This window comes from Mesorhizobium sp. WSM4846 (assembly GCF_055811415.1).
In genome coordinates, this window is the sequence record NZ_JBVVPZ010000013.1 from 17,520 (window position 1) to 72,096 (window position 54,577).

Here is a 54,577-nt window from a genome sequence, read left to right on the forward strand (position 1 = left end):
CCTCTCCAACAAACATACAACATAAAACCATTGGCGGGGGGGGGGGGCCCCCCCGCCGCCCCCCCCCCCTCCGCCCCCCCCCCCCCCCCCCCCCCCGACAGGGAGGATTCGACGATGAAGTTGATGCTGACCGAAAGAGCGCTGCATCCGCAGGCCGAGCCCGTCGCCGACGGTTTTAAAAAAGGCAGCATGAACCGGCGCGAATATCTCGCCACCATGGCAGCACTTGGCGTCAGCGTCGCCGGCGCGCTGGCGCTTGGCGGCCTCGCGCCTTCGCCGGCCAGGGCGCAGGAGCCGAACCGTGGCGGCGTCCTGCGCGTCGCCATGAACGTCAAGGGCTGGAAGGACCCGCGCACCTTCGACGGCGTTGAAATGTCCAATGTCGCCCGCCACTGCAACGAATATCTGGTGCGCTGGAACCGCGATTTCACCTTCGAGCCGTGGCTGCTCGAGAGCTGGGAGACCAGCGACGACGCCCGCGTGCTGACGCTGCATGTCCGCAAGGGCATCACCTGGTCGAACGGCGACACCTTCAACGCCGACGATGTCGTCCACAATTTGACGCGCTGGTGCGATGCGAGCGTTGCCGGCAATTCGGTCGCCGAGCGGATGGGGGCGCTGGTCGACGCCGCCACCAAGAAGCCGATCGACGGCGGCATCGAGCGTGTCGACGACTTTACCGTCCGGCTCAATCTGCCGAAGCCCGACATTTCGCTGATTGCCGGCATGACCGACTATCCGGCGCTGATCATGCACCGCAGCTACGACGGCGACGGCGATCCGCTGAAGGCCCTGGCGATCACCACTGGACCTTGCGAACTGGTGGCATGGGACGCCGAGGTCGGCGCCGAGGTCCGCCGCAAGGACAAGCCGTGGTGGAAGGGCGATTTCTGGCTCGACGGCATCCAATGGGTCGACTACGGCTCCGATCCCAATGCGATGTTTTCGGCCTTCGAATCGGGCGAGATCGACACCAACCACGAAACCGCCGCCGATACCGTCTCGCAGACCGACGCCATGGGTCTGAGCAATTCCGAGCTTGCCACCGGCTCGACCATCGTCGCGCGCTTCAACGTCGGCAATCCGCCCTATGACGACATCAGGGTGCGGCGCGCCGCCCAGCTCGCCGTCGACAATGCCGCAATCCTGAAGATCGGCATGGACGACCGCGGCAAGCCGGCCGAGAACCATCATGTCGGCCCGATGCATGCCGAATACGCCGATATCGGCCCGGCCGTCCGGAATGTCGACGAAGCCAAGGCGCTGCTTGCCGAGGCCGGCAAGTCCGATCACGAATACGAGCTCATCTCCGTCGATGTCGACTGGCAGAAGAACACCGGCGACGCCATCGCCGCGCAGATGCGCGACGCCGGGCTGAAGGTCAAACGGACCGTGCTGCCGGCGGCGACGTTCTGGAACGACTGGAGCAAATATCCTTTCTCCTGCACCGAGTGGCTCGGCCGGCCGCTGGGCGTCCAGGTGCTGGCGCTGGCCTACAGATCGGGCGCTGCCTGGAACGAGACCGCCTACGCCAATCCGGAGTTCGACGCCTTGCTCGACAAGGCGCTGGCCACACCCGACGCCAGTGCGCGCAAGGAGATCATGGCCAAGATCGAGCAGAATCTGCGCGACTCCGGCATCATCATCCAGCCCTACTGGCGCTCGGTCTACCGGACGTTCCGCAAGGGCGTGCATGGCTGCGAGCAGCACCAGTCGCTGGAGCAGCATTTCGAGAAGGTCTGGCTCGAGGCGTGATCGCGGGTCTTACCTTCTCCCCTTGTGGGAGAAGGTGGATTGGCGCGCAGCGCCAAGACGGAAGAGGGGTGCTGGACGGAGTGCGGCGGAGCCAAGCTGGAACGCCCCTCATCCGGCCGCTTCGCGGCCACCTTCCCCCACAAAGGGAGAAGGCAGAGCGGTGCCACGCCTTGAAACTTCCAGTCCAAGACGAACCGTCTCCCGCACCAACAAATCCAGGTCGTCGCGCCGGGTGCGGTGGTTGTTGATCGCTGCCCTGAGGCAATGCTGGCCGTGCACCGTCGTATCCGAAAGGGCGGCGATGCCGTCTTCCTGCAGCCTCAGCATGATCTCGCTGTTGAGCGCTTTCTGCCGCTCTCCCGTCAGCCCGTCGCCGCGATAGCGAAAACAGACGATGTTGATGCTCGGCGGCGCGACCAGTTCCAGCAGCGGTTCGGCCTCGATCAGCGCGCCGAGACAATGGCCCTGTGCGATGTTCTGGTCGATCAGGCGGCCGAATTTCTCGATACCGTGCTGCTTCAGCGCCATCCACACTTTCAGCGCCCTGAAACCGCGTGACGTCTGCAGGCCAAAATCATGCAGCCACTGCCCCGAGGCGAGGCCGCGCGGCGTCGATTCGAGATATTCCGGCGTCACCGCGAACGTGCTGCGATGGGCAGAGGCATCCCTGATCAGCACGCAGCCGACCTCGAACGGAGCGTGCAGCCATTTGTGCGGATCGAGCGCGATCGAGTGGGCGTGCTCGATGCCGGCAACGCGATGGGAATTTTCCGGCGCGATGGCGATCAGCGCGCCGATGCAGCCGTCGACATGGAACCAGAGATCTTCCTGCGCCGCCAGCCTTGCCAGCGCCTGCAGATCGTCGATCGCGCCGGTGTTGACGGTGCCTGCCGTGCCGATCACGCAGGCCGGCCGAAAACCTGCCTGGCGGTCCTCAGTGATCGCCGCCCGCAACGCGTCGATGTCGATCCGCAATCCGGCGTCGGTCGGGATGCGGCGCAGCGCCTGGTTGCCGAGGCCGAGCGCCTCCATCGCCTTGCGGTGGCAGGAGTGAAGCTGGTCCGAGCCATAGAAACGCAGCGGCTTGTCGATGGCGGCAACGCCATGCTCGCGCACGTCGATGCCTGCCCTGGCGTTGCGGGCCACGGTCAGGCCGATGATGTTGGCCATCGAGCCGCCGCTGACCAGCGTGCCGCTGGCCGATTGCGGAAAGCCCATCATCTGCTTGCACCAGTCGACGACCTGGCTGTCCATCAGCGCGGCGGCATGGTTGCCGCCGCCGAGGTTGGAGCCCTGCACCGCCGCCAGGAAATCACCGAGCGCCCCGGTGAAATTGCTCGACCCCATGTACCAGGACCAGAAGCGCGGATGGATGTTGCCCATGGGGTAGGCCATCACGTTGCGGGCGACCTCGCCATAGACCTGGGCCAGCGGTTGAGGCGATTGCGGCAGCGGCTCTGCGAAAAATTCTCTCACCTCCGCCGGCATGTCCTGCCACACCGGGCGTTCCCTGACATCGCGCAGATAGTCGACCGCGTCGTCGACGATCCGGTGTGACAGCGCCTGCACATCGGCCCAGTCGATCGGGTCGAGCGTTTCTTCGGCAACCATACCGGCCGTACTGGCGGCTTTCAGCACTGCGTCCATCTGCGTCGCTCCCGTATGCCGTTACTCGGCCGGGAACTGGCAGCCCGGCGTCGAGCGCGAGAGGGCAATCTCCTCCGCGTCCATCTCGGCTTCGATGCCGTCGAACAGCGGCGTCGTCATGTAGCGTTCGCCGGTGTCGGGAAGCATGCACAGGATCACCGAGCCGGGTGCGGCTTTTTCGGCGATCTGGCGCGCCACGGCAAAACTGGCTCCGCCGGAAATGCCGGTGAAAATCCCTTCCTTCTGGGCCAGCGCCTTGGCCCATTTGATGCCCTCGGGCCCGGCAATCGGCACCACCTCGTCATAGAGGCTGGCGTCGACCGCCTCCTGCAGGACGTTGGGAATGAAATCCGGCGTCCAACCCTGGATCGGGTGCGGCTCGAAGGCCGGATGGCTGGCGGCGGGTGCGCCGTCGGCGCCGCGCTGCTGCGCCTTGCCGCTGCCGATGAGCTGGGCGTTGGCAGGTTCGGCCAGCACGATCCGGGTTTCGGGACGCTCGCGGCGCAGCACGCGCCCGACACCGACGACGGTGCCGCCGGTTCCGTAGCCGGTGACGAAGCAGTCGAGCCGCGATCCGGCGAAGTCGTTGATGATCTCGCGCGCCGTCGTCGCCTCGTGAATGGCGGCATTGGCGATGGTCTCGAACTGGCGGGCCAGGAACCAGCCATTCGCCTCGGCGAGCTCGACCGCCTTGTTGTACATGCCAAAACCCATCTGGGCGCGCGGCGTCAGCACCACCTTGGCGCCCAGCATGCGCATCAGCTTGCGGCGCTCGATGGAGAAACTGTCGGCCATCGTCACCACCAGCGGGTAGCCCTTCTGCGCGCAGACCATGGCCAAGCCGATGCCGGTGTTGCCGCTGGTTGCCTCGACGACGGTCTGGCCCGGTTTCAGGGCGCCGCTGCGCTCGCCCTCTTCGATGATGTTGAGCGCCAGCCGGTCCTTCACCGACGCCGCCGGATTGAAGAACTCGGCCTTTACATAGATCGTCACATGATCGGGGCCGAGATTGTTGATCCTGATCGCCGGCGTGTCGCCGACCGTGTCGATAATGCTGTCGAACAGGCGGCCGCGCCCGGCCGTGGTCCTGATTTTCCGTTGCTGCAACATGTCTGCTCTCGCCTTATTGTTGTCGTCACGAGGTATCGTCGTCACGAGCCGGTTACAAACCGGCGGCTTGGGCGGCGAGGTTTCGAGACCTTGCCGCGGTACGGTTCCGGTGCCGCCAACGCGGCCCGGAACGGTGGCAATGCCGGCAACCGGCGCGGAAAATTCGTTGCCGGATGCACTCGATCGCTTTCGATGGTAAAGCAAAGGACAACTGGCCAGCGTGGGAGCAAGCGTGGAAACGCACGTGGAATCCGCTCGATCGAGCCTGGACGGCGCAGCGGCCGGGCTGTCCGTGCGGCTGCTCGGGCCGCTGACGGTCATCCGCGACGGCGCCACCGTGCAACTGCCGGCATCGCGCAAGCTGCGCGCGCTCTTCACCTATCTGGCGCTCGCGCCGCATGCCGTCGGCCGCAGCCGTCTGTGCGAGCTTTTGTGGGATGTGCCGAACGATCCGCGCGGCGAGCTTCGCTGGTGCCTCAGCAAGCTCAGGGGCATTTTTGACGAACCGGATCGCCACAGGATCGAAACATCAGGCGACACGGTCGCGCTCGATCTGAAGGGCATTTCCGTCGACGCCGTCGATGTCGCCTCGGCCGCCGCCAGCGGCATCGAGACGCTCGATCTTGAGCGGCTGCAGGCCCTGTCCAGACTATTCGTCGGCAACTTCCTCGACGGGCTGGAGATCGACCGCAGCCCGCATTTCAACAGCTGGCTTATCGCGCAACGCCGCCGCTTCAGCTCGTGGCACGCCGCCATTCTGGAACAGCTGGTCAGCAAGCTGCCGGCGGATGCCGACGAAATGTCCGCGCATCTGGAGACATGGCTGGAACTCAATCCGTTCGACGAGCGCGCGCACGTGGCTCTTCTGACAAGCCTGGCGCGACGCGGCCAGATCGCCGCCTGCGAGGACCATCTTGCCTCGGCGGCGCAGCTGTTTGCTTCGGAGGATCTGGATTTCGGACCCGTTCGTCAGGCATGGCGGACGATCCGCAGCGAACGACCTGCCGCGACGCTCCGGGCGCAGCCGGCGCTGTTGCCGGCAGCCGCGCAAGCGTCAATTGTGCTTCCCCATGCCGATACTGCTACGTCGAAGGCGTCGCTCGCGGTGATGCCGTTTGTCGAGGAAGCCGGGATCGGCGGCCCTCGCGGCGGCCCCTTTCGCGGTGGATTGGCCGACGGCCTGACCCACGACATCATCACCCGTTTAGCCAAGCTCAGGGATTTCTTCGTCATCGCCCGCGGCTCAGTCTTTGCGCTGGCCGAAAAGAACATCGCGCCGGAAGATGCCGGCCGGCGACTCAACGTCGACTACGTCGCCACCGGGACGGTGCGCAGCCAGGCTGGCCGTGTCGCGGTCAGCGTCGAACTTGTCGAGGTGCGCACGGCCAGGATCGTCTGGGCCGAGACCTTCGAACGCAGGCCCGACGACATCTTTGCCGTCCTCAACGACATCGGCGACAGCATCGTCTCGTCGATCTCGGCCGAGATCGAGATGGTCGAGCGCAACCGCGCCATGCTGAAAGCCCCCAGCTCGCTGAATGCCTGGGAGGCTTACCATCGCGGCCTCTGGCACATGTATCGCTTCACCCGCACGGAAAACGAGCAGGCCCGGCATTTCTTCGACATGGCCCTGAAGCTCGATCCGACCTTCGCCCGCGCCTATGCCGGCCTGTCCTTCACCCATTGGCAGAACGCCTTTCAGCGCTGGGGAGACCGCGACCAGGAAAGCGCGCTCGCCTTCGAAACCGCCGGCCAAAGTCTTCTGGTCGACGATCACAATCCGGCCGCGCACTGGGCCATGGGCCGGGCGCTGTGGTTGCGCGGCGAGCAGGACGGCTCGCTCATCGAGCTGGAACGGGCCGTCGATCTCAGCCCCAACTTTGCGCTCGGCCACTACGCGCTTTCGTTTGTCCACTCGCAGTCGGGTGATCCGAACGCGGCGATCGGTTCATCCGATCACTCGCGCCATCTGAGTCCGTTCGATCCGCTGCTGTTCGGCATGCTCGGCGCCAGGGCGATGGCGCATGTCCGCCTCGGGCAGTTCGACGAGGCCGCCGAATGGGCGCTGAAGGCCGCCGCCCGTCCCAACGCGCATGCCATCATCCTGGCGATCGCGGCGCACTGCCTTGCGCTGGCGGGGCGGCTTGACGAGGCCCGCACTTTCGCGGCCGCCATCCGCAAGACGCTGCCGAACTACTGTGCCGACGATTTCATCGGCACCTTCCGCTTCGAGCCGGACGCTGAGGCGATGTTCCGGCAGGGCGCCAGGCGGATTGGGCTGGGGTGATCACGCGGGCTGGGCGGTGGAGAGCTTCCCTTCTCCCCCTGTGGGAGAAGGTGGATCGGCGCGCAGCGCCGAGACGGTTGAGGGGTGCTGGACGGAGCGCTGTTGGTGCCAAGCTGGAACACCCCTCATCCGACCGAGCTTCGCTCGGCCACCTTCTCCCACAGGGGGAGAAGGTGGAGCATCTATATGCCGAGCATCGACTTGGCTTGGTTGAGCGCAGCCTCCGACCCTGCATGATCGCCGGCGGCGTGCAATTTCTCGCCTTGGGCGCGCAGTTCCTTGACTTTGTTCATGTCGGCCTCGGCCAGCGTCGCGGTCGGCAACGCCGCGTCGATCGCGGCCATGATGGTCGGGCATGAATTTGCAAAGCCTGCCGCAGGAACGACCGCCAGGAAAACCGCGAGCGAAATTGATCGTAACATGGACGTTTCTCCCTTGCCGGAACGCGCAATTTCGCCGACCGGCGCAGGAATGGTACAGCGAATGCCCGAACCTGCCAATCGCGATGATGCCGCTGGGTTGAGACACGCTGCCGTCGGCCGGGCTTTTTCTCCTAGTGTCTGAACCTTGCCGCGGCTGGTCGCCACCAATCGTCACGTCCGAAGCCGACGCCACGTTCGCGGCAATCGTCAGATCGCCGCAAAATCCTTCGACCAGAGCGGATCAGGTGGGCTGAACGGATTTGACATTGCCTTCGGTATCGACAAGGCAGCTTGTCTTCTTGCCGCCGGCATCGAGTTCGACCCGATAGGTTGTGGAATCGATCTTGCTCGACGAAACCGGAAGTATTTTGCTGCTGTCGGCACCGCTCGCCTTGGCGGCTGCGTCGGCGCAAAGCAGCTGAAGGTCGGCCGGGGCCGTCTCGACCTGGGTCCTGGACATCTGGTCCTGAGGCGGCGGCGGCGGCGGCGTGCTGACGCAAGCGCTCAAGGCCCCCGCCAGGAATCCAATTGCTGTTGCCCGGATCGAAGTTCTCACTGCAGGTTTTGCCGACATTGCTTGTCCCTCTCCGAATGCCGCTTCACACACCCCGGCTTCACACACCCCGGCTTCAAACACCCCGGCTTCAAACACCCTTGTAAAGTGCCGCCCCCTGCATGAGAACGATGACCTTGGCCCCAACCTTGACGCGTGATGCCAGGTCGGTGATGTCGTCGTTCCGCATCCGGATGCAGCCTGATGACACGTCGAGCCCGATCGTCCACGGCTCCGGCGTGCCGTGTATCCGGTAGATCGTGTCCTGGTCGCGCTCATACAGATAGAGCGCCCTGGCGCCGAGCGGGTTGTCAGGCCCTCCCGGCATGCCTCCCGCATGTTTGACAGCATTCGGATCGCGAGCGACCATTTCGGCCGGCGGCGTCCAGGTCGGCCATTCCGCCATGCGGCCGACGCGCACGATTCCGGCCCATCCAAAGCCTTCCCGGCCGACGCCAATACCGTAGCGCATGGCGCGCTGACCCGGCTGCACAAGGTAGAGAAAATGCTGGTTGCCGTCGATGATGATGGTACCGGGCGCTTCCGCGGTGCGGAACTTAACCATCTGCGGGCGAAACGCCTCTGGCACTTGATTATGCGCGGCATAGTATTTGCGCGCCTTGGCGCGGTCATAGTCCACCCATTTGCGGGTTTTCGGATCGAAAACCTGGGTTCCGGCAGCCAGCGCCGCCACCGCGACAAGACCGAGCGCTACCGCGACAATTGCCGTCAGGGAGTGCCGCTGGAGAGCGCTGCGTCCCGCGATCGTCAGCTTTCCGGTCATGGATTTGCCCACCCTTGCACCCGAGCGCCCTGCGCGGCGACCCATTGTTTGGCGTACTCGTAAGGATCCTGGCGCTCCACCTGGAGCGCATAACTCATCTTAGTGGCGTCCTCGGGCTTGAGGGCGACCCGTTCCAGGAACGCGACCACCTCAGGATATTTCTTGCGCAGCGAGGTGGCGTAAGCGATGTGGAAATGTGCCGTATCCCATGATACCGGCGCGCTGGACTTCGAGACCCAGAGCGGGTCCTCGGAAGGCAGCACGATCTTCCACTTTGCCGGGTCAAAAGGCGGCTCGGCAAGCCGGACAATTTCGTGCAGTTCAAACACGTGATGCGGCGCGTAGCAGGCAAACACCATCGGATGAGCCGTGGCAACCGCGGCATCGACAGCCGCCATTCCGACATCCTCCGGCGTCTCCAGCAATGTCATTGTCTCGGCGTAGCCATAGCTATTGGCGCGGACACGCTCGATAGCCGTCGAGGACCAGCCCTCGGCGCCAATCCAGAGTTCTCCGCGTCCGTCCCGGTCCGTGTCCAACGCGGCGGTTTTGCGCGGGTCGGTGAGATCCGAAATGTCGCGAATGCCAAATTTGTCGGCAGTTTCGCGGGTGGCGCATATGCCCTGCCATGCCGGCACACCGATGGGACTGATGGCTACCGTGCCGGCGCCGTCGACATACTTCCTCACCAGATTGTCCAGGTTGGGCAGCCAGATTTCGGGATGAATATCCACCTCGCCCGAATCGAGGCCGGCAAAGGCAATGAGCGTCCCCATCTCGCGCACATCGGCATCGAGCCCGAAATGTTGCTTCAGGCTGACCTTGAGAATGTTTGCGGTCGCCTGGCCCGACGGCCAGTTCGGCATTGCAATGACGAGATCAGCCGCGTGGACGGGAACCGCCAGCATCGTCAATGCCGCCAGCGACATTCTCCGCAGGCACCGCCGCAATCGGTTGTGCATTTCTTTCCCCTCGTTTCGGTGCCGAAAAGAACCGGGACGGGAACAATCTGTCACGGCAAGCACGGGGTTGTGACAGCAGCCCAATGGTCTGACGGCAACTGCTGAAGGTGCAGCAGTGCATTCGCCAAGGAGAGCGCCGTCACATGCCGCCCCTGCACGCTACTCGATGACATTCCGTATGGGAAGATGCTCAGACACGGCCGCCGCGCGACAACCTTAGAGATGTCCGCAGGCATGCGCCTTAAGAACCAGGGGGCGTATCAGGACGCCTGGTTGGGTGAGGTCATTCGCAAGGCGACTGCTTTGTGTAGCAGCTGATGACCCGGAAACCTAAGGTTTCCAGGAAATCAAGAGCTTACAAAGGGATTGGTGCCCAGAAGAGGACTCGAACCTCCACTCCTTGCGGAACACGGACCTGAACCGTGCGCGTCTACCAATTCCGCCATCTGGGCTGGTGCGGGCTCTTTAGGCGGGCAAACGGTGAGTGTCAACGCGCTTTTTTGAAAGCTGCCCCGCCGGCTCAGCCGGCCAGCACTTCCTTGGATGCCACCGTCGAATCGGCGTTGAGCCTGTAGATGACCGGCACGCCGGTGCCGAGCTCCAGTCTGACGATCTCCTCGCCCGACTTGCCGTCCAGCGCCATGATCAGCGCGCGCAGGGAATTGCCGTGCGCCGCGACCAGGACTGTGCCGCCGCGCAGCACATGCGGCTGCAGGTCGTGCAGATAATAGGGCCAGACGCGCGCGCCGGTGTCCTTGAGGCTTTCGCCGCCGGGCGGCGACACGTCGTAGGAGCGGCGCCAGACATGCACCTGCTCCTCGCCCCATTTCTGGCGCGCGTCGTCCTTGTTGAGGCCGGAGAGATCGCCATAGTCGCGCTCGTTCAGCGCCTGGTCGCGGATGGTCTCAAGATCGCTCTGGCCGACCGCGTCGAGAATGTGCTGGCAGGTCTTCTGCGCCCGGATCAGCGACGAGGTGAAGGCGATGTCGAATTTCATGCCGCGCGCCTTCAGCTTGGCGCCCGCCTCCCTGGCCTCGGCGTGGCCCAATTCGGTCAGGTCGACGTCGCGCCAGCCGGTGAAAAGGTTCTTCAGGTTCCATTCGCTCTGGCCATGGCGCACGAGCACGAGAGTTCCCGACATTTTTGCTCCTTCAGTTTGGTGGATGAGATCGTCTCAGGCGAGTCCGAGCACGTCGCGCATCGAATACAGACCCGGCTTCCTGCCGCGCGCCCACAGTGCGGCTTTGACCGCGCCGCGGGCGAAGATCGCCCGGTCCTCGGCGTGATGGGCAAGCGTGATGCGCTCGCCGGTGCCGGCCAGCACGACGCTGTGGTCGCCGACCACCGAGCCGCCGCGCAGCGTGGCGAAGCCGATCGAGCTGGTCTTGCGCACGCCGGTATGGCCGTCGCGCGACCGCACGCTGTTGCCGTCAAGGTCGATGCCGCGTCCAGCGGCGGCGGCTTCACCGAGCAGCAGCGCCGTGCCCGACGGCGCGTCGACCTTGTGCCGATGGTGCATTTCCAGGATCTCGATGTCGAAATCGTCGGCATCGAGCGCGCGCGCCGCCTGCTCCACCAGCACCGCCAGCAGATTGACGCCGAGGCTCATATTGCCTGACTTGACGATCGTCGCGTGGCGCGCCGCCGCCGCTATCTTTGCATTGTCGTCCGCCGAGCAGCCGGTGGTGCCGATGACATGGGCGATGCGCGCCTGCGCCGCATAGCCGGCGAATTCGACGGTCGCCGCCGGGCTGGTGAAATCGAGGACGCCGTCGGCCCTGGCGAAGGCCGGCAGCGGATCGTCGCCGATCACCACGCCGATAGTGCCGATGCCGGCCAGCTCGCCGGCATCCTTGCCGAGATGCGGCGAGCCGGTCCGCTCGATCGCGCCGGCGACGCGGGCGCCCGGAATGGTGTGGATGGCGCGGATCAGCGCCTGGCCCATGCGACCGGCTGCGCCGACCACCACCAGGCCCATTTCACTGACGGGGGGGTCGTTTGTGGGCGTACCGCTCATAAATTTCTCCCAATCGCCTTTTTTGCGCGCCGCAGCGGAGTTTGGATTGGCTTGCCGTCGTCGACAAGCCCCAGCCCCTTGTTGCCCTGCACCCGGTGGAACCGGGCATAGACGCTGTGCGGGTCGGCCATCAGCGAGGCATGCGTTCCTTGCTCGACCAGCCGGCCCTGTTCCAGCACGATGATATGGTCGGCATTGACCACGGTCGACAGCCGGTGCGCAATGACGATGGTCGTGCGGCCCGCCATGATCTGGGTCAGCGCCTGCTGGACGCGCGCTTCGGCCTCGTTGTCGAGTGCCGAGGTCGCCTCGTCGAGCAGCAGGATCGGCGCCTGCCGCACGATGGCGCGAGCGATCGACAGGCGCTGGCGCTGGCCACCCGACAGCGTCAGGCCACCTTCGCCGACAGGGGTGTCATAGCCCTGCGGCTGCTGGCGGATGAAGCCATCGGCCTCGGCCTGTTGCGCGGCCAGCTCGATCTCGGCGTCGCTGGCGCTCAGCCGCCCGTAGCGAATGTTGTCGCGAATGCTGCCTTCGAACAGATAGGGCTGCTGCGAGACATAGGCGATGCAGCGGCGCAGCGACTGCTTGGTGACTTGCGAAATGTCCTGGCCGTCGACCTCGATGCTGCCCGCCTCGACATCGTAAAAGCGCTGCAGCAGCGCCACCAGCGTCGACTTGCCGGCGCCCGAGGCGCCGACGATGGCCGTCATCTTGCCGGCGGCGGCAACGAAGCTGAGATCCTGCAGCACCGGAGCGTCGGCGACATAGCCGAACGACACATGGTTGAAGCGCACCTCGCCCCGGGTGATCTTCGCTTCGGCCGCTCCGGGCGCGTCGCCCTGCTGCGGCTCGAGGTCGAGCAACTCGTAGATCATGCGCGCATTGACCAGCGCCCGTTCCATGCCGACCTGCATGCGCGCCAGCCGCCGGGCCGGGTCGTAGGCAAGCAGCAGTGCGGTGATGAAGGAAAACACGGCGCCGGGCGGCTGGCCGCCGACGGCTGCCCGGTAGCCGGAATAGGCGATGACGCCGGCGACGGCGAAGCCGGCCAGCATGTCGGAGATCGGCGATAACCGTTCCGAGACGCGGGCGATGCGGTTTGCCCGCTGCTCGGCGCCGGCGACAAGATCGCTGATGCGGCGCGACAGCTCGTCCTCCAGCGTAAACGCCTTGACGATGGCGATGCCTTGCGTTGCTTCCTGCATGGCGCCGATCAGCCGCGCGTTTATCTGCACGGCTTCGCGCGTGGCGCGCCTTATTCTGCGGGTCAGATAGACGACGGTGTAGATCAGCGGCGGCCCGATCAGCAGCGACATGAGCGACAGCATCGGATCCTGCCAGATCATGACGCCGATCAGCGCGATCAGCGATACGGCGTCGCGTGCCAAGGATGTCAGCGTCATCGACAGCAGGTCGCGGATGCCGTTGACGTTCTCGTTGATCTGGGCGGCCAGCCGTCCCGAGCGCGTGTCGTTGAAGAAATTGATGCCGAGCTTCATCAGATGAGCGAAGATGCGGCGTTGGTAGCGCGCCACCAGATTGTTGCCGATCCTGGCCAGCGTCACCGCCTGACCGTAGGTGGCCAGCCCGCGCAGCATGAAGGCACCCAGGATCAACAAGCAGATCAGCGCGATCAGATCGCCGCGCTGCTGGTAGAATATCTGGTCGACGACATCCTTCATGATCCAGGCGGTGAAGGCGGTCGTGGCCGCAACCATCACCAGGCACAGAACGGCCACAGCATAATACCAGCGATAGTCGCGGCCGTTCTCGGCGAGGATGCGGCGGATCACCGCCACGACCTCGCCGGGCCGGGCTTTGGCTTGGTGGTTTGGGGCTTGGGTGTTTGGCGACTGGTTCAAGTCGTGATTGTTCCGTGACGTCGGTCCAGCTCCGCGGCCGGGTTAATTCGGCAATCCTCTTAGCGCCCCGGTGCCGGCTTGCCTATGGCAATGGCCGGCAAAAACTCTGTGGGGTCACGCCCGCCAGCGTCGCCCCGCCGTCTGGACGCCGAACAGCGATGGGTTTCTGGCATAGGCGGCAAGGCCGGAAAGCGCTGCCAGCGGATGGGTGATCACATAGACCGGCATGGTGCGCATCAGCTCGCTGTGCGGCGCCTTGTCCTCGAAGGCGGCGCGGAAATTGCCGGTTTTCAGCGCCGGCAGGATTTTCTGCGCAATGCCGCCGGTCAGGAAGATGCCGCCGCGGCTCATGAACACCAGCGCAAGGTCGCCGGCGGTGCGCCCGAGGCAGGTGACGAACAGCGACAGCGCTTCCTCGGCCACCGGATCTGACTTCGCCAGCGCCGCGGCGGTGACCTCGGCCGGCGTGGTCAACGGCGCCGGCTTGCCGTCCGCCCTGGCCACCGCCCGGTAGGCATTGACCAGGCCGCGTCCGGACAGGATCTGTTCGCCGGAAATTCTGCCTTCGAGCTTCTCGATATGCCCAAACACCTGGAAATCGCGCGGCGAGCGCGGCCCGATATCCATGTGCCCGCCCTCGCCGGGCACCGGTATCCAGTGGTTCAGCGCGTGGACCAGGCCGGCGACGCCAAGCCCGGTCCCGGGGCCGAGCACCACGCGCCCGGCATTGGGCTCCGGCGCGTCGCCGCCGATCTTCTCCATATGCTCTTCGCCGAGCGCCACGACGGCCAGCGCCTGCGCCTCGAAATCATTGAGCACCACGACGTCGCCGAGGCCGAGGCTGGCAAACATTTTTTTCGGCTTGACGATCCACGGGCAGTTGGTGAGCGGGATCTCGTCGCTGTCGACCGGGCCGGCCACCGCCAGCACGGCGGAGTTGGGCCGCACCGACGAGCGGTCGAGCACCGCCGCCTGGATCGCTGAGTCGATCGTGTTGAAATTGGCGGTCTGGACGATCTGCGGTTCGGTTGGTTCCGAAGTCGCGTCGAGCACCATCGAAAAGCGCGCATTGGTGCCGCCGATGTCGCCGATCAGGACCGGAAACTGCAGCACTGTGTCGTCGTCGCCTGGCATGCTCTCGTCCGTCCCGGTTCCCAGTGGCGTTCCGCCGTTCTTTTCTTGACTAGCGCATGACCCGGGAAAGGGAAAGTCGCTTCAGGGGAGAGCCTTGGCGCCGCCCCTCACCTGCCTGCCGGCATCCTCTCCCCGTACAGTGACGGGGAGAGGGGCGCTCTTGTCACCGGTTTCGCCAATCACCAGCGTCGCAGGCAGGGCGCGAAGGCAGCGGCCAGCCCGTTTCTCCCCCTCACTATACGGGGAGAAATGCCCGGCAGGGCGATGAGGGGCGGCGCCGACCCCAACAGTTGGTTGTTCGCCTCAATACCCCGGCCGGGGTCGCGGCAGCGGAATGCCGATCTCGGGCGTTTCGGCGTAGGCGTTGGCCGTGGTCGGGAGGGCTGCCGCGCCGCTTGCCGATGCCCGCGCCGGCGACGGAGCCTTGGTGAGAACGGGTGCAGCCGCGACCGGCACCCCGTCGCCATAATAGGTGACCGCCTCCGCGGAAGCCGGATCTGGCCCGTCGAGCACGGCCTGGCATGCTGCGGGCAGGCTCGCCATCGTCATCAGGTCGCGCGCTTTCGGCCTGTCCGGGTTCTTGTTGGGGCGCCATGGCTCCTCGGTGAACCACCATGCCAGCGACTGGTCGCAGCCGTCGCCTGGCGCGGTGTTTTCCTGCGCCTTGCATTTGGGCGAGCCGGGCTGGCAGCCGATGCGGATGTGGAAGTGATAGTCGTGGCCCCAGAACGGCCTGACCTTGCGCAGCCATCCGCGGTCGCCTTTCACCGTGTCGCAGAGCTTCTTCTTGATGCCGGGATTGACCAGGATTCGCTCGACTTCCGCATAGCTTGCCGCGCGCTTCAGCAGCCGCGTATGCTCCGGTGCCCAGAGCGCATCTTTCACCAAATGGGTCTTTTCGTCGACAAGCAAGGTGGCGCTCATGTTTTCGCGCTGCTCGAGCGAAAGCTTGCGGTCGGGCATCGGCGTCAGCCAGATGTCGGCGTCAAGGCCGATCTGGTGCGAGGCATGGCCGGTCAGCATCGGGCCGCCGCGCGGCTGCGAAATGTCGCCGACCAAAAGGCCGGGCCAGCCATCGGCCGCGGCGTCGCGCGACAGTTTCTCGATCAGCGCGATCATCGTCGGATGGCCCCAGCGGCGGTTGCGTGAAGGCCGCATCACCTCCCATTTCGGGCCGTTCAGGGGTATGGCGACGCCGCCGGCAAAGCAGCCCTTGGAATAAAAACCGATCGACTGCGGCGCAGCCACGGCCGGCAGCTTTTTGGCGCCGAACAGGTTTTTCGCCAGTTCCTCGGCCGCCGCAGGTCGCGCTGCAAGCCCCGCCACGGCGAGGACGGCGAGTGCTGCCAATGCATGTCGCCCAAAAGTGCGCAGCGGTTTTGGGACAACGACATGCGTGAACAGAAATCTAAAGCGCGTTGCGACGCGCTTCAGCAGCAGCGATTTGCCGCGCAATGATCGCTTCAACATCGTCATGAAGCAGAACCCCTCTGCAAATTAAGTCGAATCATAGCACGCCCGGCACGCGATTTCGATCACGACCGCTTCATCGGGCTGCGCGCCTCGCCATCGCGCCAGTTGCCCAAAACCCACATATGGTCGAAGGCCGACCGGTAGTCCGGAAAGCGGAAGCGATAGCCGGCCGCCTTGATAGCCGTGTTGGCGACGCGCTTGTTCTCGCCATAGAACGACCGCGCCATGGGCGAAAGTTGGGCGGTCTCGAACGGAATTTCCGGCGGCGGTGTGACGCCCATCAGCTCTGCGGCATAGGTGACGACGTCCTGCGGCGGCGCCGGCAGATCGTCGGTGACATTGAAGATGCCGCCACTGGTGTGCTTGAGCAGATGCCAAAGCGCCCCCGCAATGTCGTCGCAATGGATGCGGTTGAACACCTGGCCCGGCTTGACCAGCCGCCTCGCGGTGCCGTTTTCGAGATTGACCAGGGCATTGCGGCCCGGCCCATAAATGCCGGAAAGCCGCAGGATCGCCACCGGCCGCCCGATGTCGCGACCCAGCTTCAGCCAGTCCTGCTCGGCGGCGACACGCAGCATCGAGCGCTTCGACACCGGCCTGCATTCGGCGGTTTCGTCGACCCAGCCGCCGCCATGGTCGCCGTAGACGCCGACGGTGGACAGATAGGCGATCCATTCGAGCGCCGGCATCTTCGTGATAGCCGGGCGCGCCGCATTCAGCACCGGGTCGCCGGCCTCTTCCGGCGCCACCGAGACGACGAGGTGGGTTGTTTTCTCGAGCGCGTCGCTGATTTCAGGCGTCAGCGCGCCATCGAAAAGGAGCGGCTGGATTCCGGCTTGCCGCAGCGCTTCGAATTTCTCCGCTGCGCGTGTCGTGCCAAGGATGGTGCCGGCATCCTTGCCGGCGCGGGCAAATGCCTTGCCCGAATAGCCGGCGCCGAAAATGAGGATCTGCTTCTCGCTCATGCATGCGCCTCGATCTGGTTTGCCAGCGCCAGGCGCCATTCGCGTCGCACGGCCTCGTCGCCTTCTGCTTTCACCGCAGCGCTGGCCGATTTGGCGAATTCCGAAGTCGGCACAAGCCGTGACAGCGCCCAAACCGCTGCGCCGCGCACCAGCGGCGAGGCGTCACCGAGCAGCGCACGCACGGCGTTGCCGAGCGACGGTTCGCCGGAATTGCCGGCGGCGATCAGCACATTGCGGACAAAGCGGTCGCGACCGATGCGCTTGACCGGCGAACCGCTAAAGAACGACCGGAAAGCAGCGTCGTCGAGCGCCAACAGATCGGCGAGCGGCGGCTCACGCAAATCGGCGCGAGCGACGAGCTTTTGCTCGGACGCTGCCCGGGCAAACTTGTTCCATGGACAGGCGGCCAGGCAATCGTCGCAGCCATAGATGCGGTTGCCGATTTTTTCGCGGAACTCGAGCGGGATCGGCCCCTTGTTCTCGATGGTGAGGTAGGAGATGCAGCGTCGCGCATCGAGCCGGTAGGGAGCCGGAAAGGCGTCGGTCGGGCAGACGTCGAGACAGGCGCGGCAAGAGCCGCAATGGTCGTCTTCGGGCGTATCGGATGCAAGCTCGGCCGTCGTGAAGATGGTGCCAAGGAACAGCCAGGAGCCGTGTTCGCGGCTGACCAGATTGGTGTGCTTGCCTTGCCAGCCGAGGCCGGCGGCTTCTGCCAGCGGCTTTTCCATCACCGGGGCGGTGTCGACGAACACTTTTACGTCGCTCCCAGAGTGCCCCACGATCTTGCCGGCGATCTCTTTCAGCCGGCCCTTCATCACATCGTGATAATCGCGGTTCTGCGCATAGACGGAGATCGCGCCCAGCTGGCGCTTGCCCAGCACCGCGCGCGGGTCGTGGTCCGGCCCGTAGTTCATGGCCAGCACGATGATCGAGCGAACTTCGGGCCAAAGCGCCATCGGCTCGCCGCGGCGTTCGAGCGTCTCGGCGATCCAACCCATCGAGCCGTGGAAGCCGTCGGCGACGAATGCGGCAAGCCGGGCCGGCGCCTGCGGGATGGCATCGGGCGTGGTGACGGCAACGGCATCGAAACCGGCGCGCCGCGCCTCGCGGTCGATCAGCGCGCGCAGGTTTTGCGCTCTAGAAATCGAGGTCCGCATAATGTGACACCGGCGACAGGCCGCGCACCCGGTCGGTCAAAAGCGGCCGGAATGATGGCCGTGATTTCACCCGTGCATACCATTCGCGCGCTGCAGCGTGTTCGCGCCAGTCGATCTCGCCGAGATAGTCGAGCACGGACAGCGCAGCCGCAGCGGCGAGGTCGGCATAGGTGACCTTGCTGCCGGCCAGCCAATGGCGGGTGCCGGCCAGCCAGTTGGTGTATTTCATATGCTGGCGGATGTTGGCGCGCGCGGCACGGATCGCAGCCGAATCGGGCGAGCCGCCGCCCGCCGTTTCCGGCATGATCGGCTTCAGCACGCGCTCGCGCACCAGGTGCCGCGTCACCTCGCTATCGGCCTTGTTAAGATACCAGTCGGTCAGCCGGCGGATTTCGGCGCGCTCCATTGGGTCCTCGGCGAACAGCCGCTTGTCGCGCTTGAGCACGCCGCGCGTCTCGTCGAGATATTCGCCGATGACCATGGCGCCGACGATCGGCACGTCGCCCTCGGCAAGCAGGATCGGCAGCGTGCCGGCCGGGTTCAGCGCCAGGAACTCCTTGCGCCGCATCCACGGCTTTTCCTCGATCAGCGCCAGCTCCTCGCCATACTCGCCGAAAGCGAGGCGAACGAAGCGGCAGGTGGCGAACATCGGGTGGTGGAAAAGCGTCAGCATGGTCCCGCGATAATAGAGCGCACTGGCAAATCGCCGGCTGCGCCGGTAAGTCTTGGCCGCCCCGATTCCGGGGGGCCGCCCCGATTCAAAGGGCCGTCAGGGTGCTGCGACCTATAGGAGGAGTTCCGCGCCATGACAAGCAAGCCGTTCTTCAAAGCTCTCACTCGAACGCCGAGGTTTCCATGGAAAGCCAGACCATTGTCGAAGCGCTGCTGCTCGGCATGATCGAGGGCATGACCGAGTTCATTCCGGTCTCGTCAACCGGCCATATCCTGCTTGCCGGCCATTTTCTCGGCTTCCATTCGACCGGCAAGGCCTTCGAGATCCTGATCCAACTCGGCGCCATACTGGCGATCCTCAGCGTCTATTTCCATCGCCTGTGGCAGATGCTGGTCGATCTGCCGCGTGATCGGGTGACGCGGCATTTCGTTCTCGGCATCCTCGTCGCCTTTCTGCCGGCGGCCGTCATCGGCGCACTGGCGCATGGCTTCATCAAGACGGTGCTGTTTGAATCGCCGAGTCTGATCTGCGTCATGCTGATCATCGGCGGCCTGGTCCTGTTGTGGGTGGATCGCTTCAAGCCGAAGCCGCTCTATCACGACGTCGAGCGGTTTCCGCTCCGGCTCTATCTGCAGATCGGGCTGTTCCAGTGCCTTTCGCTGATCCCCGGCACGTCGCGTTCCGGTTCGACGATCGTCGGCGCGCTGCTTCTGGGCGTCGACAAACGGGCGGCTGCGGAATTCTCCTTCTTTCTCGCCATGCCGACGATGGTCGGCGCCTTCGCCTTCGACCTGTTCAAGAACCGCAATGTGCTGACCAGCGCCGATCTGCCGATCATCGCCGCCGGTTTCATCGCCGCCTTCGTCGCGGCGCTTATCGTCGTGCGCTTCCTGCTCAACTACGTCTCGCGTCACGGCTATTCGCTGTTCGGCTGGTGGCGGCTGGTCATCGGCACCGTCGGCCTGGCGGCGCTGTTCGTCTGGGGCTGAGGCGGCACGCTTATTTTGTCGCCAGGGCTCTATTGGTTCGTTTGGCCTAACAATGTCGGCTGATGGTGGGGGACGACCAGCGTAGACCCGCCCCTCCAACCCAAGCCGTCCTCGCGGGCTCGCTCTTGCCCGTTTGCGTGCATCCGATAGCCAAATCGACCGCGTTCACCACTCTTCAGAACTTTTTCACGCCGATATCATGACTTCGAACGAGCCCTCGCGTCCTCTCTCCCACGACGTTCCCACACGGTTCGGGCGTCGAACTGAGGAGATAAAGGATGATCAACCGCATCTTGGGAGTTCTCGTGATCGGCGCCGCGACCACCGCGTCCGCTGGTGATGGTCTGAGCCGCCACATTGTCGAACGGGCAGCAAGCTGTTGGACTACGCAGACGGCGATGCGCGGGATCAGCTTCAGAGCAAATGTCCACGTCAGCTTCACCCGCGAGGGGCACGTCAGTGCCATCCAAATCGTTGACGTTGCGCCGCAGACCGAGACGTTCAAGGGCTTGGCCAGGGATTTCGCGGATGCATTGAAGCGCTGTGGTCCGTACGTCACCGAAGGCAAGGGCGAAATGAACCTCAATCTCTCATGGCCGCTGTAAACGCAGCAAGGTGCTGCTACTTCGTCACCGAGAATTCATAACGCTTGAAGCGAGACAGCAGGATGTATTCGTTCGGGGCTCCGGGTGTGACGCTCAGGTTGCGGAATACGGCGCCACAGCCCGTCAGTTTACGCGGATAGGCGCTGCACAAGCTGTCGCCCTGAACCCACATCCGACCGGTCACGACCTCCTCACCAACTGTTCGGGTCACGCTGCCGTCTGCCGCAATCACAGAATGGTAGGCCAAGACATCGGGCAGGACCTGGCGTCCCGTCAGCCCGTGTCCGATCATGAGATTGCCGATGTCGACGCCATTCATCCGTTCAGCAGATTCGGGTTCCATTCCGGCAGGAAGCTCAGAAACCCCTGCCTTCCTCAAGCCATCGAGCAGGCGAACGATATCCTCCTGTCGCTTGTAGACGAAGAACTGCTGGGCGATCAGCAGGTTCGGCTGACCCTCCTGCCTTTCCGACAGCACGCTTCGGAGCTGCTCCAGGGCTGAGGCCGCTTCCGGCAGGCGATCGAGATGCGCAAGCGCTGCGACAAGAACATGCAGGCCGTAGAACTTCGTCCAGGGATTGGGCGACCGAACATCGACCTGCTCAAGCTGCGCGACCGCCTCCTCGTAGCGGCCTTGGCCGAACGCCGCCAAGCCAGCCTGATAGTGTCGCCACTCCGTCCACCCGGGATCGACGCGTAGGGCCGCCTCGAGAAAGGTTCGCCCCTCTGCCGGCCTGCCGTTGAAGATGAGGGCCTGGCTCAGCCCTTCGTAGGTCCAGGAATCGCTCGGGTCGAGCGCTATCGCCTTTTGCAGGGCAGCCACCGCCTCGTCGGACCTATGCTCCCGGACCAGAAGCTCGGAAATCAGCTGATAGTAACCGGGCGACGGATTTCCGGCAGCGATGGCCAGATTGCCGTAGAGCTCGTCATCGATTTCAGTCCAACCAACCCCTAGAGCTCGTCTCCTCGCGTCGTCGGCATCCCAGTGGAGCCATGCCAATTCCGCGGCCGCCGCGCCGAAATCGGCATCCAGCGCCAGGGCCTGGCGCAGGTAGCGAGATGCGTCCACGGTGCCTGATGGTGTATCCGTTCGTCGCGCCTCGATAGCGCGCCGAAAAGCCTGGTAAGCTTCCGGATCGTCAGTATCGCCGGACACGGCCAGGTTTGCTTTTCCCGGGACGAGCTTTAGCTGCAGCGCAGCGACAATCTGACCGGTCACCTGGTCCTGGAGCTTGAACACATCGCTGAACGGACCTTCGAACCGCTCGGCCCAGATCTGGCCAACCGTCGAGGCATCGACCAAGTGCGCATTGATGCGCACTTCATCGCCGAGACGTCGAACCGAGCCCTCCAGCAGGTAGCGGACGCCGAGCTCTTTCGCGATCTTCGCCGGCGGCAGACCGCTGTTGCGATATGCACGCGCGGCATTGCGCGAGACGACGAACAGGCCGGGAACGCGCGCCAGCTCTGTCGTCAGATCGTCCGCGAAACCGTTGGCAAGATAGGCCTGCTCCTCGGCTTCGCTGAGATTTGCGAACGGCAGAACCGCGATCGAGAGCGAGGTCGGCACTTCCGTATCAAATGCAGGCCTCCAGATGAACGCCGCGACTGCGGCAACGATTGCCAGTACAGCGCTTACCAATATCAGGGTTCGCCGGCCTTTGGTCTCGTGCAGGTCAGGAGAGGCAGTGCCGTGAACCTGCGGGTAGCGATCGTGAGGTATGCCGGGCGCTTGGCTTTCGGGGACAAAGCGATATCCCCGTCGCGCGACTGTCTTGAGCAGGCTCTGCTTCTCGTCGCCGATGGCTTTCCTGATTTCGCTGATGCACTGGGAAAGACTGTTTTCCGTCACCGCGATGCCGGGCCAGACAGCGTCCAGGAGCTCCTCCTTGGTCACGACACGGTTGGCGTTGGCGACCAGATGTTTCAGCACCGCAAGCGATTGAGGCCTCAGCGGGACATCTTCACCATGCTCGCCGTGCAGGAGACCGGCGTCGAAATCGAACTCGACACCGTTTAGAACAAGGCTCGGCGGATTGACCAGGTTCAAAGCAGCTCTCGATCATCGTGCTGATCGTTCGGGCGGCATGTTGCTTTGACAGGCCGCCTTGGACTTGAGAATCGGCGCCTGTCGCCGAAAGTCAACTAGCGTTTGAAAGTCGGCGCTGCTTCCCGGGACGAAACCTTCGCGCTGCGATCGCAAACGTCCGGAAATTCGCGACCCAGCCGGCTGACGCATCGACTTGGATTATGCCGTGATGGAGCGTTCTACGTGGAATGGTCAGTGTGCTGCGATCCGGATCCCATCGGCGACTTCCAGCGCCTAGCTTCGCCCGTAAAAAACATTCTCGACATGCACCGGCCAGCGCCAAGGCAGCACCGCGACCATGTCGAAGCGCACCGACAACCTGCCATAGTCGGACTGGCGCGACAGCCAGAGATCGGCGGCGCTTTCGATGCGGCGCTCCGATTCGTCGCGAACAGCCTCCATCGCTTCCACCAGCGTGCGGCGCGCCTTCACCTCGACGATCAGCACCAGGTCGCCGCGCCGCGCGATCAGGTCGATCTCGCCGAACCGTGTGCGGTGGCGGCGGGCCAGGATTTGATAGCCCTTCACCATCAATGCCGCAGCCGCCAGCCACTCGCTGCGGTGGCCGCGCCGATAGGCGCGCTGGCGGCTGGCGACCGGGCGTTCAGCCATCGCCCTCTTTCCCACTATCCTTGAGTTCGAGCAGCCGCCGGTAAAACGCCTGCTTCTGGCCGCCGGTCATCTTAGCGGCTTCCGCCGCCGCCTTAGAGGCCGGCATCTCGGCGGCAAGCGAACGCAGAAGCCGGTCGATGTCCGCCGGCTCGTCGGCCGCTGCCTCCGACGGGCCGACGCAGATGACGATCTCGCCTTTCGGCGTGTCGGCCGCCGCGTAATGATCGGCGAGCGACTGCAAAGTGCCGGTCCGTATCTCCTCGAAGGTCTTGGTCAACTCGCGGCCGATCGCGGCCTTGCGGGCGCCGCCGAGCGCCTCGATCATAGCACCGAGCGTCTCGGCCAGCCGGCGCGGCGATTCGAAGAAGATCAGCGTCGCCGGCACGGTTTTAAGCGCTTTCAGCCGCGCCAGCCGCTGGCCGGTCTTCACCGGCAGGAAGCCGGCGAACAGGAAGGCGTCTGAGGGCAGGCCGGAGGCCGTCAGCGCCGCGAGCGGCGCCGACGGGCCGGGGATCGGCACGACGCGAATGCCCTGGTCGAGCGCTTCGCCGACCAGCCGGTAGCCGGGATCGGAGATCAGCGGCGTGCCGGCGTCCGAGATCAGCGCCACGCTCTGCCCGGCCAGCAGGGCTGCGATCAGCTTTGGGCCGGCCTCGCCGGCATTGTGCTCGTGATAGGCTGACGTGCGGCGGCGGATGCCGTAGCGGTCGAGCAGCACGCGACTGACACGCGTGTCCTCGCAGGCGACGATGTCGGCTGCGGCGAGCGTTTCAAGCGCGCGCAATGTGATATCGGCGAGGTTGCCGATCGGCGTCGCCACCAGGTAGAGCGCCGGCTCGAGCGGCCGGGCCGGTATCTCGGTCTGGCCGATCACGTAGCTGCGTTTTGCCGACTCGCCGGTCACCGGTATCCCCCGTCAGGCTCTGACTTTGAATGCATTCGGCCCTGTTTGGCACGGCTCACGCCGGGTTGCAAAACCCATGCCGAAGTGATTCGGCTGTCATGCCTTTGCCACACTGCGGAACGAAACCGTGCCCGGCGGATTTATGCCTGATCTCGGGAGGAGCAGGATGGACAGCCTCAAGATACAGGACGTTTTCGAACCCTACTATGCAGGCCGCAAGCGCTTTGCCGTGCGAAAGGACAAGGGCCTGCCTGCCAAAGCCGGCGCCGGCTCGGCTAAAAAGCCGCGAAAGCGTCGTCCGTCAAAGGCAACCAAGCTCGAGATCGAGCCCTCGACCGGCACCGGCAGCACGATGGAGCACTGACCAGACGATGCCCAATCGCTTCGACATTTTCATCACCCGCCTTGAAACCAAAAGCTCCCGCAATGGAGCGACCCCACATCCGACAAGCGATCGGTACGGCGCCCGCCGCGACAAGGGCGACGCCAAGCCGGCTCGCGACGGTGAGGCGGACGCCGAGAAAGACCACGCCAGGCGCCGCCCCAAGCACGACGCCTGACTACCGCGACCTTCGCGATTGGCCGAGACACTTCTCTCTAAAGCGCGGGGGAAACGCTCGGCCACATCATTCAACCCGCATACTTCGAGACGCGCGCTTCCAGCAGACGCTCCAGACCTGGGTTCATGAACTCGTCGTCGTCTGGAATGTCGCCAGCCTCTGTTCATAACGTGCTAATATTGAACCTGCGTGCGCGCTTGAGCGTACGGGAGAGGGTCATGTCGGCAACTTTAACCGCACTGAGCAACAGAGAGGCCTACAGGCTGGGAGATTTCAACCTGATTGGTCGTGGCGAACATGCCACCATACGCTTGGACGACGGGGAAGTTTCGCGCCAGCATGCAACGATCCGGCGCGACGGCGCGAACTACTGGGTTGTCGATGTCGGCAGTGCCAATGGCAGTTATGTGAATGACGTGGCGCTCACAACCGCGCGTGTGCTGCACACCGGCGATCGCGTCCAGTTCGGCAGATCAATCTTTCTTTTCGACCAGGGCACGACTGCCCCCGATCCAGATTCGCAAGTGGCGAACACAAAAACGCAATGGGGCAACCCGGCAGCCCCCAAGAGCCGGCCGGCCACTCTGTTCGTTGCTGATTTGAAGGAGTTTACCGGAATTAGCGCAAGGCTGTCCCCGGAACAGGTGGCGGCCCTCCTGGCCGAGTGGTATATGGACTGCAACATGATCTTGAAGCACTACGGTGCCTCGATCGACAAATTCATCGGTGATTGTGTATTTGCTTATTGGCACGAGACCGCTGCGGATGTCTGTGTCTCTGCGGTTCAGGCTGCCCAGGCGCTCCGCGCTGCGGAAGACGCGGCTACGTCGCCAACCCGAGTACTGGTCAGGGAACAACAAGACATCGTACTCGACTGCCGCATTGGCCTTCATGTGGGTGAAGTTGCTATCGGCGCTATGGGCAAAGGCATCAACACCGCGCTAGGCGATGCCGTGAATTTGGCCTTTCGTATTGAAGGATTGACGCGAAAACTGGACAAGCCGCTATTGGTCAGCGCCCAGTTCGTCGAGCACTGGCCTGAAGGTCGACACTATTTCGAGTCCTGCGGCTATCACGAGGTCAAAGGGCGCGCCGAGATGATCGAGGTATTCAGCCTAAAATAGGCGCGCCAGCAGGAGAATTGTCGAAACGCAAGAGGCAGCCATGGGGTTCAGAAATCTTCAGACATTTCTATTTTTTCTGCTTCTGATGCTGCTGGGCCTTTCAGCGCCGCTAAGCGCTGCGGAAGGTAAGCGCCTTGCGTTGGTAGTCGGGAATTCTGCCTATACGGCGACAACGCCGTTGGCGAACGCCGCCGCCGACGCTCGCGCCTTTGCAGCGTTCCTGAAGGAAAACGGCTTCGAGGTAGACAGTCTGATCAATGTCGACCGGGCTGGTTTCGCGAGAGGACTCTCTACTTTTTCAAAGAAGATCGGGCCAGCCGACACCGCCTTGTTCTACTTCGCTGGCCACGGGATGCAGCTGAAAGGCGAGAATTTTCTGCTCGGGCTCGATGCCGAGCTGCTGTCGGAGTTTGATGTCGACGCCGAAGCCATCGCGCTGAATTCCATTACAGGCATTATGGAGCGGAAAGCCTCGCTCTCGCTTCTTTTCGTCGATGCTTGTCGCAATAATCCGATCGCCGACCGGCTGAATGCAAGCGTCGAAGGCGTCACTCGCGGCGCTGCGTTGAAGGGGCTGGCGCCGGTGAGTTCGACCGGCTCGGGAACGATGATCGCCTTCTCCGCTTCGCCTGGCCAGGTCGCCTACGATGGAGTCGGCGATAACTCGCCTTTCACGACGGCCTTAGTTGAACATCTGTCCAGCCCTTCGCTAGAGGTAGGTACGGCTTTCAAGCGTGTGATCCGCGATGTCCGCATAAAGACAAACAACCTCCAATCGCCGCAGATTGTCTCGAACATTGCCGCTGAATTTTACTTCAACGCCAGCGCGCCGGCGACCGCTGTCGCCGCATCCGATTTTCTCGCCCAGATAGATTTCGAAAAAGCCGAGCGCATTGCCACTGCACGCGGCTGGCAGCTTTACTTGGCCAAGCACCAATCCGGCTCTTTCTCCGACAGCGCGCGCGCTGCGCTGCGCCTGCTCGAAGGTGGCGGCGGTGGCCTCGTGTCGCCGCAGGAAGCCGAAAGCCGCATGAAGCTGACGCAGTCTCAACGGAAGGAAATCCAGCTGACGCTTTCCGACCTCGGATATGACATAGGCGCGGCGGACGGGAATTTCGGTCAAAAGACTCGCAGGGCGATCTCTCGATACCAGAAGGCGCTGGGGCTCACCGAGACTGGATATGTCAATAGCATCGTCGCCAACAGGCTGGAGCTGGTTGGCGTCACGAGGACGGATTCCGCCGTATCTGCCGACGAGGCGCGGCTCTTCGATCCCGAGGATTTGAAAGGGCTCGAAACCGATGAGCGCACTATTCGCGCCGCGCAATGCCTCAGGGGCAAAGAAATCATCTACGGCGAGTTTGGGGGCCGCCTCTATGTAGCAGTTTACGATCGCCACTCGTCTTGGCAGACCGCCAAATCTGCTGCCCAGCGGTGTGAAGCGCATCTGGCGTCGATCTCGTCAAAGGCGGAGAACGACTTTATTTACGGGCTGTTCGAGACTGATGACCGGATGTTCGAAACCGGCTTCGACGGAAGTGTGTCCTACAAGATGGGTCCGTGGATCGGCCTGGAGCAGGATCCGGGGGCGCGCGAGCCTCGTGGCGGCTGGCGATGGCTGACCGGCGAGCCAATGAATTACAACAATTGGCTTCCCAACCACCCCAACGAGCACAAGCAGGGTGATGATTTTGCGATGTTTTATGCTCATCTGGACGGCAACCGGGACACGGCCGACCTCAAGGCGAGCACGTGGGACGATATGGGTCCGCAAAACAGCTCGCACGGCTACATTATTGAGTTTCGATAGGGCGAAGATGGGCGCGCCAGCATGCCTCTCTGCTGCCGCTACCGGTTCTCGCCGGCTTCAACACACAGCTCGTGGCCGCTGAGCGACGCCAGATCGGCAAGTTCTGCCGAGGCACGTCACTCGCAGATTGTAATTCGATCGCGGCAGAAGCCGCTGCCCCGGCGAGCCCCGGCGGCCCGCGCTCGGACCCTGCACTCATCGTGGGTTTCTGCCCTGCAAACGCGAGCTGGCCTGCTCGCGCTCGGAGCAGCGGCGGCACGCTTCTGTTCCGTTGTCGGTCGTGGCCGGGTATTCGGGTTGTTCGCATGGCGGGGTTCTATCGAATTCGGCCGGGCAACCACCGGACACACGCGCGCTGTGCTTCCTTCCAATTCCTTCAAAGCAATTGTTGTCGGTTTCGCCATGTCGATCTCAGCGCCGGAGTGGCGAGCGAAACGGCGCAACGCCTCCCGGGTTCTTCCGCCCCAGATGCCGTCTGGCTTTCCCGGATTACACCCAACGCGGCCAAGCTCGCGCTGTATCCGCTTCGCCAGCTCGTTCGGGGCATCTTCCTGGCTGGCGTCCGATTGATGATCTGCATTCTCCAACTGTTGAATTTGGAGTCTGGCGAGAGGCACAAACAGGCCGTCCGGGTACAGTTGAAGATAATCCTTTAACGCTCCGCTGCTTTTGGAGCCGCGGATTGAGGTCCACAACTCGATTTCCGTCAGGCTCGCATCTCGGCTGCTGTTGTTGGCTGGCGAGACTGCCGTTGGGCCACGAGGAGGGGCAATGAATATTTCCCTGCCAGGCAGCGATCCATACGTGAATGGTTCCTGCTTGCCGCCTGTCGCGGCCAGAACAGTGTCGCGAACCTTGCGGAACACGAATTGGATGTCTACCCCGGGTTCACCCAAATGCGCCAACAGCCCTGCAGTGTAGGGACTGTTCCGTCCCGCTCCATCGAAAGCGGTTGTACCTTCCTTCGCAGCGTACCCAACCAAGGTTCCGGCTGCCGGTTCAATCGCAGCCAGGCCTCTGCCAATGGAACGCGTTGCATTTGATCTTCGCATGGCCGCGATAAAAGGGTTGTCCCGGCAAGCATCAAGCAGAACCACCCGCACGCCGGAGACACGGGACAACGCGTTCATCACCAGATCCAGCGGGATTGCCTCAAACTCCACGTCGGAATCAGCGCTCAGGCTGACATCTGTAGGAACGAGAAAATTTCTATTCTCAACCTCAACCCCATGTCCCGCGAAGAAGATTATTGCGAAATCAGCACCTTCCGCCTCGCGACCGAACTCCTGCAGAGCTTTCCTGAACGCGGTATGGTCCAAGTCCATCTTGCGAGATACTTTGAACCCTACCTTTGAGAGCAAGGCCGCCATGTCAGCAGCGTCATTGTTCGGATTGGGAAGTCTAGCGACCCGTTGATAGCTCGAATTGCCGATCACCAGCGCAACGCGTTTTTCAGCCCACGCCACCTCCAGCCCGCCGATCAGAGCAATGACAGCAAGCGCGATGTTGAAGAGGCGCATTTTAGCCCCGTGCTCTGCTTCAGCCGCATATTAGCGGCGCCCGACCGAAGCTTGACCAGTCAGACCCACGCTTGCAAGTAATTATCGGCTGCGGATGGCAGTGGGATGGCCATTTGGCCAAGCAAGCCGAATTTCCAGCATCCTTGCGTGAGCCGACAAATTGTCTGGGACAGGCCAGCTCCTGGCCCAAGCTTTACCGCGCCAGATCCGCCACCACAGCGTCCAGCACGATCATGCCGGCCGGCGTGGCGCGCAGGCGGGCATTGCCGATCGGCGCCACCAGCCCCTCGCCCTGCAGCATCGACAGCCGCGCCGTCGACAGGCCGCGGCCGGAAAACGCTTCGTAGCGGGAGAGGTCGATGCCCTCGGCCAGCCTCAGCCCCATCAACAGGAACTCGTCGGCCTCTTCCGAGCGCGTCAGGATCTCGCCGCCGGTGACACCATGGCCTTTTGCTTCGACCAGATTGGCCCAGGTTTCCGGCATTCGTTCGGCGATCGTCACCACGCGACGGCCGTTTTCGACGAAGCGGCCATGCGCGCCAGGACCGACGCCGACATATTCGCCATAGCGCCAATAGGTGAGATTGTGCCGGCTTTCGGCGCCTGATCTGGCGTGGTTCGAAATCTCATAGGCCGGCAGCCCATGCGCAGCGGTGATCTCCTGCGTCAGCGCATAGAGATCGGCGGCATGGTCATTGTCGGGAATAGCGAATTTCCTGGCCGCATGCAGCGCGTGGAACGGCGTGCCTTCCTCGATGGTCAACTGGTAGAGCGACAAATGGTCGGCGGCATGGTCGATCGCCTGCTCGAGCTCCGCCTGCCACGCTTCCGGTGTCTGGCCGGGCCGCGCGTAGATCAGGTCGAACGACAGCCGCGGGAAAATCTCACGCGCCAGCCCAATCGCATGCAGCGCTTCATCGACATTGTGCAGCCGGCCGAGAAAGCGCAGATCCTTGTCGTTCAGCGCCTGCACGCCGAGCGACACCCGGTTGACGCCTGCCTCCCGGTAGCCGCGAAAGCGCTCGGCCTCGACCGAAGACGGGTTGGCTTCCAGCGTCACTTCGATGCCGGCTGGCACTGTCCAGTTCTTCGCCACCGCGTCCAGCACCGTCGCCACGGTTTGCGGCTTCATCAGCGATGGCGTGCCGCCGCCGAGAAAAATGCTGGTCACCTCGCGCGGTCCGGTGCGGTTGCGCATCGTCGCAAGCTCGGTCTCGAAGGCGCGCGCAAAACGCTCCTGGTCGACCGGCTGGTGGCGGACATGGCTGTTGAAGTCGCAATAGGGGCACTTGGCCGCGCAGAACGGCCAGTGCACGTAGACGCCGAAACCGGGGCTGCGGTCGAGCAACATGGTCATTTCACCGCCGATCGCGCCAAATCCAGTCTGGCCTGCGCGAATTTCTGGAAGGCGCGAGCCCGATGCGACAATGCCGTCGGCTGGCCGGGCTTCCAGCCATGTTTCTCCTCTGCGGTCATCTCGCCAAAAGTCTTTTCGAAACCGTCCGGCACGAACACCGGGTCGTAGCCGAAGCCGAGTTCGCCGCGCGGCGGCCATACCAGCGTGCCCTCGACCTCGCCGCGGAAATATTCGGCCGCGCCGTCGGGAAAGGCCAGGCAGATGACGGCGACGAAGCGGCCCTTGCGCTGCGCTGGATCAACCGCGCCGACTTCCTGCAACGCCATTTCGGCTCGCTGCATCGCCATGCCGAAGTCGCGGGCCCCGTCCGGCGCCTCGGCCCAGTTGGCGGTGTATACGCCGGGCGCTCCGCCCAGTGCATCGACACACAGGCCGGAATCGTCCGACAATGCCGGCAGGCCTGTCGCCTTGGCGGCGGCAAAGGCCTTGATATAGGCGTTCTCCTCGAAGGTGGTGCCGGTCTCGTCCGGCTCCGGCAGGCCATATTCCTTGGCCGACTTCGCTTCTATGCCGAACGGCGCCATCAGATCGGCGAATTCGCGCAATTTGCCGGCATTGTGGCTGGCGACAACGATCTCATGTCCATCAAGCGAATGCATCAGATGCCCCAGATTCTTGGTTCGGCGAATTCGATCGAATTGCCGGAGGGGTCGCGAACATAGATCGAGCGGCCACCCTGCGGCCATTCGAACTCGCTTTCGATGGCGATTTTCTTCCGCTCAAGATGCGCTCTCCAGCGCACGATCTCGTCCGCGCTCGCCGCAAAGCAGAGATGGCCGTCGCCGACCGTGCCGTGCGGCGGCACTTTCAGCCTGGCATCGGGCGCCGGCGGCACCTTGGTCGCCTCGGCGTTGAAGATAAGCAGCACACCGTCCCCGCAACGGAAGAAAAGATGCCTGCCGTCGACCTTGCCCAGCAGATCGAGCCCGAGCACATCGGTGTAGAATTTTTCCGCGGCATCGAGGTCGGTGACGTAGAGCGCTGATTCGAGGATGGCGGAAGGAGTCATGACAGGGTTAAGCTACAGCCATCTGCTGCAAGCTGACCAGTCGCGTAATACCTTTCTTGGCCAATTCCATCAGCGCCGCAAATTGCGCTTCCGAGAAAGGCTCGCCCTCGGCCGTGCCTTGTATCTCGACAATGCCGCCCTTGCCGGTCATGACGAAATTGGCGTCGGTGCCGGCCGATGAATCCTCGAGATAGTCGAGGTCGATGACCGGCTGGCCGTCATGGATGCCGCAGGAGATAGCCGCGACATGGTCCTTCAGCACCTTGGCGACGCTGGCCATCTGCCGGGCTTCCATCCAGCGCAGGCAGTCGTAAAGCGCCACCCAGCCGCCGGTGATCGAGGCGGTGCGCGTGCCGCCATCGGCCTGGATCACGTCGCAGTCGACGGTGATCTGCTGCTCACCCAGTGCCTGCAGATCGACCACTGCGCGCAGCGAACGGCCGATCAGCCTCTGGATTTCCAGTGTGCGGCCGCCTTGCTTGCCAGCCGAAGCCTCGCGGCGCATGCGCTCGCCGGTCGAGCGCGGCAGCATGCCGTATTCCGCCGTCACCCAGCCCTTGCCGGAATTGCGCATCCAGCCCGGCACCTTTTCCTCGAGGCTGGCGGTGCACAGCACGTGGGTGTCGCCGAACTTCACCAGGCACGAGCCTTCCGCGTGCTTGGAGACGCCGCGCTCAAAGGAGATGGCGCGCATTTCGTCGAACTGGCGTTTGGAAGGGCGCATTCAGGCTTCTTTCTTGTCGTTTTAGGAGTCGTGGCCGGCTTGTAGCCGCACGCGACGAGAGGCGCAAAGGAAAATGGACCAGTTGCGCGGGCGCGGCCGATGTCTATATCCTTGGGCCGGAGGTATTTGGCTCGAATGACCAAGGCAGTCGATCCCGGTTCCCAGTCGGCGGCAGCGCTCCAATCCCCCGCGCTTCAATCGCCCGCCCTTCAATCGCTCGACATGCGCTCGCGCGACATCTTTCGGCGCATTGTCGATTCCTATCTGAAGGACGGCGAGCCGGTCGGCTCGCGCAGCCTGTCGCGTATCCTGCCGTCTTCGCTTTCGCCGGCCACCATCCGCAATGTGATGAGCGATCTCGAGCATCTCGGCCTGATCTACGCGCCGCATATCTCAGCCGGCCGATTGCCGACCCAGGCCGGCCTGCGCTTCTTCGTCGATGCCTTCATGGAGCTTGGCGACCTCTCCGACGAGGAGCGCCGCACCATCGAGGCGCAGGTACGCGCCTCCGGCTCTGGTGCGACGCTGGAGCACATGCTCACCGAGGCCAGCCAGATGCTGTCCGGCATGTCGCGCGGCGCCGGCCTCGTGCTTGCCGCCAAGAACGAGGTGGCGCTCAAGCATATCGAATTCATCCAGCTCGAGCCGAACAAGGCGCTGGCCGTGCTGGTGTCGCAGAACGGCGACGTCGAGAACCGCGTCGTCGACCTGCCCGCCGGCATCACCGTCTCGCAACTGCACGAAGCCTCGAATTTCCTCAACGCCCATATCCGCGGTCGCACGCTGGCCGAGGCGCGGGTCGAGATCGCCCGCATCAAGGAAGAGACCAGGGCCGCCCTCGACACGCTGTCGCAGGATTTGGTCGAGAAGGGCCTTGCGGTCTGGGCAGGCGCCGAGAGCGGCTTGCCGGCGCGTCTCATCGTGCGCGGTCGCGCCAATCTGCTGGAAAATGTCACCGCCCAGGCCGACATCGAGCTGCTGCGGCATTTGTTCGAGGATCTGGAGACGCAGGACGGGCTGATCCAGCTTCTCGACCTCGCGGAGGAAGGCTCCGGCGTGCGCATCTTCATCGGCTCGGAGAACAAGCTGTTTTCGCTGTCGGGGTCGTCGCTGGTCGTGGCGCCCTATCGCGACAAGGACGCCCGCGTCATCGGCGCGCTCGGCGTCATCGGCCCGACCCGGCTGAACTATGCACGCATCGTGCCGATGGTCGACTATACCGCGCAGCTTATTTCCCGCATGCTGCGATAATGCATGTCGCCCAAAAAACCGAAGCGTGTCGCACGGATCCCTTCCAACGCGACACGCTTTAGGGAACCTCAAGGAGAAAAAAATGGCGCTGGAATCATTCAAGGCTCAGATCAGCCTGTTGCTCGAGCAGATGATCAACCAGCCCGAGGATCAGCATGAAGTGCAGGAGCAGTTGCGCGAAAAGCTGGGGGAGATGCGCGCCATGGGTCTGCCGCTGCCGGCCGATCTCGTCGCGCTGGAAAAGCGCCTCGACGACGATTTCTACGCCGCCGGGAACTGAGCCCCAAAAATTCAAGGACGGCAAGCCGACCGGTGTTGCGGTGGCCAAAGGACGGCGCTGGCCTCGCTGAGGAGTCACCTGCGGGCGAGGATGCATTCAGCATGCGACCCGTCGGATATTTTCAAACGGCAGGCTAGCTTGCGCGGCCGAAGGCTTTATCCTGCCTGGTCGAGACTTAGTTGCCTGACTCACTTGATTGCCTGACCCTTGCCCATCTGACCTCTTGGGAGCGAAACCAATGAACAAGCCCGCCACCACCGTGCCTGTGCCCGGCCGCGGCCGCATCTACAATTCGATCACCGAGACGATCGGCGACACGCCGCTGGTGCGGCTCGACAAGTTCGCCGGGGAAAAGGGCGTCGTCGCCAATCTGCTGGCCAAGCTCGAATTCTTCAACCCGATCGGCTCGGTCAAGGATCGCATCGGCGTCTCGATGATCGAGGCGCTGGAGGCATCGGGCAGGATTGCGCCCGGCAGGACCACGCTGATCGAGCCAACCTCGGGCAACACCGGCATCGCGCTCGCCTTCGCCGCCGCCGCCAAGGGCTACAAGCTGATCCTGACCATGCCGGAAACCATGTCGGTCGAACGCCGCAAGATGCTGGCGCTGCTCGGCGCCGAACTGGTGCTGACCGAAGGGCCGAAAGGCATGAAAGGCGCCATCGCCAAGGCCGACGAGCTGGCCGCGACGCTGCCCGACGCCATCATTCCGCAGCAGTTCGAAAATCCCGCCAATCCGGAAATTCACCGCCGCACCACGGCCGAGGAAATCTGGAACGACACTCATGGCGAAGTCGACATCTTCGTCGCCGGCATCGGCACCGGCGGCACCATCACCGGCGTCGGCCAGGTGCTGAAGCAGCGCAAGCCTTCCGTGCATGTCGTCGCCGTCGAGCCGGAAGCCTCGCCGGTGCTGTCGGGCGGCCAGCCCGGCCCCCACAAGATCCAGGGCATCGGCGCCGGCTTCGCGCCAAAAATCCTCGACACGACCATCTATGACGAGATCGTCAAGGTCTCCAACGAGGATTCGGTCGCCAATGCGCGGCTCGTCGCCCGCCTCGAAGGCGTGCCGGTCGGCATCTCGTCGGGCGCTGCCCTGCAGGCGGCGATCGTCGTCGGCTCGCGGCCGGAGAACGAGGGCAAGAACCTGGTGGTCGTTATTCCGTCCTTCGCCGAACGCTATCTGTCGACGATCCTGTTCGAAGGGCTGGGGGCTTAGGGCATATTTGTGCCGGCCTGCGATTGCGGTTTCCTGCGCTTCCGTATCGCCCGCTAATTGTCGAAGCCGGCGCTGCCCCTCACCTGCCTGCCGGCATCCTCTCCCGTAAACGGGGCGAGGGGCGCTCTCATTGACGGCTTCGCCAATCGCCAGCGTTGCAGAAAAAAGTGCCGACACCGCGACCAGCCTCTTTCTCCCCGTTTGCGGGGAGAAATGCCCGGCAGGGCAATGAGGGGCGGCGCCGGCGCTCGGCCTTAGATCGCAAACATCGGATCATGTCTGACCCCGGCCTTTCCCGGACCTCATTCTTCGGCTGCGAGCCCAGCCCGTCGTGCCTCCAGGAACCGGCGCACGGCCGGGTCGCGTTCGAGGCCGATCGCCCGGTCATAGGCCCCAGTAGCCTCCCGAGTTTTGCCGAGTCTGGCCAGAAGGCCCGCGCGGGCGGCCCAATAAGGCTGATAATCATGCAGCCGTTTGTCGTCGCCAAGCTCATCAAGTGCACTCAATCCCGCCGCGGCGCCGTCGGCCTCGGCAATGGTCACCGCGCGGTTGATCGAGACCACCGGCGAGCCGGCAATCACCGACAGCGCATCATAGAGCTGTTTGATCGCGGCCCAGTCGGTCCGGCCGGTCAGCCGCCTTGTCGTATGGGCGGATTGCACGGCTGCCTCGAGTTGATAGCGGCCGACGACGCGCTTGGCCGCGGCGTGCTTCAGCAATGTCTCCGCTTCGTCAATCAAGGCGCCGTCCCACAGCCCAAGCTCCTGCTCGGCTAAAGGCACATAGTCTCCGGCGGCGTTGCGCCGCGCCGCACGCCGCGCCTCGGCAAACAGCATCAGCGCCAGCAGGCCAAGCGCTTCCGGCTCATCCGGCATCAGCGACGCCACCAGCCGGCCGAGCCAGATGCCGTCGGTCGCGAGATTGCGGCGCCGGGTTTCGGTGCCGTCCGGGTCGGCCCAGCCTTCGGCGAACGCGGCGTAGATCGCTTCCAGCACCGCATCCAGCCGCTCGCCAAGCTCCGCCCGCTCCGGCACGCGGAACGGAATGCCGGTCTCGCGGATGCGGCTTTTGGCGCGCACCAGGCGCTGGCCCATCGTTGCCGGCGACACCAGGAAGGCCGAGGCGATCGTCGCTGCGTCGAAGCCTAAAATGGTCTGCAGGATCAGCGGCGCGCGCACGCCGGCTTCGATCGCCGGATGGGCGCAAGCAAACATCAGCCGCAGCCGCTCATCGGGCAGGTCTTCATCGATCATGCGGGCCTCCATCTCCTCGGCGATCAGTCTGAGATGGTCGCGGCCCGCCTCGCTGGTCAGCCGCCGCCGGATCGCGTCGACGCGGCGTCTGCACGCCACCGCCAGCAGCCAGGCTTCCGGCTTCTCGGGCACGCCGGTTTGCGGCCAGCGCTCCAGCGCCGCCGCAAAGGCGTCGGCCAGCGCGTCCTCGGCGCCGGCCACGTCGCGCGTGCGGGCGGCGAGGAAGGCGATGAGCTTGCCGTAGCTTTGCCGGGCGGCCGCTTCCGCCGCCGCCCGGGCGACCTCCAGGTCATTCGTCATCACATGGTTTGTTCCCAGATCGGCCGCACCTCGACTGTGCCGGTGCTGGCAGCTGGGCATCGCGCCGCCCAGGCAATAGCCGCGTCGGCGTCCTCCGCCTCGATCATGTAGAAACCGGCGAGCTGCTCCTTGGTATCGGCATAGGGACCGTCGAGCACGTTGGTCTTGCCGTTGGCCATCCGCACCGAGGTCGCGGCTTGGGTCGGCTTCAGCCGGTCACCGGCCAACCAGGAGCCGGACTTCTTCAACGCCTCGGTATAGGCGCCATAGGCTGCGCTGATCTCGTAGGTCTTCTCCGTCGGCGCGGCCGCCATCGCGGCTTCGTTCACGTAGATCAAAAGCATGTATCGCATGGTCTTCTCCATTTTCGAAGGCCGCATCGTTGCGAGCCGAACCTATGTCGCGCGGCCTCGCGCGATTTCGACAGGCTCTGCGAAAATCTTTCGGCTCCGATCGCACATCGCGCAAGCGGCCATGCGTTGCGGCATCACTCAGCCGTTCGTCTAATGGATATTATTGCGGGTTGGCATTTCCCGCCCGCTGTCTAAACTCGCCTCGGGTCGCGCGGTGGCAGATATTTCAGGGAGGAGGACCACATGCACAATTTCAGGACGAAATTTATTGCCGCCGGCGCGCTGGCGCTGTCGCTGGGCCTTGGCGCGGTGTCGGCCAAGGCGCAGGAATTCATCAACGTGCTGACCGGCGGCACCTCGGGCGTCTACTATCCGCTCGGCGTCGCACTGTCGGAAATCTACGGCAAGGGCATTGAGGGCGCCCGCACCCAGGTGCAGGCGACGAAGGCCTCGGTCGAGAACCTCAACCTGTTGCAGCAGGGCAAGGGCGAGATCGCCTTCGCGCTCGGCGATGCCGTCAAACTGGCCGCCGAGGGCAACACCGAAGCCGGCTTCCCGGGCAAGCTCGACAAGCTGCGCGGCATCGCCGCCATCTATCCCAACTATATCCAGATCGTTGCCAGCAAGGAGTCCGGCATCAAGACGCTTGCCGACCTCAAGGGCAAGAGCCTGTCGGTCGGCGCGCCAGCCTCCGGCACCGAGCTCAACGCCCGCGCCATCTTCGCCGCCGCCGGGCTGAAATACGAGGATCTCGGACGGGTCGAGTACCTGCCCTTCGCCGAATCGGTCGAGCTGATCAAGAACCGTCAGCTCGACGCCACGCTGCAATCGGCCGGCCTCGGCGTCGCCTCGATCCGCGATCTCGCCACGTCGGTGCCGATCAACGTCGTCGCCGTACCGGCGCAGGACGTCGCCAAGATCGGCTCGCCCTATCTTTCGGTGACCATTCCCAAGGGCACCTATGAGGGCCAGACCGAGGACGTCGCGACCGCCGCCGTCGGCAATTTCCTCATCACCCACGCCGATGTCTCCGACGAGACCGGCTATCAAATGACCAAGCTGCTGTTCGAAAATCTTGACCAGCTCACTGCTGCCCACGCCGCCGCCAAGGCGATCGACATGGCCAAGGCGCTCGACGGCATGCCGGTGCCGCTGCATCCCGGTGCCGAGCGGTATTACAAGGAAAAGGGATTGGTGAAATAAGGCCGCTCCCTCCCCCTTGAGGGGAGGGTGCCGAGCGAAGCGAGGCGGGTGGGGTCGGTTCAGGCCGCGCACTGCCGCAACGACCCCACCCGTCCATCCGCCTTCGGCGGCTGTCCACCCTCCCCTCAAGGGGGGAGGATTGCGCCCCGCCAGGAACCCGCCAATGACCAACGCCCATCCCGAAACGCCGACCGTTCTTTCCCCCACGGCCGAAGCCCCGCTCGAAGGCCTGCCGCCGGGTTTCGGCGACGGCATCGCCGGCAAGGCCGCCTTTCTCATCGCCATCGCCTTCTCCGTCTTCCAGATCTACATCGCCGCCTATGGCAGCCTGCCGAGCCAGGTGGTGCGCGCCATGCATGTCGGCTTCTTGCTGCTGCTCGGCTTCGGCCTGATCGCCAACCTGCGCGCCACAAGCACACCGGCAAAAGCAGCATTCTGGACGCTCGGCCTGCTCGGCTTTGCCACCGGCCTCTACAATTGGGTGTTCTACGCCGATCTCATCCGGCGCTCCGGCTTCCTCACCATCCCGGACCTGATCGTCGGCACGGTGCTGGTCGTGCTGGTCTTCGAGGCCGCGCGGCGGCTGATGGGGCTGCCGCTCGCCCTGATCGCCTTGATCTTTGTCGCCTACGCTTCCTTCGGCAATCACCTGCCGCCGCCCTTCATCCATCGCGGCTATGATTTCGCACAGCTCATCGACACCTTCGCCTTTGGCACCGAAGGCATCTACGGCACGCCGGTCTACGTCTCGGCCGCCTATATCTTCATCTTCGTCGTCTTCGCCGCCTTTCTCGAACGCGCCGGCATGATCGCACTGTTCAACGATTTCGCGCTTGGCCTGGTCGGCACGTGGCGCGGCGGCCCGGCCCAGGTCTGCGTTCTGTCCTCGGCGCTGATGGGCACCATTTCCGGCTCCGGCGTCGCCAATGTGGTGGCCAGCGGCCAGTTCACCATTCCGCTGATGAAGCGCTTCGGCTTCCGTTCGGCTTTCGCCGGCGCGGTCGAGGCGACCTCTTCGATGGGCGGCCAGATCATGCCGCCGGTTATGGGCGCGGTCGCCTTCATCATGGCCGAGACGCTGAACATCCCCTATGCCGAGGTGGTCAAGGCAGCGATCATCCCGGCGCTGCTCTATTTCGGCGCCTGCTTCTGGCAGGTGTACCTGGAAGCCGGCAAGGCCGGCCTGCAGGGCATGGCCAAGGCGGACCTGCCCAATCCGTGGCACGCGGTGAGAAGACATTGGCCGCTGGTGCTGCCGCTGGCCGCGCTCATCTATCTGCTGTTTGCCGGCTATACGCCGATCTTCGCCGGCACCATGGGGCTGGCGCTGACCATCGTGCTCATCCTCGGCACGCCGCTGGCGGCTTTGATCGGGCCGCTTGCCTTTCGCATCGTCTTCTGGCTGGCGCTGGGGCTTGCCGCCGCCTCTTTCATGAGGTTCGGCGTCAACATCCTCAGTTTTGTCATCGCCGGGCTCGTCATCGCATGCGTCACCTTCAGGGGCGGACGCGAGACGCTGCAGATATGCATAGATTCGCTTGCCGAGGGAGCAAAGAACGCGTTGCCGGTCGGCATCGCCTGCGCCATCGTCGGCGTTGTCATCGGCACCTTGACGCTCACCGGCATCGCCTCCACCTTCATCGGCTGGATCATTTCCATCGGCGAGAACAATTTGTTCCTGTCGCTGGTGCTGACGATGCTCACCTGCCTGGTGCTCGGCATGGGCATACCGACGATCCCCAACTACATCATCACTTCGTCGCTGGCCGGGCCGGCGCTGCTGTCACTCGGCGTGCCGCTGGTGGTCAGCCATATGTTCGTCTTCTATTTCGGCATCATGGCCGACCTCACTCCGCCGGTGGCGCTGGCCGCCTTCGCCGCCGCGCCGATGGCCAAGGAGAGCGGCCTCAAGATCGGCATCCAGGCCACCAAGCTTGCCGTCGCCGGCTTCGTCGTGCCGTTCATGGCGGTCTACACCCCGGCGCTGATGCTGCAGGACCCCGGTCCGATCGCCGCCCAGTTCGGTTATCCCGTCGAGGTCGCCTATATCGTCGCCAAGGCCTGCATGGGCATTGCCCTGTGGGGCGCAGCCGCCGTCGGGTTCCTGGCCCGGCGCATGGCCTGGTGGGAACGTCTCGTCGCCTTCGCCGCCGGCGTGCTGCTGGTTGCCGCACTGCCTATCACCGACGAAGCCGGGTGGGCACTCTCTGTCGCCTGGATCGGCTGGCACTGCTGGCGTGCGCGGCAGGCCACCGGCACCGCATGAGCCTCTGTATCCTCGCCGCCGGTAAGACGGTGACGCTCACGGTGGCCGCCTTCACGCTCGCCTGGACGCATTCGGTGGAAAAGACGCATTGGCGGGAGGACTGGAAGGTGACGCCCTCCGGTTTGCAGATCGCCGAGGCACGGATCAAGGGCTCGGGTGCCGGCATGGAACCGCCGGAAGGCTCGGTGCTGCGGGACGGTTGGTGGGTCTATAAACCCAGGATGGCACCGCAGCGGCGCCTTGTGCTCGCGGCCTCCGGCGCGACGGGTGAAGGTTGGACGCTGTGCACGGTTCAGGGCTGCCGCGAACTGGGCAAGGCGGCAGGCGACACGACGGTGCTGGAGCCGTGCGAAGGTTAGAGCCAGCCGCGGTAGCGGACGATCGGCAAAGAGACGATCGGCAGGGGGGTGCGGGACCTCGTCCTCCAGGGCCTTGTCGGATGTCGAGTGCCGGGCACAGCCACATAAGCGGGCCGAAGACGCTCCATCGTTAGCCGCCAAAACCAGATTCCGACTGAGCAAGCCGACCTTCCTCCTTGCGGAAGAATGCTTTGAAAAACAGAATGTCGGAAGCTGAACTGATTGCCCGGGCGATCAACGCGGTTGCGAGCACGGCAAAGATCAGGCGAACGAAAAACACACTGGTGAAGTCTGCACCCAGAGCGATGACAACCAGCGTGTCCTCTATGAGACTGTGGGCAAAGCCCATGAACACGCAAGCGAGGAAGATCTGGCGCGGCTCTACGCTGGTCGTGCGCGCCTCGCGGATCAGCAGTCCCGCGCCATAGGAAATTCCAAGAAACAGACCGACCGCAGTGAACGGCACCGCTTGTGACTGGACGCCGGCAAGGCGAAAGAGCGGCGCAAACCCCTTGTTCAGCCAACCCAGGATGCCCGACATCTTGAGTAGCTCGATCAGCCAGCTTAGTGCGAGGAGAATGACGAGCATGGTTGCCAGGGTTTTGAGCATGCCTGGAAAAAAACTGCTCCAATCAGCGCCTTCGCTCATTGGTATCCACGCCGGCTTCAGCGGCTCGGATAGCCATCCAGTTGCTGCGAATATCTGGTGCAGGAGCACGGCAAGGATCAGTCCGCCGCCAATGCGAAGCGCTGCAGTGACCACGAAGCTTGGCCCAACCTTCTGAATGATGCGTTGTTCAATCGGAATGGCATGCGCAAATAGCAAAAGGGTTGAAAGAACGGTCATGTCGGCAGTGCTTAGCGTCGAAACCGGGGCCAGAGTGAACACGGTCACCACCGCGCCCCAAATTCCCACCAGCAATCCTGTCAGCCAGGCAAGGGCGAGCTCGGGCGGCAGTCCAACCAGCGTCATGAGAGGTCCGAAGAACGGAGAGATCGCCCGGATGACACCAAGATCCTGCAGGATCTGTGTGACTATCGTGACCGGAACGATGATACGAACCAATTCCCAATAGATTTCAATCGTTTCCAGCGTCCTTCGATAGAGGGCGGCCTGCACTGTCATGGCGATGTCTCCGTGATTGACGCCAAATGACTACCGTGAGACGGTTCGCATTTGTGGTCAAAATTTGCGGACTTGTGCAATAAAATTGCAGGCAGACGACGACGGAGGACCGGAATGGATCGGATCGACAGGAAGCTTCTCAAGCTGTTGCAAGAAGACGCTTCGCGCACCAATGCCGACCTGGCGGCGGAGGTCGGGCTTTCGCCCTCCAGCTGCTTGCGCCGCATACGGCGGCTCAAGTCAGTCGGTGTCATCGACCGCGTTGTCGCGCTTCTTGATCCGGCCAAGGCCGGCAGGGGGATGAAGGCTATCGTCACGGTCGAGCTGGAGCGCCACGGCGAGCAGCACATGCGCCGCTTCCTCGAGCTTGCCGCCATGGAACCGGTGGTGATCCAGGCCTACAGCGTGAGCGGCTCGACCGACGCTGTCCTTATGCTGCGCCTGATGGATATGGACGAGTTCGACACTTTGTGCGAGCGGTTGTTCCGCGATCGGACGAATGTGGCGCGGTATTACACCATGTTTGTGATTCGAACCGCCAAGGAGACGACCGCAATCCCGCTCTAGATTTTCGGAGGCCAACTCGGCGGATGGGATCTTGCAGCTACTGGGCGGTCACGCGAGTCTCGGCTGCCTGGTGTCAAACGGCACTTAGCTTGCCGGCGGCGAGATCAAAGCTCCAGAATCTCGAACCCCCAGAATCTCAAAATTTTGGAAATTCAGACCCTTGGCGTTATCGCACGCCGCCTGTCGGCGAGCCCAGGACGTTCCGTGCGATAGGTGGTCGCACGATGATCGGCGGCCGGCCTGCATATCCAGCTATCGTGACGGCTTTCCATGGTCGTCATCAGTGCGCGCTGATGCCGAGCGTGTGGCCGCGGCGTGCGCAAGCGGGGCCTGGGCCGCGCATGTAATAGCGCTCCGGCCGGTAGGTCGGCGCGACGAATTCGCGGATGGCAGCAGCGTAGCCGATGAGGTGCGTCAAGAAGTTCATTTTCCCTGTCCCTGTCCCGATTTCGGATGTCCCTTCCGAATTGCGTGGGATCATAGCGTCGAGGCGTGAATACTCGGTGAACACGATGTTAATCTTTGGTCAAAAAGGCCTTGGTTCGTGGCTGGAATGCGGCTGATTCGGGGTCTTTCCATGCAGTTCGTCGGCATTCCAGCTAGTGTGACTTTTGCATCACATATGTTTCGTTTGGATGTCGCTCCGACGCGCTTGTGTTTCAACTTTGGCCGGTGCCGCGAAATTTCCGTGCTTGCGCAAATTTCCCTGCTTACTCCGGAAAGCCAGGAACCCGTCCGATAGAAGCACGTTGACGCTGAGAGCCGGGACCAACCCCGGCCCAGCGGCTTCCGAGCGGAACCGCCGCCGGAACCCCAACACAGCAAGAACAATGGAAAGGCAAAGCCATGGGTTTCTTTTCGAAAGACATCAAGACGCTGGACGACCTCTTCGTCCACACGCTGCGCGACATCTATTACGCCGAGAAACAGATCGAGAAGTCGCTGCCGAAGATGATCGACAAGGCGACCGATCCGCAGCTGAAAGCCGGCCTGGAGAAGCATCTCGGCCAGACCAAAGGTCATATCGAGCGGGTCGAGAAGGTATTCGAACTGCATGGCGTGAAGGCCAAGACGGTCAACTGTCCGGCCATCGACGGCATCCTCGAGGAAGCCGATGAAGTCAGCGGCGACATCGACGACAAGGACGTTCTCGACGCCGCCCTGATCGCATCCGCGCAGGCGGTCGAGCACTACGAGATAACCCGTTACGGCACGTTGATCGCCTGGGCCAAGCAGCTTGGCCGCACCGACTGCGCCAATGTCCTGGCCAACAACATCAAGGAAGAGCAGGCGACCGACCGCAAGCTCACCGAGATTGCGGAAGCCAAGGTCAACCTTCAGGCCGCCGAGTAGAAGCTCGATCGAGGCAACGCCGGACAACCGGCTTTGCCTCACTTTCCGTACCTGGGCTTCGACCGTACAATGCGCCACGCTCGTTCCAGGGATTGCGCGAGGACAAACCGGCGGAGGAAGTCGTGCAGGAAAAGCCGAAAGCACCCGCTGGCAGGGCCGACAGCAAGGCAAAGCCTGCCAGCGGCAAGGGCGAGACATCCGCCGCTGTCAAATCCACGGAGGCGGCAGACACCGTCATAGAACTTTCTCACCCGGACAAGCTTCTGTGGCCGCAGGAGAAGATATCGAAGCAGGGCCTGCTCGATCATTACGCTTTGGTCTGGCCGCGCATGCAACAATTCGTCGTCAATCGGCCGCTCAGCCTGGTGCGGGCACCGGACGGCGTCAGTGGCCAACGCTTTTTTCAGAAGCATGCCTCCGCGGGCATGCATGACAAGATCGCCAAGATGAAGGATCCGACCGACGGCGAGGAGATCCTGTTTATCCGCGATTTCGACGGTGTCGCTGCCTTGGTCCAGCTCGGCGTGGTCGAGATCCATATCTGGGGCTGCACCATCGACGAACTGGACAAGCCGGACCAGATCATCTTCGATCTCGATCCCGACGAAGGTGTCGACGTGAAAGCGGTGCGCGCGGCGGCGCTCGAAATTCACGGCCGGCTCGATGGACTGTCATTGCCGAATTTCGTCAAGACCTCGGGCGGCAAGGGCTACCATGTCGTCGTGCCGCTGAAACCGTCGGCGGATTGGGATGAGGTGAAGGACTTCGCCCATGATTTCGCCCGTGCCCTCGAGCAGGCCGCCCCTGATCGGTATACAGCGACGCTGTCGAAGAAGGCGCGCACCGGCAAGATCTTCGTCGACTATCTGCGCAACGGCCGCGGCTCGACCACGGTGGCCCCCTATTCGTCGCGCGCCAAGAAGGGCGCCACGGCATCGATGCCGGCGATTTGGGCCGAGGTCGAGGCCGGGTTGGCGCCGAACGCATTTCCGATCGGCGACAAGACGACGCTGAAACAGTTGGCGAAAGCCGATCCCTGGGCGGATTTTTTCAAGCAGGGCAAGCCGCTCAAGCGCGGCTGACAATCAAGCGAGAAACACCCTCTCGAAGGCCTGCTTGCCCATCGGCGAGAAGATTACCGCGCGGCTGTCCTTCTCGCGCCGCGCCCATTTTTCCAGAAGGATCTTATCGAGGATGGCAGCGCCCAGCGTGCCGGCCAGATGCGAGCGCCGCACGCTCCAGTCGAGGCAAGCCCGGCACACCGGTCGTCGCGCCTTGCTCTCGACATCGATGCCGATCGCGGAGAAATGCGAGGCGGCCGACGGCCCGAGCCGGATCTCCTTGTCGTCGCGCAGGAGCACTTGTCGAGCGACTAGACGGTCCAGCATCGCCACGGCCTGCTCGCCGGCGAGATGGTCGTAGCAGACCCGCGCCACGCGCATCGCCGCATCGCGCGGACCCGGCCGCACCCGCTGCGGTCCGACCGCGGCGGCGACGCCGGTGATCGCCTCGATCATGCCAGCCACCTGCGGCCCGGCGAGCCCGTAGTAGCGATGCCGCCCCTGGCTCGCCAGCGTCAGCAGCCCGCCTTCCATCAGTTTCGACAGATGCGAGCTGGCGGTCGGCAGCGACACGCCGGCCTCGAGCGCCAGTTCGCTCGCTGTCAGCGCCGTGCCACCCATCAGTGCGGTCAGCATGTTTGCCCGCGCCGGATCGCCGACCAGGCTGGCGATGCGGGCTATATCTGGTCCTTCACGCATAGTTCGTCCTTCATCGAAGCATGGGCGTCAGATAACCACTATCCTGCGCTGAGATCAAGGAGATGACGATGACCGCAAGAACCGCTTCCCACACCGTGCCTATCAGCCGCTTCGGCCGGCGGCCGTCTCCGTTCATGATCTTGCGCCGGGCGCATCTGCGGCTACTGGCGCGGTGGTATGACCGCCATCTGCAACGCCTCGACCTCGCCGAGATTGACGAGCATCTTTTGCGCGATCTTGGCCTGACGCCACAAGACGTTCGCCGCGAATGCGCGAAATCCTTCTGGCAAGCGTGATCAGCATGGAAAATTGCCTAGCACATAGAACCACAGAAGGTTTCGACACCGCTCGAACTGTCGCCGCAACAAATCAGATTCAGCAAGGAGACAAAAGATGACCATCACCTGCTTCATCCGCTACGAGATCGACCCGTTCGGCAAGGCGGCGTTCGAGGAGTATGCCCGCAACTGGGGCCAGGCGATCCCGCGCTGCGGCGCCGATCTGATCGGCTATTTCGCGCCGCATGAGGGCTCGGCCACGACAGCCTATGCCGCCTATAACATCGACAGCCTGGCGGCTTACGAAGCCTACCGTATCAGGCTCGCCGCCGACCCGGCCGGCAAGGCCAATTACGAGTTCGCCCGGCGTGAAAAATTCATCCTGAAAGAGCATCGGACTTTTTTGAAACTCGCATCCGGGCCGCATGCCTCTCTGGTGAAACTGTGATCGCCGTCATCTTCGAGGTCGAGCCGGCAGCGGGCAAGCGCGACGCTTATCTCGGCCTCGCCGCCGACCTGCGCCCGCTGCTCGACGGCATCGACGGTTTTCTGTCGATCGAGCGCTTCCAGAGCCTTGTCGACCCGAGCCGCATCCTGTCGCTGTCGTTCTGGCGTGACGAGGAAGCGGTGAAAGCCTGGCGCAACACGGAGGAACATAGGCAGGCGCAGAGGGCCGGCCGTGGCGGCATCTTTGCCGACTACCGTCTGCGCATCGCCCACGTCGTGCGCGACTATGGCCTGACCGAACGGGCCGAGGCGCCTGAGGACAGCCGGGCGGCGAACGGGTGAGTGGGGCGGCTCTTCCTTCTCCCCTTGTGGGAGAAGGTGTCGCCGAAGGCGACGGATGAGGGGTGTTCCAGCTTGGCACCGACAGTACTCCGTCCAACACCCCTCTTCCGTCTCGGCGCTGCGCGCCGATCCACCGCCCGGGGCGAGTCACGGGCCTCGCCCGCCCTTCGGCCCCCACAAGGGGAGAAGGCAAGAGGGCTGCTAGGCATTCCCGATCAGCACTCCAGCCGCAAACACCAGCGCGCCGCCCAGCACCACCTGGAAGGTGGCGCGCCAGAACGGCGTCTGCATATAACGGTTCTGCACAAAGGCGATCGCCCACAGTTCGAAGAACACCACCACGACCGCGAGAATTGTCGCGGTCCAGAAATACGGAATGAGGTAGGGCAAGGCGTGACCGAGGCCACCCAGCGCCGTCATCACGCCTGTGGTGATGCCGCGTTTCACCGGCGAGCCGCGGCCCGACAGCTTGCCGTCGTCGGAGGCGACCTCGGTGAAGCCCATCGAGATGCCGGCGCCGATTGAGGCGGCAAGCCCGACCAGGAAGGTCTGGAACGTGTCGTGCGTGGCGAACGCGGCGGCGAAGATCGGCGCCAGCGTCGACACCGATCCGTCCATCAGCCCGGCCAGTCCCGGCTGCACATAGGTCAGGATGAACTGGCGCTGCTCGGCCGCTGCTTCCTCGGCTTTCACCGCGCCCGACACATGCTTTTGCTCCAGCCGCTGCGCCAGCGTCTCGTGGCCCTGTTCGGCCACCGCCAGATTGTCGAGCAGCTTTCGCGTCGAGGCGTCGCTGGTGCGTTTCGCCGCTTCGACATAGAACAGGTAGGCCTGACGCTCCATAGACTCGGCCTGTTGGCGCACATGTTCGATGCCGAGCGGCCGGACCAGCCAGTCGGGCTTGCGCTCGTAATAGCCCTTTACGTGCTCGCGCCGGATCAGCGGAATGCGCTCGCCAAAACGCTCGCGGTGAAGCTCGATCAGCGAGTCGCGATGGCCATCCTCCTCCTCCGCCATTTCCTCGAACACTTTGGCCGAATGCGGAAACCTATCCGCCAGCCCGTCGGCATAGGCGCGGTAGATACGCCCGTCATCCTCTTCGGAAGAGATGGCGAGCGCCAGGATCTCTTGCTCCGAGAGCGACTCGAAGGGACGGCGACCAAAACCGAAAACACGGGAAAGCATGAGAAATCCGCCCTAGTTTAGAATTATTCTAAACTAGAGTTTGGTGCACCGTTGGTCAATCGCTTGTAGCCGGAGGTTCAAATTTATGGTTGCGGGAATCCTCCGCCAGCGCCCTTAATTATTGGCGAATGTTCACCTATATAGTGGGCTTAAGCCAAGCGAAAGGAACCCGGATGCCGGCAAAACAGCCCACCCATGCATTTGACCCGAAACCCGTTCTCGACCTGATCGCCAGCATCGAGGCCGATCTGCAGCGCCTGAAGGGCCTGGTCGAGCAGCAGGTCGAGAAATTCGACCCGGCCAATCCGCACAACAAGGCCCCCGACGGCAAGCTGACCGAGGAGGGCGTCGAATGCTGCTACCGCCTGTTCGACGAGGGCAAGTCGCGCTATTCGGTTGCCCAGCAGATGAAGATATCCTTCGCCGCCGCCACCCATCGCTTCAACACCTGGCGCAAGATGGGCGGCGCCAAACGGCAACGGACGCTTTTGGGGTGAGGAGCGGTCGGCGAGGAGCGCCACTCTCTGCTCGCAATCCACGAATTGTCTCGGTCACATTTTTCCAGTGGTGCGCGGCCTGGTTTTCCGTGCACCATGGGGCGGTTTCATTCTGCAGGACCTCACCATGACCACCCCTCCCCGCATCGCCGATATCCACCGCGCAGCAACGCGATTGTCCGGCCGGATCGTCGAAACGCCGCTGATCGAATCACCGGAACTGAACAAGCGTTTCGACGCCAGGATCCTGTTCAAGCCGGAGACGCTGCAGCGCACCGGCTCGTTCAAGTTCCGCGGCGCCTACAACAAACTGTCGTCGCTGAGCGATGAGCAGCGCAGCCGCGGCGTCGTCGCCTTCTCGTCGGGCAACCACGCGCAAGGCGTCGCCGCGTCGGCGGCGATGTTCGGCGTCAAGGCGGTTATCGCCATGCCCACCGATGCGCCGGCAATGAAGGTCGGCAATGTCAGGAAAATGGGCGCCGAAGTGGTTCCGTTCGACCGGTTTCGCGACGATCGCATGGCGGTGGTTCGCCCGTACATGGAACGGGGCATGGTCCTGGTGCCGCCTTTCGACGACCCGGCCATCATCGCCGGCCAGGGAACGATCGGCCTCGAACTGATGGCGCAGGCGAAAGCACTCGGGGTGAGCCTCGACGCGGTCGTCATCCCCTGCGGCGGCGGCGGCCTGAGCAGCGGCATCTCCATCGCGGTCAAGGACGCCTCGCCGGGCACCGCCGTCTGGGCGGTGGAACCCGAGCATTTCGACGACACCTGTCGTTCACTGGCCAGAGGTGCTCGGGTTTCGATCGAACCCGGCCACACTTCGATCTGCGACGCGCTCCTCACCGCCGAGCCGGGCGCGATCACCTTCGAGATCAACCGCAGGAATCTCGCCGGCGGCATTGCCGTGTCCGACAGAGCGGCGGCACAGGCGATGCGCGACGCCATGGCCCATCTCAAGCTGGTGGTCGAGCCCGGCGGCTGCGTCGGGCTGGCCGCGCTGTCATCGGGCGAGATCGAGCTATCAGGCAAATGCGTCGCCGTGGTGCTGTCCGGCGGCAATGTCGATTTCGGCACCTATGCGGAGATCATGGCAGCGGCTTAGGTGGCGACCGAACCGGCACCATTCAAAAAAGGCTGACACGAAATGAAACTGCTCTTCAGCCGCAATCCCAATCCTCGCCTCGCGGTCGCCGTGGCACGTTATCTCGACGCAAAGCTCGACTTTGAGTTCGCATCGCCCTTCGCTCCCGGGCAGGCTGAGCGATATCGCCCGCTGAATCCCAATCTTTCATTGCCGATACTCGTAGGCTCGGGAAACAGCCTCTGGGAGGCTGACGCCATAGCCTGCCGGCTTTCACGCGACGCGCATTCGGATCTCTGGCGCACCGGCGACGACGAACCCGAGATGATCCGATGGCTCAGTTGGGGTAAAGAGAGCTTCGCAAGAGCTTGCGACGTCGTGCATTTCGAACGCGGCACCAAGCAGCGCTATGGGATTGGCCCGATCGATCAGCACCGGGTTGAGGAGGGGCTGAGAGACTTTCGCACGGCCGCTGCAACACTTGAGGCCGCGCTTTCCGAGCGAGACTGGCTGGTCGAAAACTCGGTCTCCTATGCCGACTTTCGAATGGCGACGTTTCTGCCTTTCAACGATGTCGCCAGATTGCCGCTCGACGATTATCCTTCGGTCAGTCGTTGGTATCGCCAGCTTGAAGAGATCGACGCCTGGCGCGATCCCTTCAAAGGGCTGGATGCGCCTGAATTGCCGCCGGTCCCGGATCAGGCCAGACCGGCATAAAATCTCGATCCGAATGGTCATGCATCCAAGGTGACATCTCGGCCATCGCGTGAGCTATTGAGTTGGATCCTAATCCAGCGTCCGGCGGAACCGCACCAGCGCCACGCCGGCAAACAGCGCCACGAACACGACCAGCCAGCCGATTTCGGTCGCGACCGCCGGCAGGTCGGCGCCCTTCAGCATCACCGCGCGGATGATGCGCAGGAAATGCGTCAGCGGCAGGATCTCGCCGAAGATCTGCGCCCAGCCAGGCATGCCGCGATAGGGGAACATGAAGCCCGACAACAGGATCGACGGCAGGAAGAAGAAGAAGGTGAGCTGCAGTGCCTGCATCTGCGTGCGCGCCATCGTCGAGATGGTGTAGCCGAGCAGCACCAGCGCCAGCACGAAGACCAGAACCGCCGCAAGCAGCAGCGACAACGACCCGGTGAAGGGAACCCCAAACAGCAGCTTGGCCGCCGCCAGCACCACCGCCACTTGCACGGCGCCGACCACCAGATAGGGCAGCACCTTGCCGAGCATGATTTCGAGTGGGCTGGACGGCATCGCCAGAAGGTTTTCCATCGTGCCGCGCTCGGTCTCGCGCGTCAGTGCGATCGAGGTCATCATCACCATCGTCATCTGCAGGATGACGCCGAGCAGGCCGGGCACGATGTTGTATTGCGAGATGCCTTCCGGATTGTAGCGTCGGTGCACAACGACTTCGAGCTGGCCTCGGGCAGCTTCGGCGGCCGTCTCCTGCATGCCGCGCGCCCTGAGCAGCGCCTGGTTGGCAACGGTGCCGAGCGTCGAAATGGCCCCGCTGGCGACTGCCGGGTCGGTCGCATCAGCCTCGATCAGGATTTGCGGCTGGTCGCCGCGCTCGACTCGCCGGGCAAAGTCGGCGGGAATGGTGACGACAAAGGCGACGTCGCCACGCGCCATCAGGAATTCCGCCTCGGCGGCATTTTGCGCGACATGGTCGAAGCGGTAGTAGCCGGTGGTCTGCAGCGCCGAAACCATGGCTCGCGTATAGGGATCGCTGCTCATCGCCACCAGGGCGGCCGGCAGGCTCTTTGGATCGTTGTTGATGGCATAGCCAAACAGCACCAGCTGCATTAGCGGCACGCCCAGCATCATGGCGAAGGTGATGCGGTCGCGCCGCATCTGGATGAACTCCTTGATCAGCAGCGCGCCGAGCCTGGCGAAGGAAAAGACGCTGTTTATCCCGTTTTTCATCCCATATTGTCCTTCGAGCCGGACATGAACTGGATGAACACATCCTCCAGGCTGGTCTCGCCCGGCGTCACCGTGACGCCCTTGTGGTCTTTCTCGACATCGGCGAGCGCAGCCTGAAGCGCCGTCTTGTCGGAGCCGACGACGTGCAGCGTCGCGCCAAACGGCGCCACCTGGTCGACACCGGACCGGCCGCTGAGTGCGGCAGCGACCTGGTCGAGGCGCGGACCCTGCACAACGAAGGTCGTCAGCCCGGCATTCCTGACCACCTCGTCGACCGTGCCGGTGGCCAGCATCCTGCCGTAGGAGATGTAGCCGATGCGATGGCAGCGCTCGGCCTCGTCCATATAGTGGGTGGAGACCAGCACGGTCAGCCCGCCGCTGGCCAGCCGATGGATCTCGTCCCAGAATTCACGCCGCGCCTTCGGATCGACGCCCGCCGTCGGCTCGTCGAGCAGCAGCAATCTGGGCTTGTGCATGATGCAGGCGGCCAGCGCCAGCCGCTGCTTCCAGCCACCGGACAGCGTGCCGGCCAACTGGTCCTTGCGCGAGGTGAGGCCAAGATCCTCCAGCGTCCTGGCGACATGCTCGTTGAGCGGCTTCAACCCATAGAGCCGCGCTACGAATTCCAGGTTTTCGGCGATGGTCAAATCCTCGTAGAACGAGAATTTCTGGGTCATATAGCCGACTTCGCGCTTGATCCTCAGACTGTCGGTGCGGATGTCGAAGCCGAGCACCGTGCCTTCGCCCTCATCCGGCGTCAGCAGGCCGCACATGATGCGGATGGTCGTCGTCTTGCCAGAGCCGTTGGGGCCGAGGAAGCCGACGATCTCGCCCTCGGCCACCGTCATCGTCACATGGTCGACGACGGTCTTGTCACCAAAACGCTTGACCAGGCCGTGGACGTCGATGACGTTCATTTGCCGATATCCGCCAGTTCGACATCAACGATCTGCCCCGGTTGCAGCGCGCCGGCGTCGCCCTCCGGCCGCGCCTCGACCAGATAGACCAGCTTCTGCCGGGTCTCGAGCGAGTAGATCACCGGCGGCGTGAATTCCGGGTCCGGCGACACGTAGCTGACGCGAGCCTTCACGTCCGGCCCGCAGCCGTCGCAATGGACGTTGAGCAGCGTGCCGACTTCCACCGACGAGAACGCGCTTTCCGGCACATAGACGCTGAGCTTCACCGCGCCGTCCGGCAGAATCGAAATGACCGGGGCGGTCGGCCCGGCGGTGTCGCCGGGATAGCGGATCACATCGTTGATGCGGCCGGGCGAAGGCGCCGCCAGCACACGCTTCGACAGCCGCCAGCGCGCCTGCTCCAGCGCCGATTGCGCCTGCCTGACCTGATTGTCGGCGGCCTTGATCGTCTCGGGCCGCGCCGGCAGGCCTCCGACAGCGAGATTGGCTTCCGCCTGGCCGAGCTGCGCGTTGGCAGTTTCCAGCGACGCCGAAGCCGTATCATAATCGGCCTGGGTGCCGGTGCCGCGTTTGAACAAATCGCTGGCGCGGGTGTATCTGCGTTTGGCGTCGGCGGCTTGCGCCTTGGCCATGTCGACCTGCGCCTTGAGCACCTCAATCTCTTCCGGCCGCTTGCCGACCTGCAGGTCGGCAAGTTGCGCCTGGGCCTGGGCAAGGGCCGCCTCGGCTTGCGCGACGGCTATTTTTGCGTCGGCGCTTTCCAGCGTCACCACTGGCGTGCCCGGCGCGACGCGATCGCCGCGCTTGACCGAAATCGTCTCGACCTGCGCCACCTCGATCGGCGCGAGCAGCACATAGTCGCCCTCGACATAGCCGACGGCGAGCGGCGCCGCCGGTGCGCAGGTGCTGAAAAGCAGGGCGGCGAGCGGCACAGAGCAGAGGAAACTCATGATCTACGATCCTTCCGGTCGGTTAAGTGACGCCGAGCCAAAATCGCGCCGAGATTATCCGTCACTGCCGCCGCGATCTTGGTGGCCTCGGCGTCGCCGATCGCGCGCCAGCCCATGCGGCGCATCACCGCCTCGCGGCCGATGCGGAAATAGACGACCTGGCCGATCAGCGTGAACACGGTGAGTCGGGTAGCCTCGCTTTCGGCCGCCTCGCCCGTCGCCTGCTCCCAGATCAGGCAGAGCCGTCGATGCGTCGGCTCGAACACGCCGTCATAGATGCGGTCGAGTGCCGCCGTCGGATGCGACAGCTCACGCAGGACAAACTGCACGATCTCGCCGGCCTCCGGCCTTGCCACGATGAAAGCCACCATCCGCTCCAGCGCGGTGAACAGTTGTGCCCGCGCCGCTTCGGGGTCGCCCGTTTCTGGTTCGCCCGTTTCTGATTCGCTTGAGCCCTGCAGATTGCCGATCGCCTGGCCGGCAATGGTCTGGATCGTGTCGACGATATAGTCGGCCGCAGCGGTGCGAAGCCCTTCCTTGCCGCCGAAATGATAGGCGATCGAGCCGATATTGGCCCTGGCCTCAGCCGCGATCTCGCGCGTCGAGGTGCCGTCAAAACCCTGGCGTCCGAACAGCTTCAGCGCTGCGCGAACAAGTGCCGCGCGCGTCATCTCGGCGGGGGATGCCTCCCGGCGCGGAATTTTGGCGTTTGTCGCTTTGCTCATGATCCGCTGTTTAATCAATCGAATGATTAAAGTCAAGTCTTGCCGATCTCCACCTGTCGATCTCCACCTTGCCATCTCCATCCGCACGCGCTTTAGTGTGGAGCCATGGTCAAGGAAATCGAGCGCAAGTTCCTGGTCTCCGGCGATGGCTGGCGGGATCTGGTCGAAGCGGACATCCGCATTCGCCAGTTCTATCTCGTTGCCGCGCCCGACCGCTCGGTCCGCGTGCGTATCAGCGACGGCGCCTCGGCAAAGCTGACGCTCAAATTCGGCAGCAAGGCCCGCGAACGCGACGAATTCGAATATCCGATCCTTCTGGCGGATGCGGAAGAGATGCTGGCCTTCGCAATCGGTCGTGTCATCGAGAAGACACGCCACCATGTTAGGCATCGCGGCCATCTCTATGAAGTCGATGTCTTCGGCGGGATGCTCAGCGGTCTGGTGGTCGCCGAGCTTGAGACGCCGCAGGACGTGCAGGGCGAAATGCTGCCAGATTGGCTCGGCCGCGAAGTCACCGGCGAGCACAGGTTCTACAACGCGTCGCTCGCCCTCGAGGGGATTCCGGAGATTGCCGCATGAGCTATCGCATCGATCCGCGCCTGCCGTTGACCGGCGAGGTCAGGCGCATCCTCGCTGAGGAGATCGGCAAGGCGCTCGTCCATCTGGACGCGGCGCATGACAGGCCGGAGCAGGCGCTGCACAAATGCCGCAGGCGGCTGAAGAAGGTGCGTGCCTTGCTGCGCCTGGTCCGTCCCGGAGA

General features: G+C 63.7%; 56 protein-coding genes, 1 tRNA gene and 1 pseudogene (1 of these 58 running past the window's edge). 25 read left to right on the forward strand and 33 right to left on the reverse strand.

Translation table 11 applies throughout. The features are described 5' to 3' along the window. Positions 1-114 precede the first annotated feature (114 nt). Positions 115-1,755, forward strand: a complete 1,641-nt coding sequence (locus tag AC0L15_RS13525) for an ABC transporter substrate-binding protein (protein ID WP_287250416.1) — start codon at positions 115-117, stop codon at positions 1,753-1,755. A gap of 108 nt (positions 1,756-1,863) precedes the next feature. Here AC0L15_RS13525 and AC0L15_RS13530 read toward each other — a convergent pair whose 3' ends face one another. Further along, a complete protein-coding gene (locus tag AC0L15_RS13530) occupies positions 1,864-3,402 on the reverse strand; it encodes a pyridoxal phosphate-dependent decarboxylase family protein (protein WP_287250413.1) in 1,539 nt (512 codons plus the stop codon). Positions 3,403-3,423: 21 nt separating this feature from the next. After that, positions 3,424-4,512, reverse strand: coding sequence for a PLP-dependent cysteine synthase family protein (locus AC0L15_RS13535; RefSeq protein WP_287250412.1), 1,089 nt, complete (start codon positions 4,510-4,512; stop codon positions 3,424-3,426). A gap of 244 nt (positions 4,513-4,756) precedes the next feature. On the opposite strand from AC0L15_RS13535, the gene AC0L15_RS13540 reads away from it, so the two are divergent. Then, positions 4,757-6,799: a BTAD domain-containing putative transcriptional regulator gene (locus AC0L15_RS13540; RefSeq protein ID WP_473496472.1), complete on the forward strand. Its 2,043-nt coding sequence runs from the start codon at positions 4,757-4,759 to the stop codon at positions 6,797-6,799. 182 nt (positions 6,800-6,981) lie between these two features. On the opposite strand, the gene AC0L15_RS13545 is transcribed toward AC0L15_RS13540, so the two are convergent. From AC0L15_RS13545 to AC0L15_RS13605, 13 genes are all read right to left on the reverse strand, one after another. Beyond that, on the reverse strand, positions 6,982-7,221 hold the full coding sequence (locus AC0L15_RS13545; protein ID WP_287250454.1) for a hypothetical protein: 240 nt from the start codon (positions 7,219-7,221) through the stop codon (positions 6,982-6,984). A gap of 241 nt (positions 7,222-7,462) precedes the next feature. Beyond that, a complete protein-coding gene (locus tag AC0L15_RS13550) occupies positions 7,463-7,681 on the reverse strand; it encodes a hypothetical protein (protein WP_473496473.1) in 219 nt (72 codons plus the stop codon). 184 nt (positions 7,682-7,865) lie between these two features. Then, a complete protein-coding gene (locus tag AC0L15_RS13555; RefSeq protein WP_287250408.1) occupies positions 7,866-8,558 on the reverse strand; it encodes a L,D-transpeptidase in 693 nt (230 codons plus the stop codon). Next, positions 8,555-9,520, reverse strand: coding sequence for an ABC transporter substrate-binding protein (locus AC0L15_RS13560; protein WP_473496474.1), 966 nt, complete (start codon positions 9,518-9,520; stop codon positions 8,555-8,557). Before AC0L15_RS13560 ends, AC0L15_RS13555 begins: the two co-directional genes overlap by 4 nt. A gap of 367 nt (positions 9,521-9,887) precedes the next feature. Next, positions 9,888-9,972 (reverse strand) — tRNA-Leu (locus AC0L15_RS13565). Between the two features lie 68 nt (positions 9,973-10,040). Continuing rightward, complete coding sequence (locus AC0L15_RS13570; protein ID WP_473496475.1) at positions 10,041-10,661, reverse strand: 2,3-bisphosphoglycerate-dependent phosphoglycerate mutase; 621 nt, start codon at positions 10,659-10,661, stop codon at positions 10,041-10,043. A gap of 33 nt (positions 10,662-10,694) precedes the next feature. Then, positions 10,695-11,537 (reverse strand): 4-hydroxy-tetrahydrodipicolinate reductase, encoded by an 843-nt coding sequence (dapB, locus tag AC0L15_RS13575; protein WP_473496476.1) that lies wholly within the window; start codon positions 11,535-11,537, stop codon positions 10,695-10,697. Then, the gene (locus tag AC0L15_RS13580; RefSeq protein ID WP_287250402.1) at positions 11,534-13,402 is read right to left on the reverse strand and encodes an ABC transporter ATP-binding protein; all 1,869 of its coding nucleotides are present in this window, start codon (positions 13,400-13,402) and stop codon (positions 11,534-11,536) included. The genes dapB and AC0L15_RS13580 overlap by 4 nt, the downstream gene beginning before the upstream one ends. A gap of 114 nt (positions 13,403-13,516) precedes the next feature. Continuing rightward, entirely contained in the window at positions 13,517-14,536 is a 1,020-nt protein-coding gene (locus tag AC0L15_RS13585) for a glucokinase (protein WP_287250399.1), read from the reverse strand. 303 nt (positions 14,537-14,839) lie between these two features. After that, complete coding sequence (gene mepA / locus AC0L15_RS13590) at positions 14,840-16,012, reverse strand: penicillin-insensitive murein endopeptidase (RefSeq protein WP_287250749.1); 1,173 nt, start codon at positions 16,010-16,012, stop codon at positions 14,840-14,842. A 59-nt stretch (positions 16,013-16,071) separates the two neighbouring features. Beyond that, complete coding sequence (locus tag AC0L15_RS13595) at positions 16,072-16,974, reverse strand: SDR family oxidoreductase (RefSeq protein ID WP_287250748.1); 903 nt, start codon at positions 16,972-16,974, stop codon at positions 16,072-16,074. Further along, positions 16,971-18,131, reverse strand: a complete 1,161-nt coding sequence (gene queG, locus AC0L15_RS13600) for a tRNA epoxyqueuosine(34) reductase QueG (RefSeq protein WP_287250746.1) — start codon at positions 18,129-18,131, stop codon at positions 16,971-16,973. Before queG ends, AC0L15_RS13595 begins: the two co-directional genes overlap by 4 nt. Continuing rightward, positions 18,112-18,804: a glutathione S-transferase family protein gene (locus tag AC0L15_RS13605; protein ID WP_287250745.1), complete on the reverse strand. Its 693-nt coding sequence runs from the start codon at positions 18,802-18,804 to the stop codon at positions 18,112-18,114. The genes queG and AC0L15_RS13605 overlap by 20 nt, the downstream gene beginning before the upstream one ends. 182 nt (positions 18,805-18,986) lie before the next feature. Between AC0L15_RS13605 and AC0L15_RS13610 the strand changes: the two genes are divergently transcribed. After that, complete coding sequence (locus tag AC0L15_RS13610) at positions 18,987-19,793, forward strand: undecaprenyl-diphosphate phosphatase (protein WP_287250743.1); 807 nt, start codon at positions 18,987-18,989, stop codon at positions 19,791-19,793. Between the two features lie 278 nt (positions 19,794-20,071). Next, on the forward strand, positions 20,072-20,398 hold the full coding sequence (locus AC0L15_RS13615; RefSeq protein WP_287250741.1) for a hypothetical protein: 327 nt from the start codon (positions 20,072-20,074) through the stop codon (positions 20,396-20,398). 16 nt (positions 20,399-20,414) lie between these two features. Here AC0L15_RS13615 and AC0L15_RS13620 read toward each other — a convergent pair whose 3' ends face one another. The 3 genes from AC0L15_RS13620 to rsmI all read right to left on the reverse strand — a co-directional run bounded on the left by AC0L15_RS13620 (position 20,415) and on the right by rsmI (position 24,003). After that, positions 20,415-22,448 carry a winged helix-turn-helix domain-containing protein gene (locus AC0L15_RS13620; protein WP_473496477.1) on the reverse strand — a complete coding sequence of 678 codons (2,034 nt, stop codon included), beginning with the start codon at positions 22,446-22,448 and terminating at the stop codon, positions 20,415-20,417. A gap of 273 nt (positions 22,449-22,721) precedes the next feature. Further along, positions 22,722-23,099 (reverse strand): YraN family protein, encoded by a 378-nt coding sequence (locus tag AC0L15_RS13625; protein WP_473496478.1) that lies wholly within the window; start codon positions 23,097-23,099, stop codon positions 22,722-22,724. Continuing rightward, positions 23,092-24,003, reverse strand: coding sequence for a 16S rRNA (cytidine(1402)-2'-O)-methyltransferase (gene rsmI / locus AC0L15_RS13630; RefSeq protein ID WP_287250735.1), 912 nt, complete (start codon positions 24,001-24,003; stop codon positions 23,092-23,094). The genes AC0L15_RS13625 and rsmI overlap by 8 nt, the downstream gene beginning before the upstream one ends. Positions 24,004-24,169: 166 nt before the next feature. On the opposite strand from rsmI, the gene AC0L15_RS13635 reads away from it, so the two are divergent. The 4 genes from AC0L15_RS13635 to AC0L15_RS13650 all read left to right on the forward strand — a co-directional run bounded on the left by AC0L15_RS13635 (position 24,170) and on the right by AC0L15_RS13650 (position 27,497). Continuing rightward, positions 24,170-24,367, forward strand: coding sequence for a hypothetical protein (locus AC0L15_RS13635; protein WP_023803681.1), 198 nt, complete (start codon positions 24,170-24,172; stop codon positions 24,365-24,367). Between the two features lie 7 nt (positions 24,368-24,374). Beyond that, complete coding sequence (locus tag AC0L15_RS13640; protein WP_128185132.1) at positions 24,375-24,563, forward strand: hypothetical protein; 189 nt, start codon at positions 24,375-24,377, stop codon at positions 24,561-24,563. A gap of 218 nt (positions 24,564-24,781) precedes the next feature. Then, positions 24,782-25,687: an adenylate/guanylate cyclase domain-containing protein gene (locus AC0L15_RS13645; RefSeq protein ID WP_287182559.1), complete on the forward strand. Its 906-nt coding sequence runs from the start codon at positions 24,782-24,784 to the stop codon at positions 25,685-25,687. 40 nt (positions 25,688-25,727) lie between these two features. Next, positions 25,728-27,497, forward strand: coding sequence for a caspase family protein (locus AC0L15_RS13650; RefSeq protein ID WP_287235882.1), 1,770 nt, complete (start codon positions 25,728-25,730; stop codon positions 27,495-27,497). A gap of 116 nt (positions 27,498-27,613) precedes the next feature. Here the strand turns inward: AC0L15_RS13650 and AC0L15_RS13655 are convergent, their stop codons facing one another. The 5 genes from AC0L15_RS13655 to rph all read right to left on the reverse strand — a co-directional run bounded on the left by AC0L15_RS13655 (position 27,614) and on the right by rph (position 32,167). Next, the gene (locus AC0L15_RS13655) at positions 27,614-29,017 is read right to left on the reverse strand and encodes a caspase family protein (RefSeq protein ID WP_128245712.1); all 1,404 of its coding nucleotides are present in this window, start codon (positions 29,015-29,017) and stop codon (positions 27,614-27,616) included. Between the two features lie 193 nt (positions 29,018-29,210). Next, on the reverse strand, positions 29,211-30,374 hold the full coding sequence (gene hemW / locus AC0L15_RS13660) for a radical SAM family heme chaperone HemW (RefSeq protein ID WP_473496479.1): 1,164 nt from the start codon (positions 30,372-30,374) through the stop codon (positions 29,211-29,213). Continuing rightward, the gene (gene rdgB, locus AC0L15_RS13665) at positions 30,371-31,033 is read right to left on the reverse strand and encodes an RdgB/HAM1 family non-canonical purine NTP pyrophosphatase (RefSeq protein ID WP_473496480.1); all 663 of its coding nucleotides are present in this window, start codon (positions 31,031-31,033) and stop codon (positions 30,371-30,373) included. Before rdgB ends, hemW begins: the two co-directional genes overlap by 4 nt. Continuing rightward, on the reverse strand, positions 31,033-31,443 hold the full coding sequence (locus AC0L15_RS13670; RefSeq protein ID WP_023803675.1) for a VOC family protein: 411 nt from the start codon (positions 31,441-31,443) through the stop codon (positions 31,033-31,035). The genes rdgB and AC0L15_RS13670 overlap by 1 nt, the downstream gene beginning before the upstream one ends. Positions 31,444-31,450: 7 nt before the next feature. Further along, complete coding sequence (gene rph, locus AC0L15_RS13675) at positions 31,451-32,167, reverse strand: ribonuclease PH (RefSeq protein WP_128185144.1); 717 nt, start codon at positions 32,165-32,167, stop codon at positions 31,451-31,453. Between the two features lie 135 nt (positions 32,168-32,302). Here rph and hrcA point away from each other — a divergent pair, with 135 nt between their 5' ends. The 3 genes from hrcA to cysK all read left to right on the forward strand — a co-directional run bounded on the left by hrcA (position 32,303) and on the right by cysK (position 34,917). Next, complete coding sequence (hrcA, locus tag AC0L15_RS13680) at positions 32,303-33,418, forward strand: heat-inducible transcriptional repressor HrcA (RefSeq protein WP_027155899.1); 1,116 nt, start codon at positions 32,303-32,305, stop codon at positions 33,416-33,418. Between the two features lie 82 nt (positions 33,419-33,500). Next, on the forward strand, positions 33,501-33,698 hold the full coding sequence (locus AC0L15_RS13685) for a hypothetical protein (protein ID WP_023803672.1): 198 nt from the start codon (positions 33,501-33,503) through the stop codon (positions 33,696-33,698). Positions 33,699-33,936: 238 nt separating this feature from the next. Further along, on the forward strand, positions 33,937-34,917 hold the full coding sequence (cysK, locus tag AC0L15_RS13690; protein WP_023803671.1) for a cysteine synthase A: 981 nt from the start codon (positions 33,937-33,939) through the stop codon (positions 34,915-34,917). Positions 34,918-35,219: 302 nt separating this feature from the next. Here the strand turns inward: cysK and AC0L15_RS13695 are convergent, their stop codons facing one another. After that, the gene (locus tag AC0L15_RS13695; protein ID WP_473496481.1) at positions 35,220-36,470 is read right to left on the reverse strand and encodes an RNA polymerase sigma factor; all 1,251 of its coding nucleotides are present in this window, start codon (positions 36,468-36,470) and stop codon (positions 35,220-35,222) included. Next, positions 36,470-36,823 carry a YciI family protein gene (locus AC0L15_RS13700; RefSeq protein ID WP_027155901.1) on the reverse strand — a complete coding sequence of 118 codons (354 nt, stop codon included), beginning with the start codon at positions 36,821-36,823 and terminating at the stop codon, positions 36,470-36,472. Before AC0L15_RS13700 ends, AC0L15_RS13695 begins: the two co-directional genes overlap by 1 nt. Before the next feature lie 243 nt (positions 36,824-37,066). Here AC0L15_RS13700 and AC0L15_RS13705 point away from each other — a divergent pair, with 243 nt between their 5' ends. The 3 genes from AC0L15_RS13705 (at position 37,067) to AC0L15_RS13715 (ending at position 40,651) form a co-directional block, all read left to right on the forward strand. After that, entirely contained in the window at positions 37,067-38,026 is a 960-nt protein-coding gene (locus tag AC0L15_RS13705; protein WP_128185148.1) for a TAXI family TRAP transporter solute-binding subunit, read from the forward strand. Positions 38,027-38,189: 163 nt separating this feature from the next. Continuing rightward, positions 38,190-40,292: a TRAP transporter permease gene (locus tag AC0L15_RS13710; protein ID WP_473496482.1), complete on the forward strand. Its 2,103-nt coding sequence runs from the start codon at positions 38,190-38,192 to the stop codon at positions 40,290-40,292. Next, the gene (locus tag AC0L15_RS13715) at positions 40,289-40,651 is read left to right on the forward strand and encodes a DUF1850 domain-containing protein (RefSeq protein ID WP_128185152.1); all 363 of its coding nucleotides are present in this window, start codon (positions 40,289-40,291) and stop codon (positions 40,649-40,651) included. Before AC0L15_RS13710 ends, AC0L15_RS13715 begins: the two co-directional genes overlap by 4 nt. A gap of 130 nt (positions 40,652-40,781) precedes the next feature. Here the strand turns inward: AC0L15_RS13715 and AC0L15_RS13720 are convergent, their stop codons facing one another. Continuing rightward, positions 40,782-41,777, reverse strand: coding sequence for a nucleoside recognition domain-containing protein (locus tag AC0L15_RS13720; RefSeq protein ID WP_473496483.1), 996 nt, complete (start codon positions 41,775-41,777; stop codon positions 40,782-40,784). A gap of 114 nt (positions 41,778-41,891) precedes the next feature. Between AC0L15_RS13720 and AC0L15_RS13725 the strand changes: the two genes are divergently transcribed. Then, on the forward strand, positions 41,892-42,344 hold the full coding sequence (locus AC0L15_RS13725; protein ID WP_128169302.1) for an Lrp/AsnC family transcriptional regulator: 453 nt from the start codon (positions 41,892-41,894) through the stop codon (positions 42,342-42,344). A 280-nt stretch (positions 42,345-42,624) separates the two neighbouring features. Here the strand turns inward: AC0L15_RS13725 and AC0L15_RS13730 are convergent, their stop codons facing one another. After that, positions 42,625-42,771: a hypothetical protein gene (locus AC0L15_RS13730; protein ID WP_023801394.1), complete on the reverse strand. Its 147-nt coding sequence runs from the start codon at positions 42,769-42,771 to the stop codon at positions 42,625-42,627. 419 nt (positions 42,772-43,190) lie between these two features. Here AC0L15_RS13730 and AC0L15_RS13735 point away from each other — a divergent pair, with 419 nt between their 5' ends. Together AC0L15_RS13735 and ligD are read left to right on the forward strand one after the other, a co-directional pair. Further along, the gene (locus AC0L15_RS13735) at positions 43,191-43,697 is read left to right on the forward strand and encodes a YciE/YciF ferroxidase family protein (protein ID WP_027154740.1); all 507 of its coding nucleotides are present in this window, start codon (positions 43,191-43,193) and stop codon (positions 43,695-43,697) included. A 60-nt stretch (positions 43,698-43,757) separates the two neighbouring features. Continuing rightward, positions 43,758-44,779 (forward strand): annotated as a pseudogene (ligD, locus tag AC0L15_RS13740) (DNA ligase D); the annotation flags it as partial. 3 nt (positions 44,780-44,782) lie between these two features. Here the strand turns inward: ligD and AC0L15_RS13745 are convergent. Further along, positions 44,783-45,457: an ArsR/SmtB family transcription factor gene (locus tag AC0L15_RS13745; RefSeq protein WP_473496484.1), complete on the reverse strand. Its 675-nt coding sequence runs from the start codon at positions 45,455-45,457 to the stop codon at positions 44,783-44,785. Between the two features lie 68 nt (positions 45,458-45,525). Here AC0L15_RS13745 and AC0L15_RS13750 point away from each other — a divergent pair, with 68 nt between their 5' ends. From AC0L15_RS13750 to AC0L15_RS13760, 3 genes are all read left to right on the forward strand, one after another. Then, the gene (locus AC0L15_RS13750) at positions 45,526-45,753 is read left to right on the forward strand and encodes a DUF1127 domain-containing protein (RefSeq protein ID WP_473496485.1); all 228 of its coding nucleotides are present in this window, start codon (positions 45,526-45,528) and stop codon (positions 45,751-45,753) included. Between the two features lie 97 nt (positions 45,754-45,850). After that, on the forward strand, positions 45,851-46,183 hold the full coding sequence (locus AC0L15_RS13755) for an NIPSNAP family protein (RefSeq protein WP_023801398.1): 333 nt from the start codon (positions 45,851-45,853) through the stop codon (positions 46,181-46,183). Further along, positions 46,180-46,524, forward strand: coding sequence for an antibiotic biosynthesis monooxygenase family protein (locus tag AC0L15_RS13760; protein ID WP_023801399.1), 345 nt, complete (start codon positions 46,180-46,182; stop codon positions 46,522-46,524). Before AC0L15_RS13755 ends, AC0L15_RS13760 begins: the two co-directional genes overlap by 4 nt. 201 nt (positions 46,525-46,725) lie before the next feature. On the opposite strand, the gene mbfA is transcribed toward AC0L15_RS13760, so the two are convergent. Further along, on the reverse strand, positions 46,726-47,709 hold the full coding sequence (mbfA, locus tag AC0L15_RS13765; RefSeq protein WP_287237768.1) for an iron exporter MbfA: 984 nt from the start codon (positions 47,707-47,709) through the stop codon (positions 46,726-46,728). A 173-nt stretch (positions 47,710-47,882) separates the two neighbouring features. On the opposite strand from mbfA, the gene AC0L15_RS13770 reads away from it, so the two are divergent. The 3 genes from AC0L15_RS13770 to AC0L15_RS13780 all read left to right on the forward strand — a co-directional run bounded on the left by AC0L15_RS13770 (position 47,883) and on the right by AC0L15_RS13780 (position 50,007). Continuing rightward, entirely contained in the window at positions 47,883-48,206 is a 324-nt protein-coding gene (locus tag AC0L15_RS13770) for a hypothetical protein (RefSeq protein ID WP_023801401.1), read from the forward strand. Positions 48,207-48,333: 127 nt separating this feature from the next. After that, entirely contained in the window at positions 48,334-49,311 is a 978-nt protein-coding gene (locus tag AC0L15_RS13775; RefSeq protein WP_473496486.1) for a threonine/serine dehydratase, read from the forward strand. 42 nt (positions 49,312-49,353) lie between these two features. Further along, positions 49,354-50,007 (forward strand): glutathione S-transferase family protein, encoded by a 654-nt coding sequence (locus AC0L15_RS13780; protein ID WP_023801403.1) that lies wholly within the window; start codon positions 49,354-49,356, stop codon positions 50,005-50,007. Positions 50,008-50,076: 69 nt separating this feature from the next. Here the strand turns inward: AC0L15_RS13780 and AC0L15_RS13785 are convergent, their stop codons facing one another. From AC0L15_RS13785 to AC0L15_RS13800, 4 genes are read right to left on the reverse strand one after another with little or no spacing between them, the layout of a single operon-like run. Next, positions 50,077-51,213, reverse strand: coding sequence for an ABC transporter permease (locus tag AC0L15_RS13785; protein WP_023801404.1), 1,137 nt, complete (start codon positions 51,211-51,213; stop codon positions 50,077-50,079). An 8-nt stretch (positions 51,214-51,221) separates the two neighbouring features. Then, positions 51,222-52,142 carry an ABC transporter ATP-binding protein gene (locus AC0L15_RS13790; protein WP_091591967.1) on the reverse strand — a complete coding sequence of 307 codons (921 nt, stop codon included), beginning with the start codon at positions 52,140-52,142 and terminating at the stop codon, positions 51,222-51,224. Next, entirely contained in the window at positions 52,139-53,092 is a 954-nt protein-coding gene (locus tag AC0L15_RS13795; protein ID WP_023801406.1) for an HlyD family secretion protein, read from the reverse strand. Before AC0L15_RS13795 ends, AC0L15_RS13790 begins: the two co-directional genes overlap by 4 nt. After that, positions 53,089-53,817, reverse strand: a complete 729-nt coding sequence (locus tag AC0L15_RS13800) for a CerR family C-terminal domain-containing protein (protein WP_473496487.1) — start codon at positions 53,815-53,817, stop codon at positions 53,089-53,091. Before AC0L15_RS13800 ends, AC0L15_RS13795 begins: the two co-directional genes overlap by 4 nt. A gap of 105 nt (positions 53,818-53,922) precedes the next feature. Between AC0L15_RS13800 and AC0L15_RS13805 the strand changes: the two genes are divergently transcribed. Further along, positions 53,923-54,396: a CYTH domain-containing protein gene (locus AC0L15_RS13805; RefSeq protein WP_128245702.1), complete on the forward strand. Its 474-nt coding sequence runs from the start codon at positions 53,923-53,925 to the stop codon at positions 54,394-54,396. Further along, positions 54,393-54,577: the beginning of a CHAD domain-containing protein gene (locus AC0L15_RS13810; protein WP_473496488.1), read on the forward strand. The gene runs 763 nt beyond the window's last position; the window shows 185 of its 948 coding nt (coding positions 1-185); the start codon lies at positions 54,393-54,395; its stop codon lies off the right edge, out of view. The genes AC0L15_RS13805 and AC0L15_RS13810 overlap by 4 nt, the downstream gene beginning before the upstream one ends.

Excerpts from the sequence above, each read along its gene's own strand:
- AC0L15_RS13525 (WP_287250416.1), top strand. The coding sequence starts at position 115 with ATGAAGTTGATGCTGACCGAAAGAGCGCTGCATCCGCAGGCCGAGCCC.
- AC0L15_RS13530 (WP_287250413.1), bottom strand. The coding sequence starts at position 3,402 with ATGGACGCAGTGCTGAAAGCCGCCAGTACGGCCGGTATGGTTGCCGAA.
- AC0L15_RS13535 (WP_287250412.1), bottom strand. The coding sequence starts at position 4,512 with ATGTTGCAGCAACGGAAAATCAGGACCACGGCCGGGCGCGGCCGCCTG.
- AC0L15_RS13545 (WP_287250454.1), bottom strand. The coding sequence starts at position 7,221 with ATGTTACGATCAATTTCGCTCGCGGTTTTCCTGGCGGTCGTTCCTGCG.
- AC0L15_RS13550 (WP_473496473.1), bottom strand. The coding sequence starts at position 7,681 with ATGTCCAGGACCCAGGTCGAGACGGCCCCGGCCGACCTTCAGCTGCTT.
- AC0L15_RS13555 (WP_287250408.1), bottom strand. The coding sequence starts at position 8,558 with ATGACCGGAAAGCTGACGATCGCGGGACGCAGCGCTCTCCAGCGGCAC.
- AC0L15_RS13560 (WP_473496474.1), bottom strand. The coding sequence starts at position 9,520 with ATGCACAACCGATTGCGGCGGTGCCTGCGGAGAATGTCGCTGGCGGCA.
- AC0L15_RS13570 (WP_473496475.1), bottom strand. The coding sequence starts at position 10,661 with ATGTCGGGAACTCTCGTGCTCGTGCGCCATGGCCAGAGCGAATGGAAC.
- dapB (WP_473496476.1), bottom strand. The coding sequence starts at position 11,537 with ATGAGCGGTACGCCCACAAACGACCCCCCCGTCAGTGAAATGGGCCTG.
- AC0L15_RS13585 (WP_287250399.1), bottom strand. The coding sequence starts at position 14,536 with ATGCCAGGCGACGACGACACAGTGCTGCAGTTTCCGGTCCTGATCGGC.
- mepA (WP_287250749.1), bottom strand. The coding sequence starts at position 16,012 with ATGACGATGTTGAAGCGATCATTGCGCGGCAAATCGCTGCTGCTGAAG.
- AC0L15_RS13595 (WP_287250748.1), bottom strand. The coding sequence starts at position 16,974 with ATGAGCGAGAAGCAGATCCTCATTTTCGGCGCCGGCTATTCGGGCAAG.
- queG (WP_287250746.1), bottom strand. The coding sequence starts at position 18,131 with ATGCGGACCTCGATTTCTAGAGCGCAAAACCTGCGCGCGCTGATCGAC.
- AC0L15_RS13605 (WP_287250745.1), bottom strand. The coding sequence starts at position 18,804 with ATGCTGACGCTTTTCCACCACCCGATGTTCGCCACCTGCCGCTTCGTT.
- AC0L15_RS13610 (WP_287250743.1), top strand. The coding sequence starts at position 18,987 with ATGGAAAGCCAGACCATTGTCGAAGCGCTGCTGCTCGGCATGATCGAG.
- AC0L15_RS13615 (WP_287250741.1), top strand. The coding sequence starts at position 20,072 with ATGATCAACCGCATCTTGGGAGTTCTCGTGATCGGCGCCGCGACCACC.
- AC0L15_RS13625 (WP_473496478.1), bottom strand. The coding sequence starts at position 23,099 with ATGGCTGAACGCCCGGTCGCCAGCCGCCAGCGCGCCTATCGGCGCGGC.
- AC0L15_RS13635 (WP_023803681.1), top strand. The coding sequence starts at position 24,170 with ATGGACAGCCTCAAGATACAGGACGTTTTCGAACCCTACTATGCAGGC.
- AC0L15_RS13640 (WP_128185132.1), top strand. The coding sequence starts at position 24,375 with ATGCCCAATCGCTTCGACATTTTCATCACCCGCCTTGAAACCAAAAGC.
- AC0L15_RS13645 (WP_287182559.1), top strand. The coding sequence starts at position 24,782 with ATGTCGGCAACTTTAACCGCACTGAGCAACAGAGAGGCCTACAGGCTG.
- AC0L15_RS13650 (WP_287235882.1), top strand. The coding sequence starts at position 25,728 with ATGGGGTTCAGAAATCTTCAGACATTTCTATTTTTTCTGCTTCTGATG.
- AC0L15_RS13655 (WP_128245712.1), bottom strand. The coding sequence starts at position 29,017 with ATGCGCCTCTTCAACATCGCGCTTGCTGTCATTGCTCTGATCGGCGGG.
- hemW (WP_473496479.1), bottom strand. The coding sequence starts at position 30,374 with ATGACCATGTTGCTCGACCGCAGCCCCGGTTTCGGCGTCTACGTGCAC.
- rdgB (WP_473496480.1), bottom strand. The coding sequence starts at position 31,033 with ATGCATTCGCTTGATGGACATGAGATCGTTGTCGCCAGCCACAATGCC.
- AC0L15_RS13670 (WP_023803675.1), bottom strand. The coding sequence starts at position 31,443 with ATGACTCCTTCCGCCATCCTCGAATCAGCGCTCTACGTCACCGACCTC.
- rph (WP_128185144.1), bottom strand. The coding sequence starts at position 32,167 with ATGCGCCCTTCCAAACGCCAGTTCGACGAAATGCGCGCCATCTCCTTT.
- hrcA (WP_027155899.1), top strand. The coding sequence starts at position 32,303 with ATGACCAAGGCAGTCGATCCCGGTTCCCAGTCGGCGGCAGCGCTCCAA.
- AC0L15_RS13685 (WP_023803672.1), top strand. The coding sequence starts at position 33,501 with ATGGCGCTGGAATCATTCAAGGCTCAGATCAGCCTGTTGCTCGAGCAG.
- cysK (WP_023803671.1), top strand. The coding sequence starts at position 33,937 with ATGAACAAGCCCGCCACCACCGTGCCTGTGCCCGGCCGCGGCCGCATC.
- AC0L15_RS13695 (WP_473496481.1), bottom strand. The coding sequence starts at position 36,470 with ATGACGAATGACCTGGAGGTCGCCCGGGCGGCGGCGGAAGCGGCCGCC.
- AC0L15_RS13700 (WP_027155901.1), bottom strand. The coding sequence starts at position 36,823 with ATGCGATACATGCTTTTGATCTACGTGAACGAAGCCGCGATGGCGGCC.
- AC0L15_RS13705 (WP_128185148.1), top strand. The coding sequence starts at position 37,067 with ATGCACAATTTCAGGACGAAATTTATTGCCGCCGGCGCGCTGGCGCTG.
- AC0L15_RS13710 (WP_473496482.1), top strand. The coding sequence starts at position 38,190 with ATGACCAACGCCCATCCCGAAACGCCGACCGTTCTTTCCCCCACGGCC.
- AC0L15_RS13715 (WP_128185152.1), top strand. The coding sequence starts at position 40,289 with ATGAGCCTCTGTATCCTCGCCGCCGGTAAGACGGTGACGCTCACGGTG.
- AC0L15_RS13720 (WP_473496483.1), bottom strand. The coding sequence starts at position 41,777 with ATGACAGTGCAGGCCGCCCTCTATCGAAGGACGCTGGAAACGATTGAA.
- AC0L15_RS13725 (WP_128169302.1), top strand. The coding sequence starts at position 41,892 with ATGGATCGGATCGACAGGAAGCTTCTCAAGCTGTTGCAAGAAGACGCT.
- AC0L15_RS13730 (WP_023801394.1), bottom strand. The coding sequence starts at position 42,771 with ATGAACTTCTTGACGCACCTCATCGGCTACGCTGCTGCCATCCGCGAA.
- AC0L15_RS13735 (WP_027154740.1), top strand. The coding sequence starts at position 43,191 with ATGGGTTTCTTTTCGAAAGACATCAAGACGCTGGACGACCTCTTCGTC.
- AC0L15_RS13745 (WP_473496484.1), bottom strand. The coding sequence starts at position 45,457 with ATGCGTGAAGGACCAGATATAGCCCGCATCGCCAGCCTGGTCGGCGAT.
- AC0L15_RS13750 (WP_473496485.1), top strand. The coding sequence starts at position 45,526 with ATGACCGCAAGAACCGCTTCCCACACCGTGCCTATCAGCCGCTTCGGC.
- AC0L15_RS13755 (WP_023801398.1), top strand. The coding sequence starts at position 45,851 with ATGACCATCACCTGCTTCATCCGCTACGAGATCGACCCGTTCGGCAAG.
- mbfA (WP_287237768.1), bottom strand. The coding sequence starts at position 47,709 with ATGCTTTCCCGTGTTTTCGGTTTTGGTCGCCGTCCCTTCGAGTCGCTC.
- AC0L15_RS13770 (WP_023801401.1), top strand. The coding sequence starts at position 47,883 with ATGCCGGCAAAACAGCCCACCCATGCATTTGACCCGAAACCCGTTCTC.
- AC0L15_RS13775 (WP_473496486.1), top strand. The coding sequence starts at position 48,334 with ATGACCACCCCTCCCCGCATCGCCGATATCCACCGCGCAGCAACGCGA.
- AC0L15_RS13780 (WP_023801403.1), top strand. The coding sequence starts at position 49,354 with ATGAAACTGCTCTTCAGCCGCAATCCCAATCCTCGCCTCGCGGTCGCC.
- AC0L15_RS13790 (WP_091591967.1), bottom strand. The coding sequence starts at position 52,142 with ATGAACGTCATCGACGTCCACGGCCTGGTCAAGCGTTTTGGTGACAAG.
- AC0L15_RS13795 (WP_023801406.1), bottom strand. The coding sequence starts at position 53,092 with ATGAGTTTCCTCTGCTCTGTGCCGCTCGCCGCCCTGCTTTTCAGCACC.
- AC0L15_RS13800 (WP_473496487.1), bottom strand. The coding sequence starts at position 53,817 with ATGAGCAAAGCGACAAACGCCAAAATTCCGCGCCGGGAGGCATCCCCC.
- AC0L15_RS13805 (WP_128245702.1), top strand. The coding sequence starts at position 53,923 with ATGGTCAAGGAAATCGAGCGCAAGTTCCTGGTCTCCGGCGATGGCTGG.